Genomic DNA, 44,787 nt, shown 5'->3' with positions numbered 1-44,787 from the left:
GTCTTGGTGAGCGCAATGGTTTTACATTCAGCGAGTGACTGGGTGCTCAGTGCGATAATCGCCTCGTGTTGCCAGCGATAACCTTTGCGGTGGGTTTCGGCTAACTTGATCCCAATGCGGTCAAACTTCACTTCGCCTAACATAGGTTCGATAGCTGAAGGGAAAAGCCATACCTCTTTGTCACGTAACCATAGCGTGGCCTCATCCGGCAGCGATAGCCCAAGTTCCTTTTTAAAGGTGGCGCTTATCTGTTGACTGTCTTTTTGACTCGCCGGTGAAAATGGAAATTTGCCCAGTCGCTTTTTTACACTTGGTGGAGTGGCGGATGCATGTTTACGAATGCGGGCGACAAAAAAGCCCTCGCTGTCAAAAATCTGAGGGTAGAGATGTAAAAAGCCTTCGTCGGTTAGGGCTTGCTCGGCACCCGGGAATAAATCCTTCAGTGACTCAAAAGTGACAGCGTCACCATAAGTTTGCTTGAGCCAGTGGCAAACCGACTGATTTTCGGTGTGGTTCAAGGTACAGGTTGAATACACCAGCACGCCGCCTGGTTTCAGTGCGTGAAACGCGCTATCAATCAGAGCTTGTTGGGTCTGCGCAATGTCATCCACTGAGGCAAGGCTCCAGTTATTCATTGCATCAGGATCTTTGCGAATGGTTCCTTCGCCAGAGCAGGGCGCGTCAAGCAGAATGGCGTCAAATTGCTCGGGTAGCCAGCCGCCGAATACGCGGCCATCAAAGTGGGTCAGTGCAACGTTTCTTACCCCACAGCGTTGTACATTGGCATGTAGCCCTTTGATGCGGCTCGCTGAAAACTCATTCGCGACCAAAATACCGCTGTTTTGCATGGAGGCTGCCAACTGCGTGGTTTTTGAGCCCGGCGCGGCCGCAACATCAAGCACATGCTGCCAATCAGGGGCTTGGCCCGGCTCATGCTCGCCTGCCAGCAAGGCAGTGACCGGCATCATCGAGCTTGCTTCTTGAATGTAAAACAGTCCCGCCATGTGTTCAGCCGTATTGCCTAATGGCACTTTGTCATCGTCTTGTCGCTCAATCCAAAACCCTGTGTCACACCAAGGTACGGGAGTCAGTGTCCAATGATGTTCTGCGGCACGTTGCTTAAATGCATCGACGGAAATTTTTAACGTATTGACACGAATACTGCGGCGCAGAGGACGCTGACAGGCAGCGACAAACTCCTCCATAGAGAGGTACGAGGGCATTGTCGCCTGTATTTGGGCTAAGAAAGCCTCTGGCAGTGAGATATTGGGGTGCAAAACAGGATCTCTTGTTGATTAACTCAAAATTAGCAGCGCAAGATTGTAAACAGATCTTGGTCTTGAGTGTAGGTCGCGGGAGGAGAAAGTCGGTAATTTTGCTCAAAAAGGACAGCCAAAGAAAATGGCTGCCCGAGAAGATAGCGCTAGGGCTTGGGGATCGCCGTGCGCCACGCAACCCATTCCGCTTTGGGTTCACGGTGCAACAAGTAGTGGCGTTTGTCGTTAGCTTTGGGGGCCAACGGAGAGGTGTCGGGCGTTGCAAAGGCGATTCCACCTTTCAGTAGGCTATCAATGGTGCCGCTTTTTAGGTTGGCACCGGTCAAACCAATCGACACATCCACGCCGGATTGATTCCAAAACACCGTGTTTTCTCGCACCAGATGTGCATACTGCGGTGTGATCTGGACACTGAATAAAACGCGGTCAGCAAACTCGCCCAACTGCACCTTGGAGACAGTGCCTACCTCCATATCGCGATAGAGGATTGGGGTGCCAACAGTAATGGAATGACGTGCATCACTTTCAAGCACCAGTGATAGGCCCCGCGGGTATTTGGGTGAAGCATGTAATTTGAATTGCTGCTTGAATTCGCCCGCACCAGGCACGACTGAAATATAGGTTCCAAACAAAGAATCTAGGTTCTCAGTTTTTGTTAGGCTGAGTACTGGCTGGGTTAGCCAGTAATAGCTCCCTTGGCGGGCAAGCTCATTTTTATACTCAGGATACAAACGACTGTGCACGCGGACTGATTGAGTCTTAAAATCCGGCTCTAGCTGGGTAATCTCGCCAACATCTACCCCTTGATAGCGGATTGCGCTGCCAACCTTTAACCCTTTGGCTTCGTCCGTGTTGAGTACAATATCGACCCCGTAACGTGCTGCGTCTTTTCGTGAGGCGTAGAGCTTCCAGTCGCCTTGGCGTTTGTTGCTAATGCCCGGCATAGAGCCAAAGGCGATACCGCCACTGAGTAAAGAGCGAAGCGAGCCTGTGTTGATTTCTACACCACTTAAGTTGGCTTTGATGTCGAGACCGGATTGATTCCAAAATACTGTGTCGCGGTTTATCAGGTGGCGATAGCGATTGTTCACGGCAATCGATATCGTGACGCTTTTTCCATTCAGCTGGTAGCCTTCCACTTGCCCGACGATAAAATTGCGATACATGACCGGACTGCCCTCGTTAATGCTTGGCAGTGCATCAGCCACTAGGGTAAAGCGGGTTTTGCCTTGCGCGTCTTCTCGCGCGTGTTTGGCTTGGATACGTGAGGTATAGAGCGGATAGCTATCGCGTACACCGTGCTTGCCTTGGCTAGTAAAGCTTAATGCGGGATCGGCGATTTGCTCCATAGCAGGCACTACCACATCGAGCCCATTGCCGCTCAACTCACCGGTAATTCCCCCTAATATAAAGAATTGCGATTGTTGTTTGACAAGGTGGCGGTATTGCGGATAGATCACCGCTTTTATCGTGACGGTGTCACTTTCGTTGAGGCCGATGTGGTCAATAAAGCCCACCTGAATGCCGCGATGGAGCACTTTGGTACGAGGCGTGAGGCCGTAAGCGTCATCGGCGTCGAGCGTAACTACCAAGGTATCGGGGGCCTCTTTTTGTTGTTGCTGCCACGTGCTGGCTGAGAAGCGATAATGACTATCAACAGCTGGAGCATCAGGGGAGCCGGGCACCACGGATAAGAAGTTCCCCAACACCAGGTTGCCGATATTTTTAAGACCGTAAAAACCAATCTGTGGTTGTTCGATGGTGATTTGGGTCTCTTGATTGAACAGCCACAGCATGCTCGGGTCTATGGCGGCCGTGGCAGACGCGTTTTGGGTGTCTGGGTCGATGCGAATCTCGGTAATCTCACCGATCTGCAGTCCTTGATAGGTCACTCGGGCGCCAGCGCCTTGAATACCGTGGTTGGTGGGCAAAGCAATTTCAATGGTTTGGCCTCGTTCGGCCGCACTCAGGCTTGGGTATAACCGAAAGCTATCATTATGCGACGCTTGTCGGCTGGTACTCGGTGAATCAAACGTCACCCCGCCGGCCACTAAGCTGGCAAGACTATCAAGTTCGACATCGACCCCAGACAGATCGACATTCGCTTTCAAACCACTGACGGACCAAAACCGCGTGTCTTGCTTCACCAACGCACTGAACTCAGGTTTGATCAATGCAGACAGGGTGACGCCTTGATTATCATCATCAAGACGATAACTGTAGATCTCGCCGACTTGGATTTTACGGTAATAAAGTGGCGAGCCGATATTGAGCGAGCCCAAGGTCGGTGCGTGGAGCTTAAAGGTCGTGCCAGCTTTATCCGTCATCTCAGCGGGGGGCTCATCACGTGCGGTAAAGCGAAGGCTAGGTTCACCCGTTCCCGGCTGAAGGGCGATGTAATTCCCGGACACCAGTGTTTCAAGGCCGCTGATCCCCGTTAACGACGCGCGTGGTTTCACTAACCAGAATTCACTGCCGGTCGTCAGTAACTGCTTGGCCTCTGGATAAATCGTGGCATCGACATAAATACCATTGAGATCATCCGCCAAGGTGATATTGCGAACTTTGCCGACTTCTAGCCCTTGGTAACGAATAGTTGTTCGTCCCGCTTCTAAGCCTTGCGCATCGCTGAATAGAATTTGAATCCGCTGTCCGGCTTCATTAATGGATTGAAAAACGAGCCATCCCGCTAAGCCTAGCGCCAAGATGGGCAGGATCCATAAAGGAGAAAGACCATAGGTAGTCTTAATGGTTGGCGTCGGCACGTCGTGTTTGTCGCTCATGATGATCCCATATCAAACGCGTATCAAGAAGGTCAGTGGCCAGCATAGTGAGTACCACCACAATACCAAAAGCAATGGCGCCAGGGCCGGGTGTAAAGTCCATAATGCGGCCACGATCAACGAGCGCGACCATAAATGCAATCACGAATAAGTCCATCATTGACCACTTGCCAATCCATTTCACACTTCTATACAGCCACATGCGTTGGCGTGGTGTAATGGCGACAGAGGTATGCAAGCTAATCAGAATGAAACCAAGTCCGAGAATCTTTGCTACCGGCACAATGATACTGGCGGTAAAAATTATCGCCGCTATTCCCGGCATACCATTGTTAATCAGGCTGGCAACGCCAGAAAATATCGTGTCTTCGAGTCGGATGCCGTTCGAGAAAAAAATCGAGATTGGATAAAGGTTGGCGGGCAACAAAAAGACCGCAGCGGTGAGCAGACACGCCCATGTTTTTTGCTCGCTGCGTAGCAGGCGAACGTGTAGGGGACGCTCACAACGTTGGCAATGGGTTTGAGTACCGTGGTATTGCGTCAAGCCACAGTGATCGCAACGAATCAAATTATGGATACTGGTGACAGGTTTAGGGGCTAAGTACGCATCCCAGTAGCGTCGGGTATTAACACGTACAAGCAACACCGAAAGCAGAATTTGTAGCGTGGCGTAGCAGGCGAGCCCCAGTGAAAAGCGAAGTTCGGCGTAGTCTTGGATTTTAAAGCACGCAATCGCCAAGCTAACCATAAACACATCCGCCATGACCCAATGACGGAGGTGGTCAATTAGCGTCACGGTAGGCCGGAAAAGGCGAATGTTGCCGTGACGGCGCGCCAAGTGCATGACCAGAATGGCTAAGGTAAAAAGGAGTGGTGCAAGGCTGGCACAAAAGACCACCAGCGCAGTGACAAAGGGATAGCTGGTCCATAGAAGGTTCGCGCCAGTCAGCACCGATGCGCTAATATCCTTGCCTAATAGATTGATTGATAACAGCGGTAGCCCATGGGCGGGTAAAAATAACACCAGTACGGTTAGCGCAATGGCCAACTCACCGTTAAACGATAATCGACGTCCTTGCTGCAATTTGGTGGCGCAGCGTGGGCAGACGGCAAGGTGATCCCAATCGGTCTCGCAACCGGTCAACACAAGATCGCAACCGGGACAGCGAATTAACCCTGTCCGTGGTTGGGGCTCAAGACGAGTGACCGATTGCGTGCGCATGCTATTTCCCTGCTGCCTGTTGAATGGTGCCATAAAGCGTTTGGTAAACACCCGGAGCGGTAACCAACTCGCCGTGGGTGCCTTTTTGGGTGACTTGGCCATCCTCCAGCACATAAATCAAATCCGCTTCTTTCACCGCAGAGAGCCGATGCGCGACAATCAGGGTGGTGCGACCGGCTAAGAAGGTATGCATCGCTTGGTGCAATGCCCGCTCTGTTGCGGTATCCAATGCCGATGTAGCTTCATCTAGAATGACCAGTTTCGGGTCGCCAAGCAACATTCTCGCGATGGCGACGCGTTGACGTTGCCCGCCCGATAAACGGATCCCTTGTCGTCCTAGCGGTGTATCGAGTCCTTGAGTGAGCTTATTCACGACATCGCCAAGTTGCGCCTGTTCTAGCGCGTGCCAAAGCTCGCTATCAGTCACATCTCGCCCTAAGCTCAAATTATTACGTAGGGTATCGTTAAACAACATGGGTTGTTGTAGTACCACCGCAATCTGTTGGCGAAGCGCGGCTAAATTAAGCTGATTGATCGAATAGCCGTTATAGCGGATATCGCCGCGTTCAACCGGATAAAGGCCCAGCAACAATTGGATCAATGTTGACTTGCCGCCACCACTGGCGCCGACCAATGCGACACGCTGTCCCGCTGGGATATGCATATTCAAGCCATTGAGAACAGATTTATCTTCATCATAGGCGAAGTGCAGATCCTCAATCTCGATATCCAAGGCTGTATTGTCGCTATCACTTGGATTTTGGCCGTCAGGACGGCGTGCCTCTTCTTGCAAACTCAACACATCGTTGACTCGATTCATGGCTGCTTTAGCGCTATACCATGCAAACTGGATCCCTAACAGTTCCTGAACCGGACCCAACATAAACCAAAGATAGCCGAACACAGCAAACATTTGGCCAATGGTCAGATCACTAAAAAAGACCATGCCCATCGCGACAGCGCGGAAAAGTTCAAAGCCAATCAAAAACATCAAAAATGATAAGCGTCCCGCGGCCTCTGACTGCCAAGCATATTTATCGGCACTGACCTTAATATCGCTTGCACTTTGATCCAATTGGTGAAGGTATTCACGCTCTCGATTGGCGGCGCGGAGTTGGTAAAGCCCATCGAGTGTATCGACGAGACGTTGCTGGAAGCGCTCAAATGCTTGGTTTTCTCGTTTTTTAAGATGTTTAACCCGTTGGCCTAGAGCGCGACTTAAGGCAACCACGATCGGGTTGATGAGCAAAATAAAAAGCCCTAACCGCCAATCCAGCCACAAAAGCACCACCGCGGTGCCCATTACGGTGAGAATGCCGATAATAAACTTACTCAGCGTAGTACCAATAAATTTATCAATGGTTTCGACATCGGTCACCAAATGAGACGTTAACCCGCCACTGCCGCGCAGTTCATACTCTTGCATGCTCACACGGCCTAATTTCGCAATCAGGTGTTGACGAATTTTATAGGTAATGGCTTTGCCGACCAGGGTGAACTGACGGCTTTGAAGGATGTTAAGCGCTTGGCTGGTGGCACGCATCAACACCACAATGACAAGTACCGCAGCGATATAAAAAGCGGCATGTTGCCAAGCTTGTGGCAATACGTGGTTTAGCACCGCGAGCCCCCAATCGGGTTTATCGAGCAGCACTTCATCGACCAATAAAGGCATCAGTAAGGGAATGGGCACGCTGATCAAGGTGGCGGCAATTGCCACAATATTGGCCCAAATCAGGCGGGTACGATGAGGTCGGGCTTGGTCAAGAAGCCAGCGCCAAGTAATCATAAATCAAGATACTCAATTGAAATGTCTTTGGATTATTTCTATTGTAATGGTCTTGTTGTTTGAGATGCAGTGATTTATGGAAAACAAAGCTGATTTTTACCGTCTGTTAACCCAACAAGCGGTTGCTTTATGTGAGGGCGAGCCAAGTTTGATTGCAAAACTGGCGAACGTGAGCGCATTACTGAATAGCCAACTTGAAGACATTAACTGGGTGGGTTTTTACTTGAGTGATGGCAAAGAGTTGGTGTTGGGACCATTTCAGGGCCTGCCGGCGTGCGTTCGGATCCCATTTGAAAAAGGGGTTTGCGGTGCCGCCTTTAGCCAAGATAAAGTCATGCGGATTGAAGACGTACACGCATTTGAGGGGCATATCGCCTGTGATGCCGCCAGTAACGCTGAACTTGTCGTCCCGGTTAGAATCGACAACCAACTCCAAGCTGTGCTTGATATTGATAGCCCAACCGTGGGTCGTTTTGACCAAGAAGATGAACAGGGCCTGACTACCTTGGTCAAAGAAATGCAAAAACACCTGTAATTTCGTCAATCTCGGTAGTTTTTTAATATCAGGTATCTATAATACGCACCACTTTCATACTTAAATACACGTAGATATTCTGCTGCAGCTTGACTACAGCAGGCCAGGAAAAAACATGGAAAATACTGAAAAGCTCGCGAACAGCAAAGAAGTCATTGCCTACATTGCTGAACGTTTCCCTAAATGTTTTACTGTTGAAGGCGAAGCCAAGCCACTAAAAATTGGCATTTTTCAAGATCTTGCAGAACGCTTGAATGATGACCCTAAGGTAAGCAAAACCCAATTGCGAGCCGCGCTTCGCCAGTACACGTCTTCCTGGCGTTATCTGCACAGCGTGAAACCGGGTGCGTCACGCGTCGATCTTGATGGCAACGCGTGTGGCGAGCTAGAACAAGAGCATATTGATCACGCGGCTCAAACTCTTGCTGAAAGCAAAGCGCGTGCGGCGGAACGTCGTAAGCAACAAGCGAAAAAAGCAGACGGTCAAGGCAAAACGCCAGCCAAAGGCAAAAAAGCGGCAGCTCAAACGGCAAAAGCTCGTACGAGTAAACCAAAGCCAGCTAAAATGACTAAGAAAGCTAAAGAGCCACGTCGCGAACTCAGCGCCAGCGACGTTGTCGTAGGAAAAGACGTAAATGTGAACATGGGCAATGGCAATCTACCAGCGACCATTGTTGAAATTAACAAGGATGAGGTGCGTGTTCGTCTTACTAACGGTTTGACCATGTTAGTGAAAGCGGAGCACCTCAGCGCCTAAAGGAGACTCCTCGACGCATGTTTTGTCGACGCCGCTTTTCGGCTATCGCTGCCAGCTTGATGCTGGCAGCGTCTGCCCAGGCCGTAGAGGCCAACTTTCAACTCAGTGATTTGCCAACACTTTCCGCTGAACCCCAACACAAAACCGCTTCAAAGCGTGTCACCTCGCGCTTTACTCGCTCGCATTACAAGCAGTTTTCTCTCGACGATGCTTTCTCGGCCGGGATCTTTGAGCGTTATCTCGAGACGTTAGATTACAACCGTGTCTTTTTAACCCAGAGCGATGTCGATACCTTATCGCGTTGGAAAGTTCGGCTGGACGATCAGCTCAAAGAGGGGGAAACCGACGCAGCCTACGAAATCTACAATTTGGTGCTCAAAAAGCGCTTTGAGCGATACCAATACGCACTCAAGGTTCTCGATAAGCCGTTTGATTTCTCTAAAGACGAGTCAATGGTTCTCGACCGTACCGAACTGCCTTGGGCGGCCAATGAGCAAGAACTCGATGCGATTTGGGATAAGCGAATTAAAAATGATGCGTTGAATCTCCGTCTAACGGGGAAAGACGATGACGATATTCGCGAAACCCTAGGTAAGCGCTATAACAGCGCATTGAAGCGCCTCACCCAAAGTCACAGTGAAGATGTGTTTCAAGTCTACATGAACGCCTTTGCGCGAGAAGTGGACCCGCACACTAGCTATCTCTCTCCACGTAATGCTGAGCAGTTTCAATCTGAGATGAACCTGTCACTCGAAGGGATTGGTGCGGTGTTGCAGGTGAAAGATGAATATACAGTGATTCGCTCGCTGGTGGCCGGTGGCCCTGCCTCTAAGTCTAAACAGTTATCGCCGGGAGATCGCATTATCGGTGTCGGCCAAGAAGACGAGGCGATGGTGGATGTGATTGGCTGGCGACTCGATGATGTCGTAGAGCTGATCAAAGGACCTAAGGGAAGTGAGGTCCGGCTACAGATTTTGCCTGAAGGCGCCAACGCTAAAAGTTACAGCGTCACTATTACCCGTGACAAAATCCGCTTAGAAGACCGCGCGGTCAAATCCGACGTGATTGAACGTGGCGATCAAAAAGTAGGGGTGCTGACGGTGCCGGGCTTTTATGTCGGCTTGGCTGAAGATACCAAGAAAGAGTTGGCAGCCCTCACTGCGCAAAATGTCAGTGGTATCGTTGTGGACTTGCGTAATAACGGTGGCGGCGCTTTGAGTGAAGCAACAGCGTTGAGTGGCTTGTTCATCGACAAAGGCCCGATTGTGCAAGTGCGCGATAGTTACGGTCGAGTTAAGGTCAATAATGATAGTGATGGCAAGAGTTTCTACAACGGGCCGATGACGGTACTGATTAACCGTTACAGTGCGTCGGCGTCAGAGATTTTTGCCGCGGCCATGCAAGATTACCACCGTGCGATTGTGCTTGGCGAACAGTCATTCGGTAAAGGTACAGTGCAGCAGCACCGCTCGCTAAATCATATTTATGATTTGTTCGAAAAGCCTTTAGGTTACGTGCAATACACCATTCAAAAATTCTATCGCATCAGTGGTGGCAGTACCCAAAATAAAGGCGTGGTGCCCGACATTGCGTTTCCATCGCCGGTATCCCCCGATGAAACCGGTGAGAGCATGGAAGACAATGCGTTGCCATGGGATCAAATTGCCCCTGCGGAATACTCGGCAATGAAGCTGCCTGATGACGTGATTGATGCGTTGACCAAGCGCCATCAAACCCGTATTGCTTCAGACCGTGAGTTTGGTTTTATCCGCGAAGACATTGCGCTTTATCAGCAGGAAAAAGATAAAAACAGTATTTCCTTGAATGAGAAAGTGCGTCGGCAGGAAATGGATCGCGAGGATAAAGAACGTTTGGCGCGCCTAAATGCACGTCAAAAAGCCATGGGCGAACAGCCGTTTAAATCGCTCGAGGATGTGCCGAAGGACTACGAAGAGCCGGACGCCTACTTAGAGGAAGCGGCGAGCATTACCAATGATCTTGCCTCCCTAATCGCTAACCGTTGATTATCCTCGGTTGGTGTCACGACAAGCCTAGGCAATTGCCTAGGCTTTTTTTATGACATGGAGATGACGTGCCGATGTTGATGAACCGATAAAACGAGATCAACATCAAAAAATTGTAGCATTTTGAGATCTGCGTCTAACCTTATTGATAGGAATAACGGTCAGTGGGGTGAGTTATGCGTCTCTTACTTGGGTGTATGTTAGCGATCATCGTGTCGCTTCCGGTTCGCAGCGAAGAGCTCTCTCGCGTGGATTTCCCATTACTGCTGGGAGATTGGTATTGGTTTAGCGACATGCCCGTTGAGCAAGCCCCACATCCTTACAAAGCGATTAATCTGTCTTTTAATTCCAATTACGAGTTTCGTATCGATTTGTTGCGTCATGATGGACAACTCGAAACCGCTGCTGGGCAGTACGACATCAACGAGAATATATTACGCCTGTACGATAATGAAGGCATCGAGCAGCGGCATGCCTATCAGCTCAATCATAACCAATTGCAACTGCAAGGTGCGGTCTTTACCAAGCTCCTGCCAGAAGATTTAAGCGGTTTGTGGCGTTCCCACAGCATCTCAGGCGAAGATGTGAGTGAACACGTTGACGGAGTATCGCTGCAATTACGGCCTGACTTCTTATTCGCGATGCAGGTGCGCGGGGATGATGGGAGCTCAGTCACTCATCGCGGGGTCTATTTGGTGGAAGGCGACAACCTGATGTTGATCTACCGTAACGGCCGGCACTCATCGCAATTCCAACTGGCGGCAGATACCTTGCGGTTAACCAATGATGTGTTTGGGATGGAAGCGATTCTGGAACGGCAATAGTGCGCCAAACTAGACAATAAGCCATCACGCGATGAAAAAAATGCCCGCATCACAGCGGGCATTTTTGTACCTGATTCTTTTAATCAATCAGTCTAAATGCGGCTTTCAGCGCACTCAAATGCGCCTCGTCTTTACAAATTGCTTTGTTTGGCTCATCGGAGATTTTGGCGACGGGTTTGCCTTGGCAGCTAGTGAGCTTGATCACCACGTTAAGGGTTTTCACGTCGGGTAGATCACAGGTTAATTGGGTACCAATTCCAAACGATGTTTGCACCCGCCCTGAAAAATGGCGATAGATATGAATAGCCTTGGCCAGCGTGAGGCTGTCAGAGAAGACCAATGTCTTAGAGTCAGGGTCGATATCGTGATGCTGGTAGTGGGCAATGGCTTTTTCTCCCCAAGCGATGGGATCGCCACTGTCATGACGCAGGCCGGTAAAGGCTTGCGAGAGTTCGCTGTCAAAATCACGAAGGAAAGCATCCATATTGATGCAATCGGTCAGGGCGATGCCCAGACTGTTTGGATATTCCTTTAGCCAAACACGTAGCGCGAGCTGTTGTGAATCGGCCAACGCTCCCGCCAGCTGCTGATGCGCTTGAAACCACTCATGAGCTTGGGTACCAACTGGGGGCAGGCCAAGCTCTTTCGCTAACCAAACATTGGAGGTGCCTTTTAGCGGGGGATAAGCGGCTTTCAGGCGTTTAACGATGGCATAGTGCACATCACGCGAGAAGCGGCGACGTGTGCCGAAGTCGACCAATTGAAAGTCATCGGCAAAGCCGTCTTCGGGTAAATGATTCAGTTTCTCCTCGAGTCGGGCGAGTGCGTGCTCCACCCCGTATGTGGGGTAGCAGATGCGATTCCGTAACTCACAGATAATCGCGAGTAATGGCACTTCCCAGAGAATCACTTCGCACCACGGACCAGCAATATGAATCGCCAGCTGTCCTTCTTCGATAGTGACAGTAACTTGCTCTGGGCGAAGCTGAAAGTGCTTCAGGTATGAGAGAAAATCTGCTTGATAGAGCTCGAGCGAGGCCAGATAATTTAACTCCTGCTCAGTAAAACGCAGTGAGCCTAGCGCGTTCACTTGCGCTATCACCGCGTCTTTTAGCGGAGTCAAATTCTCATCACTCCGACAATAGAAGTCCGCGGTGACGTGAACGTCACGATAGTGATGAAAGACGGCTTGCTGCATATTCAGCTTGTATGCGTCCGTATCCAGCAGTGAGGTGATGATCGGATTGTGCATGCGTGTGGAACGCCTTACGTGTTACAAAACGAAATTGGCGTCATAGTACCGCAATTTCTGTAAAATTTAACCGTCGTCACATTATATTTCCTGCTGGATTGGCAGCCTGCGTTGACAATATGCTGCACAATTCGCCAATTTGAGAGGTTTTATCGTCACATTGACAGTTTGTGAGGCGTTTTTTACACATCGCATACGCAAACAATTGATAACAAAGTGTTAAACCTATAGTCATCTTTTTGCGAGCGCGGTATGGTATAGCACGCTGCTCGCCAAGGTTGGCGTCAGGCAGTCACTGACACGATTTGTTGGCTGAGGTACACCCAATAATAAGGATTCAACATGTCTCAACAACCCACTGCGAAATATCGTAAAGATTATCGCGCCCCTGATTTTACCATTACCGACCTAAACCTAGAGTTTGATCTTGAGCCAAACGCAACCTTGGTAACGGCCGTGAGCCAAGTGAAGCGTTTAAATGACAATGCGACTGACATTGAACTGGATGGCGAAAACCTAAAGTTAGTGCGTATCGACATCAATGGCGATGCATGGACGGCCTACAGTGAAGAGTCAGGAAAACTCATCGTCCGTGATGTGCCTGCGGCGTTCACGCTCACGATCCAAACCGAGATCGACCCAGAAAATAATTCGGCCCTTGAAGGTTTGTATATATCAGGCGGTGCGTATTGCACGCAGTGTGAAGCAGAAGGCTTCCGCCGTATTACTTACTATCTCGATCGCCCGGATGTCTTGGCACGTTTCACCACCAAGGTGATTGCGGATAAAGCGTCTTATCCATACTTGCTGAGTAACGGTAACAAAATTGCGTCGGGCGAGTTGGATAACGGTCGTCATTGGGTTGAGTGGCATGACCCGTATGCAAAGCCAAGCTATCTGTTTGCGCTAGTTGCTGGTGATTTTGATGTGTTGCGTGACAGCTTTGTGACACGTTCAGGCCGTGAAGTGGCCCTCGAAATTTTCGTGGATAAAGGCAACTTAGATCGCGCCGATCACGCCATGGTTTCGCTTAAGAATGCGATGAAATGGGATGAGACACGCTTCGATCTTGAGTATGACCTTGATATCTACATGATCGTGGCCGTTGATTTCTTCAACATGGGTGCCATGGAGAACAAAGGCCTAAATATCTTTAACTCCAAGTATGTGCTTGCCAATGCAGAGACGGCAACCGATGCCGACTATTTGGGGATTGAGGCGGTTATTGGTCATGAATACTTCCATAACTGGACGGGGAACCGAGTCACCTGTCGTGATTGGTTTCAGCTGAGCCTGAAAGAAGGGTTAACGGTTTTCCGCGATCAGGAGTTTTCGTCTGACTTGGGCTCTCGCTCGGTCAACCGTATTGAAAATGTTCGCATTATGCGCGGGCCTCAATTTGCTGAAGATGCAAGTCCGATGTCGCATCCGATCCGCCCGGAAAAAGTGATCGAAATGAATAACTTCTACACCCTTACCGTATATGAAAAGGGTAGTGAAGTGATCCGCATGATGCACACCATTCTTGGCGAAGAAGGGTTCCAAAAAGGTGTGAAGCTCTACTTTGAACGCCATGATGGCACCGCTGCAACGTGCGATGACTTTGTGCAGGCAATGGAAGATGCCTCAGGGATTGATTTAACCCAATTCCGACGCTGGTACAGTCAATCGGGCACGCCGGTTCTCAATGTATCTTCAACCTATGACGATGCCACTAAACAACTGGCATTGCATGTGAAGCAACATACGCCAGCAACGGCCGATCAAGCAGAAAAACTACCATTGTATATTCCGCTCGATATTGAACTATATCGTGCAGATGGCAGTGTTATTGAGTTACAGCGTCACGGAGAGCCTGTACACCATATTTTGGCGGTGACTGAAGCAGAGCAAACCTTTATTTTTGATGCGGTGGATGAGCAGCCAGTGATTTCGTTGCTACGCGAGTTCTCGGCACCGGTGAAGCTTGAGTATGATTACCAAGATCAAGACTTAACCTTCTTGCTGCAATACGCGCGCAATGATTTTGCTCGTTGGGATGCCGGACAAAGCTTGCTGGCAAAACACATCAAGGCCAATGTGGCACGCGTACAAAATGATGAAAAGATAGTGATCCCAGCGTCAGTGGTTGATGCTTTCCGTGGAGTACTACTGAGCGAGAACACTGAACCGGCATTGATTGCAGAAGTGCTCAAGTTACCTTCTGAAAACGAAGTGGCGGGCTGGTTTGAGGTTGTGGATGTGGATGCGATTCACATGGTCATGGCTGCTTTCAAACAGCAATTCGCAGATGAAATGGTTGATGAGCTGGAAACGGTTTATCGCCAATATACACAAGCGTCATATGAAATCAGCCATAAAGCGATTGGTGAGCGTGACTTACGCAACACGTGTTTAAGCTATCTTGCACATACTGAAAACGGCAATGATTGGGTCGAAGCACAATACCGTAATGCCAACAACATGACCGATACAATGGCAGCACTGCATGCGGCCARCGCCGCGCAACTGCCATGCCGCGAGTCCTTGAWGAAGCACTTTAGCGACCAGTGGCAGCATGACGGGCTAGTGATGGATAAGTGGTTTGTGCTGCAAGGTATAAATCCGGCAGAAAATGCCTTGGAAGGGGTGAAAGCACAAATGGCTCATCCGGCATTTAGCCTTAAGAATCCAAACCGAACCCGTAGTTTGATTGGTGCCTTTTGTTCGCGTAACCCCGCGCACTTCCACGCCAAAGATGGGAGTGGCTACCGATTCTTGAAAGAGATCTTGGTAACGTTAAACGAATCCAACCCGCAAGTGGCTTCTCGTTTAATCGATCCATTGCTTAAACTGGCGTATTACGACACTGAACGTCAGCAGCATATGCGCCAAGTACTGCAAGAATTGGCTGACATGGATAACTTGGCTAACGATTTGTACGAGAAAGTGCAAAAAACGCTCGAACAATAGGGCGAGCGAATCGTGACCCAATGATCATCAAGCCGTCCAATTTGGGCGGCTTTTTTGTTACCCTGTCGCAGAGAAAAAATGACTGAGCATCAACACGATGGATTATCGTTTTAACGTCAATATTTCCTATTCAGAGTATCAGCTCTATTACAGTGGCGCCGCGTCGAGTGTGGTAGTCACTACCGATAAGGGATTACGCTTGCAAATTCCCGCCGCACGCTTTCGTCCTTATCTCTCACAACTCGGTATACGAGGCCGTTTTAAACTTACCACCGATGAGGAGAATCGCTTTCGCTCTCTCGAGCGCATCGCCTAACCAAACGTAGCAAAGGAAATAGCTACACCAGTCACATTCTCGCGAAATTCGTATAAATCCAGCTGTTTAGATATAACGTTTTTGTGTAGCAAGCCTTACACTAGGCAGTGCGTATGTTAACGCAATGTTTACCTCTAATACTTACTACAAAGATAACGTCTAAAAAAGGACTACGGAGTTCCAGAATGACCTCGCGTGACCCTATAGTACCGGTGTTACTTGAGAAAGTTTATCAACTGATTGCCGATAAACTGGATGATACTCAACAGCCACTCGTCGATGCATTAGCCAAAAGGATATTGGGTCAAATTTCTGATAATGATTTGCAGGAACGCAATGAATCAGATCTCTATGGTGCCGTGATGAGCATGTGGCATCACCTCAACACATTCGAACAAGATAAAATATTCGTTAAGGTCTTTAATCCCAGCCTCAGTGGTAACGGTTGGCAATCAACCCATACCATTGTCGAAATCCTCGCCCCGGATGCGCCGTTTTTGGTAGATTCCGTCCGTATGGCCCTCAATCGATTGGGGATCACGACACACCTGATGCTAAACACGCCCGTGAAAGCGTTGAAAAACCAACAAGGTGATGTGGTTGAGATCAGCGGTGAGAATGGCCAATTCCAAAGCACTTTCCACATCGAAATCGATAAGATGTCGGAAGATGCTGAAATGGCAGCGTTGGAAAAAGAGCTCCATGAAACGCTGACCGATGTGGTGATGGTCGTGAATGATTGGCAGCCAATGCGCAAGCAAATGCTGTCTTTGGTGAAATCACTGAAAGAGGCCACGCTGCCGTTTGATGATGAGCGCCGTCAAGAAGCGATTGAATTTCTGACCTGGATTACCGAAAACAACTTTACCTTCATGGGTTACAAGTGTTTTGACCTTGTGGCCGTTGAAGGGGACTATGAGCTTCGCGCCTCCAGTGAATGTGATGCACTCGGTTTGGCCAAAAAGCACAAATCACCGAATGTGGTGCGCTTGTCGGAAATGCCCGAGTCTGCGCGTGCAACGGCATTAAAGAAAGAGCTGTTGGTACTGACCAAAAGTAATGCGAAATCCCGTGTGCACCGACCTGCCTATGTGGACTATATCGGCATCAAAAAATTTGATGCGCAGGGAAATGTGATTGGTGAGCATCGCTTTACGGGGCTATATGCGTCATCGGCGTATAACCAATCGACCTCCAGTATTCCGGTATTACGCAATAAAGTACGCCGCATTCTGGATAACAGCGGCTTCTATCAAGAGTCACATTCGTGGAAAGCACTGGCGAACATCCTCGAAAACTATCCACGTGATGAGCTGTTCCAAGCGACCGAAGATGAGATGCGTAATGTCGGCATGGGCGTCGTGCAAATGCAAGACCGTGACATGCTGCGTGTGTTCGTCCGTCGCGATCCGTTTGGCCGTTTCTTCTCATGTATGGTGTATATCACGCGTGAGCGGTACAACACGGAATTTCGTCGTCAGACGCAACGTATTTTCCAGCAGTACTTTGGTTCTGATCAGGATGTTGAGTTCAACACCTTCWTCTCTGAAAGCCCATTGGCACGCACGCACTACATTGTGCGGGTCGATAATAACAACTTCGATATTGATGTGAAAAAGATTGAGCAAAACCTTACCGAAGCGGCTTCATCATGGGATGACCGTTTACAAGAAGCGGTGATTGCCAACTTTGGCGAAAACCGAGGTACGCCGATCGCGAAGCGTTACCTACGCGCGTTCCCTCGTTCCTATAAAGAAGCGATGTTACCGGGCTCTGCGGTGGCTGATATTGAACGTTTGGAAGGCTTAAGTGACGACCACAAGTTGGACATGTTGTTCTATCGTCCACAAGAGGTGAGTCATCACTCGAATGCGGTGAGCCTGAAACTGTTCCAAAAAGGCGAGCCGATCCACTTATCCGATGTAATGCCAATGTTGGAAAACCTCGGTCTGCGTGTCATTGGTGAGTCGCCGTATGAAGTCGAAACCAGCCATGGTGACATCTATTGGATTCTCGACTTCTCGATGTTGCACAGTGCCGGTTCAGCCTTCAACTTGTCGAAAGCGCGGGATCGTTTCCAGCAGGCCTTCGCTGATATTTGGCACGGACGGTTGGATAACGATGGGTTTAACCGTTTAGTCTTGAATGCCGGGCTATCGGGCCGTGAAGTGACTATCCTTCGTGCCTATGCGCGTTATATGCGACAAGTCGGTTTTCCGTTTAGTCAGGCATACATTGAAGAGACGCTGGCATCCCATCCTGATCTGGCGAGTTTGCTGGTTCAACTGTTCAACAAACGGTTTGATCCGGCGGCGAAGAATACGCAGCGTGCGCAAGATAAATTGATCGCCCAGATCGAAGACGCGCTTGAGCAAGTGGAAAGTCTGGATGACGATCGGATTATCCGTCGTTATATGGAAATGATGTTGGCGACATTGCGCACCAACTTTTTCCAAAAAGACCCAGAGAATGGCTTGGATAAGCCGTATCTATCATTAAAATTGCAACCTGCAGACATTCCCGAGATCCCTCAACCGGTGCCAGCCTACGAGATCTTCGTATACTCACCCGATGTGGAAGGTGTGCATCTGCGCGGGGGGAAAGTCGCTCGGGGTGGTTTGCGCTGGTCAGATCGTCAAGAAGACTTCCGTACCGAGGTGCTTGGCCTCGTTAAAGCGCAACAGGTGAAAAATACCGTGATTGTGCCGGTAGGCGCGAAAGGCGGGTTCGTCTGTAAACGCCAACACCAGTTTACCGGTCGCGATGAGATCTTTGCAGAAGGTCAACGCTGTTACCGTATTTTCATTCAAGGCCTGTTGGATATTACGGATAACATCATCGAGGGCGAACTAACCCCGCCAAATGAGGTGGTGCGCCATGATGACGATGACGCTTATCTGGTGGTTGCGGCGGATAAAGGCACGGCAACCTTCTCTGATTTGGCGAACAGTGTCTCAGCACAATACAACTTCTGGTTAGGGGATGCCTTTGCCTCTGGTGGTTCCAATGGTTACGACCATAAGAAAATGGGTATTACTGCGAAAGGGGCCTGGGAGTCGGTAAAACGCCATTTCCGCGAAATAGATATCGATTGCCAGACGACAGATTTTACCTGTGTCGGGATTGGTGACATGGGCGGCGATGTATTTGGTAATGGCATGTTGCTTTCTAAGCATATTCGCTTAGTTGCGGCCTTTAACCATATGCATATCTTTATTGACCCAGAACCGGATGCCGCAAAAAGTTGGAAAGAGCGTGAGCGTTTATTCAACTTACCTCGTTCTAGTTGGGAAGACTATGACAGCAAGCTGATCTCAAAAGGCGGGGGCGTTTTCTCTCGTCGTGCGAAATCCATCACCTTGACGCCAGAGATCCAAAAGCTATTGGGTACGCGCAAGCAATCCATGGCGCCGAACGACTTGATCAAGCAGATCCTACAAACCAAAGTGGATCTGCTCTGGAATGGCGGGATTGGGACGTACGTGAAAGCCGCAAACGAGACCCATACCGAAGTGGGTGATCGTGCGAATGACGGATTACGTGTTAACGGTAAGGAAGTGGGTGCGCGCATTATCGGTGAAGGCGGTAACCTCGGTATGACGCAATTAGGGCGTATTGAATACGCACTAAAAGGTGGTCGTGTTAATACTGACTTTATTGATAATGTGGGTGGCGTTGATTGCTCGGATAACGAAGTAAACATCAAGATCCTATTGAATGGCTTGGTGGCATCCGGTGATCTTACCTTGAAAAAGCGTAATCAACTGCTGGAGAAAATGGAGAATGATGTTTCTGAGATTGTGCTGGAAGATGCCTACAGTCAAAGTGAATCTATCTCTGTTACGCACAACCAGCAAGCGTCGTTGCTCAAAGAGCAGATCCGCTTTATTCATTATCTCGAGAAAGAGGGCAAGTTAGACCGTGCGCTTGAGTATCTGCCTGATGATGAAACGCTCGCGGAACGTAACTTGCGTGGAAATGGTTTAACACGTCCAGAAATTGCCGTGCTGGTCGCGTACGGCAAAATGGTGTTAAAAGAGCAGCTGGTGGTCGATGAGGTGACACAAGATAGTCACTTTGGCCAACTGCTCCCCGGTTATTTCCCGAAAGAGTTACAACGTCACTATCGTCAAGAGATGGAGTCGCACCCACTGCGTGGTGAGATCATTGCGACTGTGCTGGCGAACCAAATGTCGAATGATATGGGCTTTAACTTTATCACCCGTATGCAAGACGAAACCGGTGCCAGTGTTAGTGACATTGCTAAATCTTACGCGATTGCTCGCGAAATCTTTGGTTTTGAACAGATATTTGATGATGTTCGCGCATTGGATAACCAAGTGAGCGCGTCCGTTCAATACGACATTTTGTTCCGTTGTCGTCGCATGTTACGTCGTGCGACTCGCTGGATGCTTCGCAACAAACGCAAAGGCGAGAGCATTGAAGCGCAAGTGGCGTTTTATCGTCCTGCGTTACAAAACTTGGCAGCGAACCTGGATAGCTACTTGGTCGATAGTGAGATTAAAGAGCACGACGATCAGGCGGAGAAACTGCGCAAAGCGGGCGTACCCGACGAGTTGGCAAGCAAAGTGTGTCGTTTGACCAGCATCTTCTCGGGCCTCGACTTGGCGCAAGTATCCGAGCAGTTAGATAAACCGTTCGAGCTGGTGGCGCGCTTGTACTATGTGCTGGGTGATACCTTATCGCTGCATTGGTTCTTGAAACAAATCAATAACCAACCAGTCGACAACCACTGGCAGGCGCTTGCGCGTGCTTCATTCCGAGAAGATTTGGATTGGCAGCAACGTTTGCTGACTGCGCGCATTGTTTCAGAAATGGATCCGAAACAAGATGCAGAAGCAGGACTCGACGCTTGGATGGAAGATCATGCCATGATTCTGGGGCGCTGGCGCAGTATCGTGGATGAGTTCAAAGTCGGCTCGGTCCATGAATTTGCAAAATTCTCGGTTGCGCTGCGTGAATTATCGCTTTTAAATTTGAATTAAAGCAGTAATAACGCAATAATCTAGCCCCGTTTATAACGGGGCTTTTTTTATTAGGAGGGATAATGCTATACCGCCTCGCCAGACCGGCAATCTTTCAATTGGATCCAGAAAAAGCACACGACTTAACGATCAGCTCGCTTTCCCGTTTTCATTCGACCCCCCTTCGTTTTATCTACTCTCAGCATCTTCCTCCTCGTCCTGTTACCGTTATGGGACTCAACTTCAAAAACCCCGTTGGTCTTGCCGCAGGGCTTGATAAAAATGGTGAGTGCATAGAAGCGTTTGGAGCGATGGGATTTGGCTTTGTCGAAGTCGGAACGGTGACACCACGACCACAACCAGGAAATGATAAGCCGCGATTGTTCCGCATCAAAGATGCAGAAGGGATTATTAATCGCATGGGCTTTAATAACTTGGGTGTGGATGCGCTGATTGAAAACGTTAAAAAAGCCAAAGGGTTTGATGGGATCCTAGGCATCAATATCGGCAAAAACAAAGATACGCCGATTGAGAAAGGCACGGATGACTATGTCATTTGTATGCAAAAGGTATATGCATACGCCGATTACATTGCGGTGAATATCTCGTCTCCCAACACGCCTGGGCTGCGAAGCTTGCAATACGGTGAAGCGCTAGATGAATTGCTGAGTACCTTGAAAGCGGAACAAGCGCGCTTGAGTGAAGAGCAGGGCAAGTATGTGCCGCTTGCGGTCAAGATAGCACCTGATCTGACTGAAGAGGAAATTGAGCAAGTTGCGCAAACATTAGTGCGGAATCAGATTGATGGGGTGATCGCCACGAACACCACCTTAGATCGCGCACTGGTTGATGGTATGCCACATTACCAAGAAGCTGGCGGTCTCAGTGGTCGACCTGTTCAACTGAAGAGCACCGAAGTTATTCGCCGTCTTCACCAAGCCTTAGAGGGGGCCTTACCCATTATTGGAGTCGGTGGGGTTGATTCGGTGATGGCGGCTCGCGAAAAAATGGCTGCCGGTGCTGCGCTGGTACAAGTTTACACTGGGCTGATTTATCAGGGACCGGGTTTAGTGAAGCAATTAGTTCGTAATATTTAACCATCACTAAAATTTGTATAAAAAATAAAGGTTTTAACGTGAAAAGGGGAAGGTTTCTTCCCCTTTTTTTTTGCCCTTAAGCCATTACACTTCGGGAATGTGGCACGTTTGGCAAAGCCAGATACCCCATTAGATGTATCGTCGCGGGAGCTGAGTATGTTAAAACCTAACAATGCATGGACATGGTATTTCGACACCGAGTCGGAATCGCTAATGCTTGATTTGGGCGATGACATGCTATTTCGCGTCGCCATCAGTGCCAAACACCTCATCCCCGATGCGTTCTCTGAGTCCCCATTCTCTGTAGAGGACGCATCCCTTTTTCAGAGCATGACAGATACCTTGTCATGCCTCGATTTGTCGGCTCCTCGACGAGCCGAACTCGCTTTGAACGCAGTGGCAGCCTATCGCTTCCACAAACCTATCTTGCCGAAAAGTTGGTTTTTTGACCCTCAGCTTGAACCGCTCTCAGCGCCTGAGTGTGGTCAGGTTGTAGAGCTTCAAAGCCAAGCGGGAGATAGGGCGCCATTTCTAATCATAGAAAACGCAGGCTCGGCTTCATTGTGCATGCTCGCTCGTGAGGCCGATTTTCAGCTTAGCGACAATAAAACCTTGGCGTTTTGTGGTGCGATTAAAGTAATGAACGACCGGTTATCTCAATTCATACCTCAAACAAATAACCGAAAAGGTCGATTTGCGTTAGTGGGCTGAGTACCATTTTTGGTACCAGCCCACGCTTTATTTGCTTCCCCCCTTAAAATCTCCGTTCATCATTCACGAATTTTCTCCGCTTCCTTGGCCAAACTCGTTTCTAATGACGAACAGCCTGTCGATTAAAATGTGATCTTCATCTACTGGTTGAACAAAATTTATTCGGAAAATCGCACGGCCATGAGGCCAATCTGACGTAAAAGACACCGCTTTTGCGGCAATCTATTACCGCTTTCTTCCTGTTTTTTCATGTTGAACGCTTTTAAAAATACCATCTGGTATATACCAATTTGGGGTGGGTTTATTGTTGCCTGATGGGATTTAATCTGTCTAGTTAAAAGCACGACCGCCTTGTTTGCGTGAGTTTTGTTCATAGTGAATGCTTACCAATTGCTATGTTGAGTCGCCGCCAACCCTCGCCACGAAAGGGATTTATCCTAGTGTTTCTGTTGAGAAACAGGGTGCGATCGCGGGTAGATGTATTTGTGTCTTAATGGAAACAGTTGGCAGGGGGAGATTGATTCTTATCAGAAACAAATTGGTGGTGATTATTTCAACAATCAATGTGGATGATGTGGCTTAATCCCACGAGTATGTTCAGTTTGATGTATAATCGGCGCCAATTTGATAAATGACGCCCCAAGGGTGTAGAGAACCAATGAAACACTATCTCGCGATAACCGCTCGAGGCCTCGAGCACTTGCTTGCACAAGAGCTAGAACAACTCGGTGCCACCAACCTCAAACAAGTTCACGCAGGCGTGAAGTTTAAAGCCGACGACGCAACCCTGTATCAGTGTTGTTTATGGAGCCGTATTGCTTCTCGCTTTGTGTTGGTACTGAGTGAGTTTACGGTGCGCGATGATATGGATCTCTATCTCGGCGCCACTGCCATCAATTGGCCGGATTACTTTCATTCCAGTCAGCGTATCGCCGTCGACTTTAACGGGACTAACCGTGAAATCCGCAACAGCCAATACGGTGCACTGAAAGTAAAAGACGCTATCGTCGATAAGTTTGAAAAAATGAACTTCCCTCGACCGAGTATCGATCGCGAGCAGCCCGATTTACGCATTCATATGCGCTTATCTAAAGAGCAGGGCGTGCTCGGTATCGATATGGTTGGCAGTGGTTTGCACCAACGCGGATATCGTACACAAGCTGGTGCGGCGCCATTGCGTGAAACCCATGCTGCAGCACTGGTAAAACGTTGTGGTTGGCAGCCTGAACAACCGTTTATGGATGTGATGTGCGGTTCAGGCACTTTGGTGATTGAAGCGGCGATGATCGCGGCGAACGTGGCTCCGGGCTTGAAACGGAAACGTTGGGGGTTTGAATCATTACTTGGGTTTGACAGTGACGCTTGGAAGAGCATTAAAGCTGAAGCGAGCGTTAAAGCAAAACGTGGCGTGAGTCAGTGCCAAACTCGCTTTTTTGGCATTGACAATGACCCGCGGGTGGTCGAAACGGCGAGGGCGAATGCAAAACGCGCTGGGGTTGGCGAACTGATTACGTTTGACGTTGCCGATGCCACTCAGGTTACGCCACCTGAAGACTTTACCGGCGGTCATATTCTCTCCAACCCACCTTATGGTGAACGCCTTGGCACAACCCCAGGTTTGATTGCGCTATATACCCAACTCGGTGATCACCTCAAGCAGAGTTTTGCCGGTAATCAGGTATCACTGTATTCAGGCTCTGAGGAGTTGCTGAGCTGTTTACGTATGCGCGCGGATGATAAGTTCAAGCTACGCAATGGCGCGATTGATTGCGTAATGAAAACATATGGTATTACCGCGCGTGGCGAGAAGCCCCGATCCAACCAGGATAACGAGGCGCACGGGAGCACGGATGTCGCGCCCGACTTTGCCAATCGCTTGCGTAAAAACATGGCCAAGTTAGATAAATGGGCGAAAAAAGAAGGGTTAGAATGCTATCGCCTATACGATGCGGATTTGCCGGACTATAAAGCGGCCATTGATCGCTATCGTGACTATTTAGTCATTCAAGAGTATGCCGCGCCCAAGACGATCGAACCAGAGAAAGCGCGTCGTCGTTTGCTGGATATGGTTCGAGCATCGATCGCGGTGACCGGGATCGACGTCAACAAAGTTGTCCTCAAAACCCGAGAAAAACAAAAAGGGAATAACCAGTATCAGAAGCTGGCGACAGGCGAACGTACCATGACGGTCCATGAATATGGGGTTGCCTTGGAAGTTAACCTTTACGACTATCTCGATACCGGCTTATTCCTCGATCATCGCCCCACGCGCAAACTCATTGGCCAGAAGGCCGCGGGGAAAGATATGTTAAACCTTTTTGCCTATACCGGTAGTGCATCCGTCCACGCGGCGGTTGGGGGCGCTCGCTCAACAACCACGGTCGATATGTCCAAAACCTACTTGGCGTGGGCCGAACGTAATATGAAGCTCAACGGCATTGTGGGTCGTCAACATCAATTCGAAAATGCCGATTGTTTGCAGTGGATCCGCCAATCAGACCGCCAGTTTGACTTGATTTTTATTGATCCACCGACGTTTTCTAACTCCAAACGCATGAACACGACGTTTGATGTTCAACGCGATCACGTTGATGTGTTGTTAGCACTGAAAGAGCGGCTTCGTCCAGACGGCGAGATCATTTTCTCTAACAACAAACGCCATTTCAAAATGGATACCGACGCGCTGGCTGAAGCTGGGTTAGGCGTTGAAAATATAACTAAGCGCTCGATACCAGAAGATTTCGCGCGCAATCCTCACATTCATAACTGCTGGATCATTCGTCACCAAGAGGCCTAAGCATGGCATTAATGCTCTACAGCACGGAAGGCTGTCACCTCTGTGAGCAAGCCTATGAACTCTATCAGTCGTTGGGGTGCCAGACACCCCTCGACACCCAAGATATCGCCTTTGATGATAAGCTATTTGAGCGTTACGGCGTCACTATTCCTGTGATTGCCGTGCTGACGTCAGAAGGACAGGTGAGGGCAGAGCTTGGCTGGCCATTCGATTCAACACAATTACAGGCTTGGTTAATAGAACATGGCATTGATTAAAATTACCGGCGCACAGTTAGCGTACGGCGATAATCCTTTACTCGACCACACGGATTTTATTTTACAACCGGGCGAACGCGTATGTTTGGTGGGACGCAACGGCGCGGGAAAATCGACGTTGATGAAGGTGCTTGACGGTCAAGTTCAACTGGATGATGGCTCGATTCAACGCCAATCTGAATTAAAAGTCTCGCGTCTTGAGCAAGATCCGCCTCGCGACAGTGATGGTACTGTCTTCGATTATGTCGCCGAAGGGTTGGCCGAGGCGGGCGCGAAGCTCAAGGAATACCATCAGTTGATCGCGACGATCGAAACCGATCCTAGCGATCGCAACATTGCCGCGCTTGCACGTGTGCAAGAGGCTCTTGACCATGCAGACGCGTGGCGCTTCGACAATCAGATTATGGTAGTGCTAGGCGCATTAGGTTTAGACGGCAATACCGCGTTGAATGCGCTCTCGGGAGGTTGGCAACGTAAAGCCGCACTAGCGAGAGCATTAGTCTGCGAGCCCGATGTACTGCTTCTTGATGAGCCAACAAACCACCTTGATGTATCAACCATCCTGTGGCTTGAACAGTTCTTAAAAGACTTTAAAGGCGCCATTGTCTTTATATCTCACGACCGTTCTTTCATTCGAGCCATGGCAACGCGTATCTTAGATCTCGATCGCGGCAAGCTGTCTTCTTGGCCCGGTGACTACGACAAGTATCTTGAAGGGAAAGAGGAAGCCCTGCGCGTTGAAGCGGAGCAAAATGCCGAGTTTGATAAGAAGCTGGCGCAAGAAGAAGCGTGGATTCGACAAGGTATCAAAGCGCGAAGAACGCGTAACGAAGGGCGAGTGCGTGCGCTGAAAGCGCTACGACAAGAGCGAGCTAACCGGGTTGAGTTACAGGGTAACGCAAATCTCCAGCTCGATGATGCTTCTCGCTCTGGTAAGATTGTTTTTGAGGCTGAAAACATCAGTTTCACCTATCAAGAACAACCCTTAATTAAACCGTTTAGCTTTACAGTGATGCGTGGCGATCGCATTGCGTTGATTGGTCCAAATGGGTGCGGAAAAAGTACGCTATTAAAGCTCATGCTTCAGCAACTCGAGCCTGACACTGGCCATTTGCACGTCGGCACCAAGTTAGATGTCGCCTATTTTGACCAATACCGAGAAAAGCTCGACCCGGAAAAAACCGTTATCGACAATCTGGCGGGTGGGAAAACCGAAGTCGACGTTGGCGGACGTAAACGCCATGTGATGGGCTATTTACAAGACTTCTTATTCCATCCTCGACGCGCTCAAACCCCGGTCAAAGCGCTATCGGGCGGTGAAAAGAACCGGCTATTGCTGGCGAAACTCTTTTTAAAGCCAGCTAACTTATTGGTTCTCGATGAACCAACCAATGACCTTGATATTGAAACCTTGGAGCTACTCGAAGACTTACTGTCGCAATTCCAAGGAACGCTGTTGCTCGTTAGCCATGACCGTCACTTTGTTGATAATACCGTGACGCATAGCTGGATTTTCGAAGGCGATGGAACCATCAATAAGTTTGTAGGCGGCTACCATGATGCACAACAGCAGCGTGAGCAATTTTTGCAAGCGGTCACACCGTCAAAGTCCGATCCTAAGCGTGTAAAAAACACCCAAGATACGGAACAAAAGACGGCAAAACCTAAAGGTAAGCCTCGTAAGTTATCTTATAAATTGCAACGAGAGCTTGAGGCCTTGCCAGCACTGCTTGAAGCGCTAGAAGCCGAAATCGACAGCCTACAAACAGAAATGAATGATCCTGAATTTTTCTCTAAAAGTCAGGAGGTTACTCAGCCAAAGCTCACAAGACTCTCGGAAGCCGAGCAAGAATTGGAGCAAGCCTTTGAACGGTGGGAAGAATTAGAGGCCATGCAGCAAGATACATAGTGACGTTGTCACTAATAGGCTTGGGCACGACTCACAATTTCATTGTCATTGGTGCGATATGTCTTGATTAAAAAATAATCATGATCGAAGCTGTAGAGGATGCTTCATAAAAACGTCACGGACAGAAGCATCCTTGCGACAGCAAGTAGCACTGAATAAGATGGAATGAAGAGGGCGACTCTATGAAAAGACAGAAGCGAGATCGTTTGGAACGTGCACAGTCAAAAGGCTTCCAAGCAGGTATCAACGGTCGATCGTCTGATATATGTCCTTACCAACAAACGGATGCAAGGAGCCACTGGCTTGGTGGCTGGCGTGAAGGCAGAAGTAATAAATCTGAAATGATGAAGTAATCATTTATTGCCGTGTTTTGGCCTTATCGTTCGGGTAAGGCCTTTTTCTTGGCTATTTAATGCACTATAACTTTATATGTAAAACAAGAATAAATCATACCTAACGAGTTCCCATTGAGCTAAATCACTAAATTCAATTCACGAGTCTATTAAAGCGAGTCGGGGATAATAAAAAGCCGGCGTAGATGCCGGCTTGGAGAAGTGTAGAGATACAGTATTAGTTAGAATGCTGATGTATCTTGGAATAAACCTACTTTCAGGTCTTTGGCGACATAGATTTCTTTGCCATCGACAAGCACGCGCCCGTCAGCAACACCCATCACCAACTTGCGGTTAATCACTCGCTTCATGTGAATTTCGTAGCGTACTTGCTTGGCAGTAGGAAGTACTTGGCCGGTAAATTTGACTTCACCCACACCAAGCGCACGTCCTTTACCTTCGCCACCAACCCAGCCAAGGAAGAATCCCACAAGCTGCCACATCGCATCAAGACCTAAACAACCCGGCATCACAGGATCACCCGGGAAGTGGCAGTCGAAGAACCAAAGGTCAGGATTAATATCGAGCTCGGCGATGATGACCCCTTTGTCGAAATCCCCACCTTGTTCGGTGATTTCAGCGATGCGATCCATCATGAGCATGTTAGGCGCGGGGAGTTGCGGTCTGCCAGGGCCAAATAGTTCACCCTGGCTAGAGGCGAGAAGGTCTTCACGATTATAGGAATTTTGGCGTTTCATTATATCTAAACTGCTCCTTATTCAATTGCGAGCAGATTAGCGTACACGTGTACGCCAAACAACTCGGATCAGTACTGGCCCAACCAGTTTTTTAATCGGCTAAACAAAGTGTTGCAGGTTTGTTTTTCACCATTATGAAAGTGATCGATCCTGTCAGAAATTTTGCCAAGTAATGTTTCGCCTTCGTCTCCTGAGAATGGGAGCCCAGTCACGATAGGAAGCGCTTGTTCGACATCATCAACCGCCCAAATATGAAATTGACCGGCTTTTATCGCATCCACGACATCTTGGCGTAGGCAGAGCGATGACAGATTTGTTTTCGGTAATACAATGCCTTGCTGACCAGTTAAGCCACGATGTGCGCAAACTTGATAGTAACCTTCAATTTTTTCATTGATCCCTCCTACGGCTTGCACTCGTCCAAACTGGTCGACAGCGCCCGTAATCGCAATCGCTTGATTGATAGGTTGCAAGGAAAGCGCGCTAACAAAAGCACACAACTCTGCCAAGGAAGCGCTGTCACCATCGACCTCACAATAAGATTGCTCAAACACAATGGACGCTGAGTAGGGCAATGGTTCATCAAGATTAAGCGCAGCACTAACAAAGGCCTGCATAATCATCATGCCTTTGGCATGAATATTACCCGCGAGTTCCGCTTTGCGTTCCACATCAGCAATGTCGCCGTCGCCAGAGTGTACAACACATGAAATACGTGCCGGTTCACCATAGCTCATGGGATGGCCCGGGACTTCAATGACAGTGAGACCGTTGATTTGGCCAATATGTTCACCACGAGTATCAATAAATACTTGGCCTTTATGGATATCTTCAATGGCTCGTTCAGGTAAGTAGGCGGCACGTTGATAGCGCTCTGCTAATGCCTTAGCAATCGCGTTCCCGTCCAATTGGTTTTCAGCATGCATAAGTGCTTCGCCAAGCAGCTGCTGATACCACACTGGGCACAAAGGCATTCGGTGTTGGGCTTCGCTTTCTCTCGCCCCTGCTTGCATCAGTTGGACAATGGCAGTATCAGTAATGGTTTTATCTGTTAATTGATTTGCAATGCCTTTTAGCCAAGCAAGATAGGCTTCAATATTGTTCTCATTGACTTCAATGTCTTGCTCGTACTCCGCGAATGCGGCGATACCATCGTACAAGTCAGGTTCATGAGTCTCGAAATCTGCTAACCATTGTCGATCGCCCACCAGTATCACTCGGACGCTGAGCGTCTCATCAGGCAATGCGGTCAGTTGATCTGCACGTGCTGTTTGCCAGGGTAAGCGACCCGTGGCGAGTAGTTGACGCAAACGAAGCCAAACACGCGGTTGTTGAAGCACATCTGCGATTTTGAGAATGATGGCGCCTTGATGAGCTTGATGAATTAAGCCAAATTGCTTTTGTGACGCTGTAACGTTTTTGTTTTCATCATAAGCAAAGCCGAATAGTGATGTTTCAGTGATGTTTTCACCCACAATCACAGGGGTACGTGCATCAATTTGGGTTAACGCATCTTGGTACGCATTAAGATAGCCCGGCAAATCAGAGGACATGACGACTAAGCACTGTGTTGGACAGTCTGGTGTCATTAGCCACCGGAACGCGCGACTAAGTCGAGATTGGAGTGAGAATAGCTCAGCCGCTTCCAATGTCTCAAATTGAGCAATTGCTGGGGTAAACTGAGAATAATGTGGTTTGGCATCACGCCAATCAACTTCATGCATGTCTATGATTACTGACTAGGATTAGAATGGAACGAGTATAAAGGATAACACACTGGGCGAATAGGCATACTCGCTATGGGCACACCGGTAAACGACGGGCAGGGGATCAATACGCCGCTTTTACTATGTGTGATAATTGAACAGATTGACAGTTGGTGTTACGCTGTCACCAATCGGCGTGATCAAAGCTTGGGCATATGAAATATCAACAACTCGAAAACCTCGAAGCGGGCTGGAAATGGACCTATCTAGTCAAAAAATGGAAAGATGGTGACACCGTCACAAAATACATTGATAGTTCCGAAATACAAACGGCTATCGATGCGTTAATGGCGATTGAGCATGAGCCAACGCGCGTCAATCAATGGATTGAAAAGCACATGTCGCCAGCGCTCGATAACAAGCTCAAACAAGCAATTCGTGCCAAGCGAAAGCGTCACTTCAATGCCGAGCAAGAACACACCCGCAAAAAATCAATTGATTTGGATTATCGGGTTTGGGAACGGCTCTCACAAAAAGCGCATGAGCTAGACGCGACCTTATCCGATACCATCGAGTATTTGTTGTCCGAGGCAAACCGTACAGAGAGCGCAAGCAAACAAGTTGATGCATTGAAAAAAGATTTGAGCAACTTACTCGATATGTAGCCGTTGGACAGATTGCATTCACAGCAAGAGTCTGACTCTGGAGCAGTTAGAGCAGTATTATGGGTTATTTTTTATTTATATCGTTCGCGATTTTTCTCGCGTTTATGTTGATTGATAGACCTTTGATTGTCATCGCATTTAAAGATGGACAGCTTGTTCGTCACAAAGGCAAAGTGCCAAAAGGTTTCTTGCATGATTGCCAAGAAATTGCCAAACGAAATCCGTTTACCGGAACCGTTAAAGTGTATAGCAACCGTTTTAAGCCAGCGAAATTAGTCATGTCACGCAGCATCGATAGTCGCACACAGCAGCGCATCAAAAACGTTTTTCCACATCAATCATTCAAATAGTGCTAGTTTTCGCTCAAATAACATGACTGTTGGAGGCGATAATCAACACGTCGCCTCTGTGTTAACCATTAAATCCAAGTGCGCATTATATAGAGCTTGGTGAGTTGCAATAACTTAGGCTGGGCGCACTTCTATAGAGGCTAAAGTCTTGTTTAGCCTTTCATTTTTCTCTTTAATTTCAATGACTTTGAAGACAACATTTTGATCGTCTTCTCCTGCCAAATCCACTAAGTCAAAAATGATAGGCCATTCGGGGAGATTTCTTCCTGTTCGCCATGTTGAGACGTTAGAACGTGGAACACCCAGTTTTTTTGCCAAAGCATAGTCTGAAGGCAGCTTCTGCCTAGCTTTTGCTTTATCCATTAACTCAAGAATTACGTTCATTTCACCGACCCAAAATAGCGTTTATTTGTTAAATCATAGACGTACAAAATGTTCGTATCCATAGTTTGGGCCATGTTGACTATACAGTTTCTGTTGACGTCTAATTGTTGTTGACGTTTTCAGACACTGAGCAAAAGGATCTACGACATGGAACATACCAATCACCAAGCTTGGATAGACAAAATCCGCGAAGATTTGAACTTGCCGAAGAAAAAGCACGTCTTCGGCTGTCCTGACCGTCGTTACTCCCGTGAATACCAAATTGCCGCAAAGCGTGCCGTTGATGCGAAGCGAGCAGCCCTGCTGGGCTATAGGGGGTAATAATGGGTGGTCCAGTGAGAACACAAGGTTTCGCTCGTGCGGAAACGTCAGGCGGCGCGGCCCTCAAAGGGCCGCAATGCCACTATTCATGGCATTGCGCACACACAAAAAGTGAGTATCAAGTATACATCGAGCGCGGCGAGCCGGTTCTCGCTTCTGAGCGTGGCATTAGAGCTGGGCTAGGGGCGCTGTTAATTACCCGCCCAAGCTACATTCTGTACCGCGATATGGGGGCGACGTCTGAAATGGACGTTTACACCCAAGATTGCGCCAAGCCGCTCACGTTGACCGTGGTTACGATTGTTATGTTTGACATGCTGCGCGTATTACGTGAATTGGGCGTGCTGGTAACCGAGGACAACAAGGTTGCGAGGTTGCCATGTTAGATAAAAATGTCGTGCTCTATGCCACGGCGGGCACGGTCAAAGCAGACCCCGCCAAAGTAAGGAATAACGTCCTTCACCCTGAATTAGCCAACGGCGAAACGCCCGAGGCTTTTTTTGTAGACGAACGCCGAAAGTTACAATGTCACGAGTTCTATCACCGCCAACGCGTGGGATTAACTGACCGCGAGCACGAACTTGCCCGCGCAGCGGCGGCACGAAGTGCCGGAGACGCTAGGCTAGTCAAAGGGTGCGAAAGTCCGACACGGACGAAAGCCAAGCGGGACGCGATTTCTGCCAAGTATCGCGTCCTCAATAAGTCGCTACGCCGAGAAATGGGCCTTAACGTTGTCGACGTACCCCATGCCGAGAGCTGGAGCGAGGGCGGCTATCAGTCGCCAGAATCGCGCTGGTCAACACGCCTAAATCGCGAATTGCTGACCGGCGATAGCAACACGCTGGAGAAACACCGCAGTTTTCGCATCAGTTATCAACAGTGGTCAGGAAAATATCGGGCGGGTATCCATGTTCAACCACGGCCAACCGATGCCCCCGATGCCACCACGGGCGCACGCTTCACTGAAAACCTGACAAAAAACGCGGTGCGTAAAATTTTCGAGGCCGCCGCCTATGTCGCAACGTGTCACGGTGGATTCACTACGTTTTTAACCCTGACGTTTGACGAACAAACCCGCCAACAACTCTTTGGGCCCGACGATGCCGAGCCGGTGACGWCTATAGGACGCGAAGTATCGCGTTTTCTCGACGGCGCGAAAAAGATGTATCAGCGGGGCTGGACGGCGACCTATCAGACCGAGCGTGACTCTGACAGCGGCCGCCTGTTTTGTCCCATCAACAGCCAGCCAACCAAAATCGAGGGCGCAGGCGATGCCGATTTTCACTACATGTGGGTGGCTGAATGTCCGGCGAACGAGGACGGCGAGCCTAACCCACATGTGCATCTGTTGATGCGTTGGGACGTCGAAAAGCGATTTTTCGCTAACTGGGCTGAACGCCTAGAGGGCATTTGGGGCCACGGGTTCGCCAAGCTAGAGCGCATCCGTCAGCCAATGGCGGCAGGCAGTTACATCATCAAAGCGGTGGGGTACGCGGCCAAAGGCCAGAACGCCGAGCAAGGATTGATTCGTGGTAACCGCTATAACATTGCCCGCGCCAGTCGAGCCCCTGCATTTGAAGTCATCGCCAGTTTTGAAGCGGAGCGCATGGGCGCGATTATCGCGGATTTGCGCGAACGCCTAGAGGCATGGAAAGCGCCCCGATTGATTGCCCGCAGCAAGCTAAAAAAGCAAGTGGCCGCCACGGCTCGCGCATATGCAATTGTGAAAAAGTCCAAAAAGCTCACCCCTGAGCAAATCGAGCGCCGGTTGCTCAAGTTAAAAAAACGTCTCAAACAAGCAGACATGCACATTGACGCCATTAATGCCGAGATAAAGGCTCGTGGTGTGACCGTGTCGCGTGACCATCCGCTTGTTCACTTTGACGGTGCCGAAGCAGAGACCAATATCAGCAGCTTTCTTGTCTGGGCTGCTGGGGCCAAGGGCTGGTCGATGGTTGAACGTGCCCACAACCCCGACACGGGTAGCCAATATTGTTGTTTGGATTGGCTGCCTATCAGGCAACAAGCAAAAGCAGAGCTAGGCAGCAAGGCCGCCCAACAGCGCTTTGTTAATGCCGTGACAACAATAAAAAAGGAATGAAAAACCATGTCAAAAATGACGCAGTTGCTAGGTCAGTTTGAAGTTGAAGCCAAAAAAGCGGGCGACGCGCCGATGGTCGGCAAGCTCATTGCCGCGCCGCTGCGCTTATTGGTGGTGTGGATGAAGACCATCACTGAGCGCCAAGAAAATATCTTAGAGCGATTGGAAGCAATGGAGGCCCACGAATGACATTGCCAGCCCGTAAAACCAAAAACCCCGCGATTGGGGTGAAGCGTTGTAGCTGCGGCGATGTGATGACAATTCACCGCGCAACCGGCACCCGTCAGGGCACGCTATACAGCATTTGCGAAAAGTGTGGCGTTGACCAACGCAACGGGGCAGCCCCTCAGGCCTATTTTGCGGATTATGTCGATAGCCTCGAAGCCTTAGAGGCTGCCGAGAGCGTACCCCAAGCTGAGGCCGACACATTACCGGCCCCAGAGGGCGAGCAGGCCAGTGCGCCCGCGCCCTCACAGGGTAAAAAGGGGGCGAGCAATTTTGCGATGGCGGGCGGTATCGTCGCCCTGATTATTGGCCTGTTGGCCGTGGTTGCCAAACTCAAGCAACCGCCACAAACCGTCTAACTCACAACACAAAAAGGCTAGGTATGGACGAACAAATCACCGAACAAGAAACCACGGTCGAGCAGGGCGCATCACCGGACGCGCTTGCTCTTGAACTCGAGCAATTCGACACAGAACACGACCCTGACGCGCAGGCAAAAGCACAGGCCGACGCTGACGCCGAACAAGCTGATGCTGAGGCCGAGCAGGCTGCGGCTGAAATAGCCCCGCTGTCAGCCTTGGTCGCCCTGATGGGCATTGAACAAGCGATTAAGACGTTTGTTCACCCCCGCTTTGAAATCGACGACGAACGCCGCCAGCAAGTGGCCCGCGATTGTGCGCCAGTGTTGATTAAATACGGCGCACTGTTGCCCGACTGGCTCGCCCAGTATGAGGCCGAGATTGTCGCCATTAAGGCCGTCGGTGGGCTGACCATCGAATCTATCGGCCAAGTGAAGCAACTCAAGGCCGAAGATATGGCGCGATTACGTGCCGTTAAGGCAGATAACGAGGAGCACGACGCGCCACAAGAGGCCGATAAGGAGGCGGCCTAATGCGCCCAGTTAATCCCAATAACAGCTTACGTAACGGCCATATCTGGGTTGCTGGCATGTCGGAAAGCGGCAAAACCAGCTACGCGAAAAAGCGCACACTCGACAAGGCCGACCACGTACTGATATTCGACCCCTACGGCGACTACACCGGTCGCCTTGTTGGCCTACAGGTGCGTGCGTTTAAAAAGCTGGCCGATGTATACCGCGCCGCCAAGCTCGCACGACGCAAAAAGGCAGGGTGTCGTATTGCGTGGTCACCTGACCGGCCGACGACACCGGCTGATTTCGACAAATTCTGCCAAGTCGTATGGGCGCTTGGAGACGGTAACAACAAGCCGTTAAAAGTGGTCCTTGAGGAAGTGGCCGAGCACTCAGAGACAGCAGGAAAGGCGAAGGGCTATCACGGCCAGCTATTGCGGGTGGGACGAAAATTTAACATTCACACGATCAATTTGTTCCAACGCGGCCAAGAGGTCAGCAAAACCATTCTTGATAACTGTCGCCGCTGTGCCGTGATGATGCAAAAGACCGAAGATTCGGCCAAGTATATCCAGCAAAAAACCGGCATACCGGCCGAGCAAATCGCGACACTTGCCCAGCTCGAATACATCGAGCAGGACGGTAAAGCATGGAAGCGAGGGAAAATTCACTTCTAGACCGTGACGAAAATCGCAAAACCCACACAAGGGGCGCTATAGGGAGCGCCCCTTTTTTGTGGTTGAAGTGAGGGCAGCGCGGGGTGTTGCAATAACGGCTCAGTTAATCCGCTGTTTATCACAACGCAATAAGGACAAGACATGAAGAAAACGACTTTAACGACAATTGGCATCGCGGCACTGGTTGCCGCTGTGGTGGTTTGGGCGTCAAACAACGTTGACGCAGTCGAAGACGCGATTGGGTAAGGGAGAAAAGCATGTTTTTCAATCCACGACCTAAAGAGCTCGACCCCGTCGAAGGTGTGTATTGGGGGCGTCAAGCGCACCTACGCTTAGTCACTGGCCCCACGTACCAGCAAATCGAGCTGGTGACAAACATCGAAGACCCCGCCGATATTGACTATGTGCGCCTAACCCTGAACGGCTCGCCCATTGTTGATGTGACAGGGCAAGACTTGGTCGACATCCAAGAGCATCGCGGCAACTACGTTCAAAAAGGCCGCTATATCATCCCGTTCTATGACTTCAAGATGAAGACCAAGCAGGGTATCCGCCACGGTGAATTGGTAACGCTGCCCGGTGAATTATGGATGATGTATATCCAGCTCAAGAACAAGGACGCCGACGCGGCGCCGCCTGTGATTGAAGCCCGCGCCCATACCACGGCTGCCCAGCCTGAGCGCTACTTCATGCCCGAGCTGAAAACGTTCACGTGGAATGGGTCGAAGCGTGGCCGTCAAATGTTCGATTACCCCGAGCGCAGCCCGTTTAACTCGATTAAACGGATGCACTTTCAGACCGACAAAATTGCTCGCGTTCGTGTCGTGCGTGACGACGTTGAAGAAATGAACGTGACACGCGAAGACAACGCATTTGATTTGCGTGTTGTGGGGCTTGAGCAAAACAGCGGTTACTTCTCGCTGGACTTTGTGCGCCACGGGTTCGGGTCAGAAGGCAAGCTCAATACCGCCGCCCAGCGTCAACTTGGCTTTGAATTAGATCTCGAAAAAATCGGCCCTATCAATGTGCTGATTGAAGGCATCAAGCAAGTGAAGCCACTACCCACCAAGCAAAGCTAAGGGGGCGAAATGGCAAGTTTCAAAAACAAAAACGACGCCGATGTGAGCAATACAAGCCAAGGCTGGTTTGACGGCATTATCGAATCTACAGGCGAGCTAATCGGCGGCATCTATGACGATGCCGTCGATATCACCAAGGAAGCGGCCGGAAGCTGGTTTGAGCAGCAGAAAAAAGCCAGCCAATCGGCGAACCCCGAAGACAACCGCACGCCGATTCCGGCTCAGACACCTAACGGACAGCCATTAAAGCAAGGCTTTAACAGCCCGTGGGTGATTGGGGGCGGTGTTGGTCTGCTGTTGCTCATCATCATCGTGTTACTGCTGAAGGAGTAAGCGCCATGCCATTTGCAATCCCTGTCGGCTACGCGCTCGTGGCCGCCGGTGCGGGCGGCCTAGGGCTGTGGTTCGGCTCTGAAATGTCAAAAAAGCTGTGGCTTTTCTTGCTGTTGGTCGCGCTTTACTACCTCTACCAGAAAAAGTAAGGGGGCGGGATGAATCCAGCAGCGATAGGCGCACTCGCGAAGGGCGCCAAGGGAAACAGCTTGGACTGGGGCGCGGGCCCCTCCAGCGCATACGGCCATGCGAGCAACACACAGAACGCGGGCAATATCCGATTTGGTGATGTGTTGTTCCCTTCGTGGTTCCTGATTGCGCTTTTGATTGTTGGCGGGTGGTACGCATGGAAACACGTTTAACCTTCATCACGCCAAACACCCCAGAAGCAAGCGCCGCCGCCGTGCAATTGCGGCGCGCTTACTCCCACTTAGAGAACGGTGAAAAGCACTTTGCGGACGTTTGCCAACTGATAGCCAGCGGTGAAGCGGGCGTGTATCTCGCACACGACGATAAGACCGCACTCTATCTCGTCGGTGAAACCGTCGGCAACGATTATCACTTGCTAGCAGTTGGCGGTTGCGGCCTACGCCGTGGCATTAGCGCATTAATCGCGCAAGCAAAGAAAGCCGGATTTGATGCGATTGTTTGGGAGACGGCAAAGCGCGGCGTGCGGCGGCTGCAAGCGGTGTTTGAGGGTGTGACGGTGTCACAAATGGAGCAGGGCGACGGCTTACCGCCACTTACCTTGCATAAATTGGAGCTTTAAACATGGGCGGTTCAAAGAGTAGCAGCAAAACAAAAAACGTTAACACGAACGTCAGCGGTCAGAACGCCATTCAAGGCGATAACCTTGGCGTGGCGATTTCTGGCGTCAACAACTCGACCATTAACGCCACCGTCACCGACCACGGCGCGGTCGACCGCTCATTTGAGTTCGCCGAAGAGTCACTGGCTGCTGTGCGCGATACGTCAAAAGACGCAATGCAAGTACAGGCCATTCAGAATTCGGAATCAATGCAGATGTTGCAAGGCTTAGCGGGCAGCCAAGCCGAGCAGAACGCGAAAAACATCAAGGCACTTAAAGAGCTGGCAGAGACCAAGCGTGACCAAGAAAACGGCGGCAGCGCTTCCGAGCAGAAAACCTATCTATGGATAGTCGCGTTATCTGTCGTGGGCATGTCAGCGGTCACATTCTTTGCGGTGCGGGGGACGAAATAATGTTCGAAAAATACGTCGAGCCACGCGAGAAGTTCGATTTTCCCATCTCGGGCACCTATTTGTTCGTGATGGAAGCGCCAGAGGGCGGCTTATTGGTGAAGACTGCCGACGGTGTGCAGACACTCTATGAGCGTGACCAAATCAGCGGCGTGAACCTGACCGGCACTGTGACAGTGCAAAACCTCGGTGAAGCGGGCTGGGTGCGTGTGCGCTACGGGTTCGGTGCATTTAATCCATCGCCAGAAAACATGGGCGTCAAAGTGCGCGAAATGCCACCCGTCGCCGTGGCGGCCATGCCGCCCGTTGAAGTCGAAAGCCTTCCAGATGTGGCCGTTAAACGTCTGCCGTCTGTAGATATCGAATCATTGCCAGCGGTGAAGGTGAGCGACCTGCCGCGCGTCAAGCTAGAAAGCGGGCAGGCCGTGGCCGTGTATGCCAAAAATCCGCTTGCTGTACGACAGGTCCAGCCAACTCGCTGGCAAACGGAAACGCTCACGCTCGACGAGAACGGACGCGCCGAACTCGACGCCAATCCGGCACGCTTGTCGATGACCATCACGCCAGCCGCCGAGGTAACGGCTTACCCGAGCGCAGACGATGCTGAGGCCGACATAAACGGTCTATCTATCCCTGACTCACTGGAAACCACCATCACCGGCGCGCTGGTCTTCACTGGCGACAAGGAAACAATAATTAACATCATGGAGCTATGTGCATGAACGAGAAAGCATTACCTGCGGACTTACCCGAGGGGAGCGACCGTAACAAAATCGAATGGCTGGCGCGTGAACTCGCGTATGCAAAGCGACAGCCAGCGATAAAGGCATCACTAAGCCCAAAAAGTCAACATTCGATTGGGATAAGTTTCACGACGAATACGACACGCAACGCCACGATTTTTACGGTAGGGGCGGTTGGTTGTTCCAAGAAGCAAGCAATAGCTGGTTTCAAGACCGCTGGGAGTTTGCGGAAAGCTGGACCATGTTTACTAACTCATACAACTATGAGTTGGGATATTCATATAGAGATTTAATGTTTACTAACGGTTGGATGCAATGGCATCAAGCCGTACAAGCGCCTAGCTATTTAAGTGAAAATTTCGCTGACGATGAGACCTACGGATTTCGCGTTAAATTTAAAGCGATGGGAAAAGGAAGCGTTCGCCTGCTAGTTAGCACCACCGTTGAAAATGTAACCAGCGGCGGCGGTATCATGTTTATGGCTGGCGCTGGCAATCAATACTCTGAATGGATAGATATTGAGAATAATGGCGACGAGCCAAAAGAGTTCGAAGCGAAAATAGGCACATCTATAAAAACACCTGAAGGACGATATATAGTAACCGTGGAGTTTTGGAGTAAGGATAAAACTTTGCAAGTCGCACCAATTCGCGCTGATTTTGTAAAAACAAAATTTACCGTTAATAGTGACGGCCGTTATATTCCTGACTTTAGCGGCCTAAATATCATTGATAATCCGGTTGATTTTATTAGCGCTATTCCTCATTTGACAGCCGCGCCCGTTGAATACAACTACACCAAACAGCAAGTTAAAGCGCGCATCATGAACGGCTATTTTAGTAATGATGAAGCAGCAGAAAATATGGGTTGGGAATATCAAGCGTGCGATTTGCCGATAACCTATGACTTCACATCGCAAGTCACGTTTAATATGCCATCGTTTAAATTCAAAGACGGTAAATACCGGTCACCTGCTCTTGGCGTGGGGCTGGTCGGCTATGAAAGCGGTTATGTGTATTTTGACTACTCAAAAGCACTCTTTTTAGATGACGAAGGTAAAAAAATCGCGGACGTAAAAGACATCGTGGCGATGTCAGTAGCCACAATTCAAGTGACGAACTGGCCGATGGTTACAGACCGCAACGCAACACGGCCTCAAAAACCCATGAAAATTGGTGAGCCGTGGGAAGCGGAAGCCTGCCACCGCCCAAACAGCGCATGAAGACAAACCTTCTCATTATTCTTGCAACCCTCGCGGCAGCCGTCACGTTGTCGCGAGCAACTAAACACGTTCAAGGGGGCGCTATGGCAACGCAACCACGCGGGGTACGCAACAACAACCCGCTTAATATCGAATACTCCAAACATAACGATTGGAACGGCCAAACCGGCCATGATGGCCGCTATGCGATTTTCTCAAATCCAGTCTATGGCTTTCGCGCAGCGGCCAAACTCATTACCAACTACCGCCACAAGTACGGCATCACAACACTGGGCGCCGTCCTCAAACGTTGGGCACCCAAACACGAAAACCCGACGCGTGACTATATCGCGTTTGTGGCAAATCGTGCGGGCCTTACCGCTGACAGTGAAGTAACCAGCGCTAACCTGGTTAGTGTGTTAGGGGCTATGGCCGAGTTTGAGAACGGCGGCCAATACTTTGATACGGACGTGATTTCGCAGGGGGTCGCTTTAGTATGAGTAATAAAGAACTCGCGGCCCGTGTGGCCGTTGGCGTAATCACAATGGTCATTGGCTCCTATGTCATCGGCAAGATGAAAGCAGGGGGCCTATTATGATTGGCGCTACTGCGATTAGTGCAATTATCTCTGGTGCGATTGGGTGGTTCCGAGACAAAGCCGAGGCCAAGCAGCGCCGCGCAGAACGCAAAGACCGCATCGAGGAAGCTAAAACACAGGCAGCGATTAAGCGCGTCGAAAATGGCGACCACCACGCCGCAGACCTCGATTTAATCTCGCTGAAAACCCGAGGCATTAAAGACGATGTGATTGTGTTTCTCTGGATAACGCCCATTGTCATGTCGTTTGTGCCTAGTGCCGTCGATGATATGCGCGCCGGTTTTACCGTTCTCGCCTCCCTGCCCGAGTATTGGTGGTACGGCGGGGCGCTCATATTTATCGATACGTTCGGCTTTCGTCGCCTGCTGCGTTCTCTGATGGTGAGGGGGCCAATATGGAAATGACCCAATATCTGATTATTTCAGGGCTAACCGGTGTGGCATCCAGCGTCGCGACTGTCGTAGCGCTAAAAGTCGATATCCGGTGGATTAAAAGTATCGTTCAAGACCACGAAAACCGAATCCGACTCATAGAAGGAATTAGCAATGGCCAGTAAAGCAATGACAGTGAAGCAGGCGGGTCGCAAAGGCGGCCAAGCCACTGCCAAGAAGTGGAAAAATGACAAGCGCTGGGCGGCACTGATGCGCAAGAAGTTACGCGCAGCAGGCAAGAAAGGCGCGACGGCACGCAAACAACGAAAGCTTTTTTAGTCGCAAATCCAGTAACTTGAGTGTTGACTCGCAGAAAGTAGGGCGCTTGTTCTGTTATCGTAACAATCCAATAACAAAGGGGCTGACCAACGACGAGTAAGCCCTATTTCTCTCCTTCAGCCGCGGTGTTAAACTGCGGCTTCTTTTTTTATTGTTATGCTCCCATTATGAATGAATTGATATATCACTACACTAGCGCCGATACGTTTTTAAGTATTGTAAAAGGAAAGAGTCTTTGGGCTACGGATGCATCAAAATTGAATGACCCCAATGAATATACGCTTGGAATAAGTATCCTAAAGGAAGCAATAACTGATTATAATAAAAATGATTTTATGTCTAGTATAAAAGATAAAGGCTTGAGGAGATTTGAAAGCGTAGTAGAAGATTTTCTTGGCAGGTCGACAGATACTTTACAGAGTTCTCTTTCTGAGGGGCCGCTGAGTAATAGTTTTATATGCTCATTCTCCAACGATGGTGGAGATAGCTTGAGTCAATGGCGTTCATATGCTGACGACGGAGCTGGATTTGCCATTGGTATAAATAGAGATACACTGATCAATATTAAAGATAGCAAAATTTTTGATGTTTCATATAGCAAGAAAGAACTAGTCAAAAATGTATATAGTAGCCTACGCTTAATGGTACTAAACATGAACAGTGGCTATTCTATTAAATATCCTTTAGATGACGTAAAGTGGAGATCAAGCCGTGAGCTAGAAATACTTGCTTACTCTTTTAAAGACGTTTTTTATCAAAGTGAAAAAGAGGTTAGGCTAGTTAATTTTTCCAAACCAAGCGAAATGTCCTATCGCATTACTAACTATGGGATAGCCCCATACATAGAGATTGATATTACGGACTCTATACACGAGGTTGTACTAGGCCCCAAGTGCAAAAACTCAGAAACCGAAATAAAAAGCCTACTAGAAAACTTAGGCTTAGCTGAAGTGCACGTAAGACGCTCAGCTGGCGATTATAGATAGAAACCTTGGGCTAAAACCGCACGAATATCACTTTGAGGCCTCGTGCGGTTGAACATTATTACTGTACTATCTAACTACTTTCGCAGCTTGTCACGGATAGGTATCCACGGCGCAGCCTCACAGCGTCGACCACCTCGGAACGGCTTAGGGTGTTCTCGGGGCGGCTGGGTCTTAATTGGGCCTTTAATATGTCCGTGACGCCGTAACAGTTCCATATATTCGCCACGCCAAAGCGGGAACGCGTCCAAATCCTTTGGGTTGAATTTATGACCCTCGGGGGTTACGAGCCATGCATTACCTTCGTCGACCCGAAAACCAGCCCAGCGCCAGTCGTTGGGCAAATAGCCACGTGCTTTGATGATTAATAGCTTCTCAGCCATTGGGTTTGGTACCGTAGAGCCATCAAGCCAACGGCGCACAGTGATGGGGCGAACATGGAAATATTGCGCGCCAGCGTCTATAGAATCGAATTCACGCCAAAAAAGCGTGCGGAATGCGTCAATCAGCATGTGATAAACCTCACAAATACATCTTTAATTTGTTGGTTTTTTCCGATTGGTTTCCGCGCGGATAATCGAGAAAAGCGAAAATGCGCCGATGATTTTGAAAACGTTGTAAAATAGGCAACCATCAGCACTGGCAATAAAATACATAATGAACGACGAGAAACAAACAGGATTGTGCGTAACGTTATGATTTTACGAGTCATTTTAAAGATAGACATAAAGAATCCCGTGTCCGTGTTCAGATGTTAAATCCAGCCCCTTTAGTGCGCATTATMTGCCCTTTATGGTAAATATAAGTCCCTGTATATAAAAGAAAAAGTAATGCATAGCCCGAGACCAACTTGATTATAAAAGAGTTGGTTATAAAAGCTATGAATAGAAAAATAACGCAAAACTACATTTTTAGACGTTTTACATGTGGACTATCTATCGAAGACACCGCGAAACTATGTTTAGTTTCTGCGACTGAGTGCCTTTATGGTAAATATAAGTCCCTGTATATAAAAGAAAAAGTAATGCATAGCCCGAGACCAACTTGATTATAAAAGAGTTGGTTATAAAAGCTATGAATAGAAAAATAACGCAAAACTACATTTTTAGACGTTTTACATGTGGACTATCTATCGAAGACACCGCGAAACTATGTTTAGTTTCTGCGACTGAGGTCAAAAASTGGGACGAAGGAAAAYCCATTCCGCCATTGTGCAAGCGSGTGATGCGYATGTATGTCGGGCATGATTTGTGCCCTTGTGAACCTGAGTGGGACGACTGGAAGATGAGTGGTAAGCAACTCATCATGCCTAATAAAGTGCCACTATCTCCCCATCAGATTTCCACAGCTGCTTACATCCTTAAGCTCGCACCCAATGAAGAACACAAAGCCGCGTTACGTTTGCTCAAGTTCGCGAGGGTATTAAAGCGGTACGCGAGGTAAGTGTAGAGAGAAATGGCATACGCCAGAGCATACAGAGCGTTCGCTTTGGTCTAGCAGGGCGGAGGTGGTCGGTGGCTCTATTGGTGTATGTATCTGTATCGGGCGATTCGCTCTATTGCTTCTTTCAACTAATGCAAAGCGCCCTTATATCACTCGCACTTTTCACAATGGATCGCAAAATCGAGCCTCTTAAGTGCGAGTGATTGTTGGAATCTTGACTCTGAGACTCAGAAGCGCATCCTAATAATGCATACTATAATAATAAATCCTATTTCTCTCACTATTTGCCACGGTTATTACCGTGGCCTTTCTTATATGTACTATTGCTTTAAAGACTTTACTAATCGTGCAAGTTGTTCTATTCCATCATATGTGGATGGAATTTCTCCTTCACCTGAGGATATTCCGGAAAATATTACTTTTTCAAAATTAACAAGTAGGTCTGAATCTTTTTTCCTTATCTCACTTGAATATGTCGAATAGCTCTGAATAAATCTGCATAGAGTCTTTCTCAGCTCAATTTGTAAAAGTTGATTCTTGACAGCTCTGTAGTTAAACAGAACAACTCTAAAGTAATATATTGATATGAATATAAATGAATG

General features: G+C 49.2%; 44 protein-coding genes and 1 pseudogene. 35 read left to right on the top strand and 10 right to left on the bottom strand.

Annotation, left to right across the window (positions count from 1 at the left end; genetic code table 11):
- The 4 genes from rsmF to BZJ18_RS11090 form a co-directional block, all read right to left on the bottom strand.
- On the bottom strand, window positions 1–1,277 hold a 1,277-nt coding region (rsmF, locus tag BZJ18_RS11105; protein WP_077456740.1), incomplete at its 3' end, for a 16S rRNA (cytosine(1407)-C(5))-methyltransferase RsmF.
- 146 nt (window positions 1,278–1,423) lie between these two features.
- The gene (locus BZJ18_RS11100; protein WP_077456738.1) at window positions 1,424–4,060 is read right to left on the bottom strand and encodes a PqiB family protein; all 2,637 of its coding nucleotides are present in this window, start codon (window positions 4,058–4,060) and stop codon (window positions 1,424–1,426) included.
- Window positions 4,023–5,282, bottom strand: coding sequence for a paraquat-inducible protein A (locus BZJ18_RS11095; protein ID WP_077456736.1), 1,260 nt, complete (start codon window positions 5,280–5,282; stop codon window positions 4,023–4,025). The genes BZJ18_RS11100 and BZJ18_RS11095 overlap by 38 nt, the downstream gene beginning before the upstream one ends.
- 1 nt (window position 5,283) lies before the next feature.
- Window positions 5,284–7,071 (bottom strand): ABC transporter ATP-binding protein, encoded by a 1,788-nt coding sequence (locus tag BZJ18_RS11090; RefSeq protein WP_077456734.1) that lies wholly within the window; start codon window positions 7,069–7,071, stop codon window positions 5,284–5,286.
- Window positions 7,072–7,147: 76 nt separating this feature from the next.
- On the opposite strand from BZJ18_RS11090, the gene BZJ18_RS11085 reads away from it, so the two are divergent.
- The 4 genes from BZJ18_RS11085 (at window position 7,148) to BZJ18_RS11070 (ending at window position 11,211) form a co-directional block, all read left to right on the top strand.
- Window positions 7,148–7,606, top strand: a complete 459-nt coding sequence (locus tag BZJ18_RS11085) for a GAF domain-containing protein (protein WP_069589071.1) — start codon at window positions 7,148–7,150, stop codon at window positions 7,604–7,606.
- 115 nt (window positions 7,607–7,721) lie between these two features.
- Window positions 7,722–8,363, top strand: a complete 642-nt coding sequence (gene proQ, locus BZJ18_RS11080; protein WP_069589069.1) for an RNA chaperone ProQ — start codon at window positions 7,722–7,724, stop codon at window positions 8,361–8,363.
- A gap of 17 nt (window positions 8,364–8,380) precedes the next feature.
- On the top strand, window positions 8,381–10,387 hold the full coding sequence (gene prc, locus BZJ18_RS11075; RefSeq protein WP_077456732.1) for a carboxy terminal-processing peptidase: 2,007 nt from the start codon (window positions 8,381–8,383) through the stop codon (window positions 10,385–10,387).
- A gap of 176 nt (window positions 10,388–10,563) precedes the next feature.
- A complete protein-coding gene (locus tag BZJ18_RS11070; protein WP_077456730.1) occupies window positions 10,564–11,211 on the top strand; it encodes a hypothetical protein in 648 nt (215 codons plus the stop codon).
- Window positions 11,212–11,290: 79 nt separating this feature from the next.
- Here the strand turns inward: BZJ18_RS11070 and pncB are convergent, their stop codons facing one another.
- Complete coding sequence (gene pncB / locus BZJ18_RS11065) at window positions 11,291–12,463, bottom strand: nicotinate phosphoribosyltransferase (RefSeq protein ID WP_077456728.1); 1,173 nt, start codon at window positions 12,461–12,463, stop codon at window positions 11,291–11,293.
- A gap of 342 nt (window positions 12,464–12,805) precedes the next feature.
- On the opposite strand from pncB, the gene pepN reads away from it, so the two are divergent.
- The 9 genes from pepN to rmf all read left to right on the top strand — a co-directional run bounded on the left by pepN (window position 12,806) and on the right by rmf (window position 27,840).
- Entirely contained in the window at window positions 12,806–15,415 is a 2,610-nt protein-coding gene (gene pepN / locus BZJ18_RS11060) for an aminopeptidase N (protein WP_077456726.1), read from the top strand.
- A 97-nt stretch (window positions 15,416–15,512) separates the two neighbouring features.
- A complete protein-coding gene (locus BZJ18_RS11055) occupies window positions 15,513–15,731 on the top strand; it encodes a DUF2835 domain-containing protein (protein WP_069587733.1) in 219 nt (72 codons plus the stop codon).
- A 185-nt stretch (window positions 15,732–15,916) separates the two neighbouring features.
- Complete coding sequence (locus BZJ18_RS11050; protein ID WP_077456724.1) at window positions 15,917–20,737, top strand: NAD-glutamate dehydrogenase; 4,821 nt, start codon at window positions 15,917–15,919, stop codon at window positions 20,735–20,737.
- Window positions 20,738–20,799: 62 nt separating this feature from the next.
- The gene (pyrD, locus tag BZJ18_RS11045; protein WP_077456722.1) at window positions 20,800–21,813 is read left to right on the top strand and encodes a quinone-dependent dihydroorotate dehydrogenase; all 1,014 of its coding nucleotides are present in this window, start codon (window positions 20,800–20,802) and stop codon (window positions 21,811–21,813) included.
- Window positions 21,814–21,969: 156 nt separating this feature from the next.
- A complete protein-coding gene (locus BZJ18_RS11040) occupies window positions 21,970–22,524 on the top strand; it encodes a cell division protein ZapC (protein WP_077456720.1) in 555 nt (184 codons plus the stop codon).
- Between the two features lie 658 nt (window positions 22,525–23,182).
- A complete protein-coding gene (rlmKL, locus tag BZJ18_RS11030; protein WP_077456716.1) occupies window positions 23,183–25,321 on the top strand; it encodes a bifunctional 23S rRNA (guanine(2069)-N(7))-methyltransferase RlmK/23S rRNA (guanine(2445)-N(2))-methyltransferase RlmL in 2,139 nt (712 codons plus the stop codon).
- A gap of 2 nt (window positions 25,322–25,323) precedes the next feature.
- Entirely contained in the window at window positions 25,324–25,578 is a 255-nt protein-coding gene (locus BZJ18_RS11025; RefSeq protein WP_077456714.1) for a glutaredoxin family protein, read from the top strand.
- Complete coding sequence (uup, locus tag BZJ18_RS11020; RefSeq protein WP_077456712.1) at window positions 25,565–27,487, top strand: ATP-binding cassette ATPase Uup; 1,923 nt, start codon at window positions 25,565–25,567, stop codon at window positions 27,485–27,487. The genes BZJ18_RS11025 and uup overlap by 14 nt, the downstream gene beginning before the upstream one ends.
- A gap of 182 nt (window positions 27,488–27,669) precedes the next feature.
- Window positions 27,670–27,840 carry a ribosome modulation factor gene (gene rmf, locus BZJ18_RS11015; RefSeq protein ID WP_077456710.1) on the top strand — a complete coding sequence of 57 codons (171 nt, stop codon included), beginning with the start codon at window positions 27,670–27,672 and terminating at the stop codon, window positions 27,838–27,840.
- A gap of 221 nt (window positions 27,841–28,061) precedes the next feature.
- On the opposite strand, the gene fabA is transcribed toward rmf, so the two are convergent.
- Together fabA and BZJ18_RS11005 are read right to left on the bottom strand one after the other, a co-directional pair.
- Complete coding sequence (gene fabA / locus BZJ18_RS11010) at window positions 28,062–28,577, bottom strand: bifunctional 3-hydroxydecanoyl-ACP dehydratase/trans-2-decenoyl-ACP isomerase (RefSeq protein WP_069587720.1); 516 nt, start codon at window positions 28,575–28,577, stop codon at window positions 28,062–28,064.
- A 68-nt stretch (window positions 28,578–28,645) separates the two neighbouring features.
- Window positions 28,646–30,301 carry an AAA family ATPase gene (locus BZJ18_RS11005; RefSeq protein ID WP_077456708.1) on the bottom strand — a complete coding sequence of 552 codons (1,656 nt, stop codon included), beginning with the start codon at window positions 30,299–30,301 and terminating at the stop codon, window positions 28,646–28,648.
- Between the two features lie 197 nt (window positions 30,302–30,498).
- On the opposite strand from BZJ18_RS11005, the gene matP reads away from it, so the two are divergent.
- Window positions 30,499–30,948, top strand: a complete 450-nt coding sequence (matP, locus tag BZJ18_RS11000) for a macrodomain Ter protein MatP (RefSeq protein WP_069587717.1) — start codon at window positions 30,499–30,501, stop codon at window positions 30,946–30,948.
- Window positions 30,949–31,007: 59 nt separating this feature from the next.
- Complete coding sequence (locus BZJ18_RS10995) at window positions 31,008–31,298, top strand: DUF3634 family protein (RefSeq protein WP_069587715.1); 291 nt, start codon at window positions 31,008–31,010, stop codon at window positions 31,296–31,298.
- A 114-nt stretch (window positions 31,299–31,412) separates the two neighbouring features.
- Here BZJ18_RS10995 and BZJ18_RS10990 read toward each other — a convergent pair whose 3' ends face one another.
- On the bottom strand, window positions 31,413–31,682 hold the full coding sequence (locus tag BZJ18_RS10990) for a helix-turn-helix domain-containing protein (protein ID WP_077456706.1): 270 nt from the start codon (window positions 31,680–31,682) through the stop codon (window positions 31,413–31,415).
- Window positions 31,683–31,829: 147 nt separating this feature from the next.
- Here BZJ18_RS10990 and BZJ18_RS17290 point away from each other — a divergent pair, with 147 nt between their 5' ends.
- From BZJ18_RS17290 to BZJ18_RS10905, 20 genes are all read left to right on the top strand, one after another.
- Window positions 31,830–32,003: a hypothetical protein gene (locus BZJ18_RS17290; RefSeq protein WP_158011281.1), complete on the top strand. Its 174-nt coding sequence runs from the start codon at window positions 31,830–31,832 to the stop codon at window positions 32,001–32,003.
- 14 nt (window positions 32,004–32,017) lie between these two features.
- A complete protein-coding gene (locus tag BZJ18_RS10985; RefSeq protein ID WP_131825282.1) occupies window positions 32,018–32,389 on the top strand; it encodes a hypothetical protein in 372 nt (123 codons plus the stop codon).
- A complete protein-coding gene (locus BZJ18_RS10980) occupies window positions 32,383–34,104 on the top strand; it encodes a rolling circle replication-associated protein (RefSeq protein WP_077456702.1) in 1,722 nt (573 codons plus the stop codon). Before BZJ18_RS10985 ends, BZJ18_RS10980 begins: the two co-directional genes overlap by 7 nt.
- 6 nt (window positions 34,105–34,110) lie before the next feature.
- Window positions 34,111–34,293: a hypothetical protein gene (locus BZJ18_RS10975; protein ID WP_077456700.1), complete on the top strand. Its 183-nt coding sequence runs from the start codon at window positions 34,111–34,113 to the stop codon at window positions 34,291–34,293.
- Window positions 34,290–34,688 (top strand): hypothetical protein, encoded by a 399-nt coding sequence (locus BZJ18_RS10970; RefSeq protein WP_077456698.1) that lies wholly within the window; start codon window positions 34,290–34,292, stop codon window positions 34,686–34,688. The genes BZJ18_RS10975 and BZJ18_RS10970 overlap by 4 nt, the downstream gene beginning before the upstream one ends.
- A 23-nt stretch (window positions 34,689–34,711) precedes the next feature.
- Entirely contained in the window at window positions 34,712–35,221 is a 510-nt protein-coding gene (locus BZJ18_RS10965) for a hypothetical protein (RefSeq protein WP_077456696.1), read from the top strand.
- Window positions 35,221–35,877: an ATP-binding protein gene (locus BZJ18_RS10960; protein ID WP_077456694.1), complete on the top strand. Its 657-nt coding sequence runs from the start codon at window positions 35,221–35,223 to the stop codon at window positions 35,875–35,877. The genes BZJ18_RS10965 and BZJ18_RS10960 overlap by 1 nt, the downstream gene beginning before the upstream one ends.
- A gap of 257 nt (window positions 35,878–36,134) precedes the next feature.
- Entirely contained in the window at window positions 36,135–36,956 is an 822-nt protein-coding gene (locus BZJ18_RS10955; RefSeq protein ID WP_077456692.1) for a major capsid protein P2, read from the top strand.
- A gap of 9 nt (window positions 36,957–36,965) precedes the next feature.
- Window positions 36,966–37,289, top strand: a complete 324-nt coding sequence (locus tag BZJ18_RS10950; RefSeq protein ID WP_077456690.1) for a hypothetical protein — start codon at window positions 36,966–36,968, stop codon at window positions 37,287–37,289.
- Between the two features lie 5 nt (window positions 37,290–37,294).
- Window positions 37,295–37,438 (top strand): hypothetical protein, encoded by a 144-nt coding sequence (locus BZJ18_RS17285; protein WP_158011280.1) that lies wholly within the window; start codon window positions 37,295–37,297, stop codon window positions 37,436–37,438.
- Window positions 37,439–37,447: 9 nt separating this feature from the next.
- Window positions 37,448–37,651 carry a hypothetical protein gene (locus BZJ18_RS17380; protein ID WP_077456688.1) on the top strand — a complete coding sequence of 68 codons (204 nt, stop codon included), beginning with the start codon at window positions 37,448–37,450 and terminating at the stop codon, window positions 37,649–37,651.
- On the top strand, window positions 37,636–38,058 hold the full coding sequence (locus BZJ18_RS10940) for a hypothetical protein (RefSeq protein ID WP_077456686.1): 423 nt from the start codon (window positions 37,636–37,638) through the stop codon (window positions 38,056–38,058). The genes BZJ18_RS17380 and BZJ18_RS10940 overlap by 16 nt, the downstream gene beginning before the upstream one ends.
- 2 nt (window positions 38,059–38,060) lie before the next feature.
- Window positions 38,061–38,510, top strand: a complete 450-nt coding sequence (locus BZJ18_RS10935) for a hypothetical protein (RefSeq protein ID WP_077456684.1) — start codon at window positions 38,061–38,063, stop codon at window positions 38,508–38,510.
- Entirely contained in the window at window positions 38,510–39,229 is a 720-nt protein-coding gene (locus BZJ18_RS10930) for a hypothetical protein (protein WP_077456682.1), read from the top strand. Before BZJ18_RS10935 ends, BZJ18_RS10930 begins: the two co-directional genes overlap by 1 nt.
- A 199-nt stretch (window positions 39,230–39,428) precedes the next feature.
- Complete coding sequence (locus BZJ18_RS10920) at window positions 39,429–40,472, top strand: hypothetical protein (RefSeq protein WP_131825281.1); 1,044 nt, start codon at window positions 39,429–39,431, stop codon at window positions 40,470–40,472.
- Between the two features lie 83 nt (window positions 40,473–40,555).
- Complete coding sequence (locus BZJ18_RS10915) at window positions 40,556–40,951, top strand: hypothetical protein (protein WP_077456676.1); 396 nt, start codon at window positions 40,556–40,558, stop codon at window positions 40,949–40,951.
- A 94-nt stretch (window positions 40,952–41,045) separates the two neighbouring features.
- Entirely contained in the window at window positions 41,046–41,453 is a 408-nt protein-coding gene (locus tag BZJ18_RS10910; RefSeq protein ID WP_077456674.1) for a hypothetical protein, read from the top strand.
- Complete coding sequence (locus tag BZJ18_RS17375; RefSeq protein WP_198532231.1) at window positions 41,444–41,605, top strand: hypothetical protein; 162 nt, start codon at window positions 41,444–41,446, stop codon at window positions 41,603–41,605. The genes BZJ18_RS10910 and BZJ18_RS17375 overlap by 10 nt, the downstream gene beginning before the upstream one ends.
- Window positions 41,595–41,759 carry a hypothetical protein gene (locus BZJ18_RS17280; RefSeq protein ID WP_158011279.1) on the top strand — a complete coding sequence of 55 codons (165 nt, stop codon included), beginning with the start codon at window positions 41,595–41,597 and terminating at the stop codon, window positions 41,757–41,759. Before BZJ18_RS17375 ends, BZJ18_RS17280 begins: the two co-directional genes overlap by 11 nt.
- Before the next feature lie 167 nt (window positions 41,760–41,926).
- A complete protein-coding gene (locus BZJ18_RS10905) occupies window positions 41,927–42,745 on the top strand; it encodes a DUF2971 domain-containing protein (protein ID WP_077456672.1) in 819 nt (272 codons plus the stop codon).
- 74 nt (window positions 42,746–42,819) lie between these two features.
- On the opposite strand, the gene BZJ18_RS10900 is transcribed toward BZJ18_RS10905, so the two are convergent.
- Both BZJ18_RS10900 and BZJ18_RS17465 read right to left on the bottom strand, forming a co-directional pair.
- The gene (locus tag BZJ18_RS10900; protein ID WP_077456670.1) at window positions 42,820–43,254 is read right to left on the bottom strand and encodes a DUF3653 domain-containing protein; all 435 of its coding nucleotides are present in this window, start codon (window positions 43,252–43,254) and stop codon (window positions 42,820–42,822) included.
- A gap of 1,251 nt (window positions 43,255–44,505) precedes the next feature.
- Window positions 44,506–44,787: pseudogene (locus BZJ18_RS17465) on the bottom strand (hypothetical protein); the annotation flags it as partial.

The organism is Salinivibrio sp. IB872 (assembly GCF_001995345.1).
Lineage (GTDB): Bacteria > Pseudomonadota > Gammaproteobacteria > Enterobacterales > Vibrionaceae > Salinivibrio > Salinivibrio proteolyticus.
Note: the sequence above shows the minus strand (reverse complement) of the source record. Positions and strands in the feature narration are given on the sequence as shown.

Bases quoted from the DNA above. Each gene is read 5' to 3' on its own strand.
- BZJ18_RS11100 (WP_077456738.1), bottom strand. From the start codon at position 4,060: ATGAGCGACAAACACGACGTGCCGACGCCAACCATTAAGACTACCTAT.
- BZJ18_RS11095 (WP_077456736.1), bottom strand. From the start codon at position 5,282: ATGCGCACGCAATCGGTCACTCGTCTTGAGCCCCAACCACGGACAGGG.
- BZJ18_RS11090 (WP_077456734.1), bottom strand. From the start codon at position 7,071: ATGATTACTTGGCGCTGGCTTCTTGACCAAGCCCGACCTCATCGTACC.
- BZJ18_RS11085 (WP_069589071.1), top strand. From the start codon at position 7,148: ATGGAAAACAAAGCTGATTTTTACCGTCTGTTAACCCAACAAGCGGTT.
- proQ (WP_069589069.1), top strand. From the start codon at position 7,722: ATGGAAAATACTGAAAAGCTCGCGAACAGCAAAGAAGTCATTGCCTAC.
- prc (WP_077456732.1), top strand. From the start codon at position 8,381: ATGTTTTGTCGACGCCGCTTTTCGGCTATCGCTGCCAGCTTGATGCTG.
- BZJ18_RS11070 (WP_077456730.1), top strand. From the start codon at position 10,564: ATGCGTCTCTTACTTGGGTGTATGTTAGCGATCATCGTGTCGCTTCCG.
- pncB (WP_077456728.1), bottom strand. From the start codon at position 12,463: ATGCACAATCCGATCATCACCTCACTGCTGGATACGGACGCATACAAG.
- BZJ18_RS11055 (WP_069587733.1), top strand. From the start codon at position 15,513: ATGGATTATCGTTTTAACGTCAATATTTCCTATTCAGAGTATCAGCTC.
- pyrD (WP_077456722.1), top strand. From the start codon at position 20,800: ATGCTATACCGCCTCGCCAGACCGGCAATCTTTCAATTGGATCCAGAA.
- BZJ18_RS11040 (WP_077456720.1), top strand. From the start codon at position 21,970: ATGTTAAAACCTAACAATGCATGGACATGGTATTTCGACACCGAGTCG.
- rlmKL (WP_077456716.1), top strand. From the start codon at position 23,183: ATGAAACACTATCTCGCGATAACCGCTCGAGGCCTCGAGCACTTGCTT.
- BZJ18_RS11025 (WP_077456714.1), top strand. From the start codon at position 25,324: ATGGCATTAATGCTCTACAGCACGGAAGGCTGTCACCTCTGTGAGCAA.
- uup (WP_077456712.1), top strand. From the start codon at position 25,565: ATGGCATTGATTAAAATTACCGGCGCACAGTTAGCGTACGGCGATAAT.
- rmf (WP_077456710.1), top strand. From the start codon at position 27,670: ATGAAAAGACAGAAGCGAGATCGTTTGGAACGTGCACAGTCAAAAGGC.
- fabA (WP_069587720.1), bottom strand. From the start codon at position 28,577: ATGAAACGCCAAAATTCCTATAATCGTGAAGACCTTCTCGCCTCTAGC.
- BZJ18_RS11005 (WP_077456708.1), bottom strand. From the start codon at position 30,301: ATGCATGAAGTTGATTGGCGTGATGCCAAACCACATTATTCTCAGTTT.
- matP (WP_069587717.1), top strand. From the start codon at position 30,499: ATGAAATATCAACAACTCGAAAACCTCGAAGCGGGCTGGAAATGGACC.
- BZJ18_RS10995 (WP_069587715.1), top strand. From the start codon at position 31,008: ATGGGTTATTTTTTATTTATATCGTTCGCGATTTTTCTCGCGTTTATG.
- BZJ18_RS10990 (WP_077456706.1), bottom strand. From the start codon at position 31,682: ATGAACGTAATTCTTGAGTTAATGGATAAAGCAAAAGCTAGGCAGAAG.
- BZJ18_RS17290 (WP_158011281.1), top strand. From the start codon at position 31,830: ATGGAACATACCAATCACCAAGCTTGGATAGACAAAATCCGCGAAGAT.
- BZJ18_RS10975 (WP_077456700.1), top strand. From the start codon at position 34,111: ATGTCAAAAATGACGCAGTTGCTAGGTCAGTTTGAAGTTGAAGCCAAA.
- BZJ18_RS10970 (WP_077456698.1), top strand. From the start codon at position 34,290: ATGACATTGCCAGCCCGTAAAACCAAAAACCCCGCGATTGGGGTGAAG.
- BZJ18_RS10965 (WP_077456696.1), top strand. From the start codon at position 34,712: ATGGACGAACAAATCACCGAACAAGAAACCACGGTCGAGCAGGGCGCA.
- BZJ18_RS10960 (WP_077456694.1), top strand. From the start codon at position 35,221: ATGCGCCCAGTTAATCCCAATAACAGCTTACGTAACGGCCATATCTGG.
- BZJ18_RS10955 (WP_077456692.1), top strand. From the start codon at position 36,135: ATGTTTTTCAATCCACGACCTAAAGAGCTCGACCCCGTCGAAGGTGTG.
- BZJ18_RS10950 (WP_077456690.1), top strand. From the start codon at position 36,966: ATGGCAAGTTTCAAAAACAAAAACGACGCCGATGTGAGCAATACAAGC.
- BZJ18_RS17285 (WP_158011280.1), top strand. From the start codon at position 37,295: ATGCCATTTGCAATCCCTGTCGGCTACGCGCTCGTGGCCGCCGGTGCG.
- BZJ18_RS17380 (WP_077456688.1), top strand. From the start codon at position 37,448: ATGAATCCAGCAGCGATAGGCGCACTCGCGAAGGGCGCCAAGGGAAAC.
- BZJ18_RS10940 (WP_077456686.1), top strand. From the start codon at position 37,636: ATGGAAACACGTTTAACCTTCATCACGCCAAACACCCCAGAAGCAAGC.
- BZJ18_RS10935 (WP_077456684.1), top strand. From the start codon at position 38,061: ATGGGCGGTTCAAAGAGTAGCAGCAAAACAAAAAACGTTAACACGAAC.
- BZJ18_RS10930 (WP_077456682.1), top strand. From the start codon at position 38,510: ATGTTCGAAAAATACGTCGAGCCACGCGAGAAGTTCGATTTTCCCATC.
- BZJ18_RS10915 (WP_077456676.1), top strand. From the start codon at position 40,556: ATGGCAACGCAACCACGCGGGGTACGCAACAACAACCCGCTTAATATC.
- BZJ18_RS10910 (WP_077456674.1), top strand. From the start codon at position 41,046: ATGATTGGCGCTACTGCGATTAGTGCAATTATCTCTGGTGCGATTGGG.
- BZJ18_RS17375 (WP_198532231.1), top strand. From the start codon at position 41,444: ATGGAAATGACCCAATATCTGATTATTTCAGGGCTAACCGGTGTGGCA.
- BZJ18_RS17280 (WP_158011279.1), top strand. From the start codon at position 41,595: ATGGCCAGTAAAGCAATGACAGTGAAGCAGGCGGGTCGCAAAGGCGGC.
- BZJ18_RS10905 (WP_077456672.1), top strand. From the start codon at position 41,927: ATGAATGAATTGATATATCACTACACTAGCGCCGATACGTTTTTAAGT.
- BZJ18_RS10900 (WP_077456670.1), bottom strand. From the start codon at position 43,254: ATGCTGATTGACGCATTCCGCACGCTTTTTTGGCGTGAATTCGATTCT.